Annotated in this window: 49 protein-coding genes and 2 pseudogenes (2 of these 51 only partly in view); 11 read left to right on the top strand and 40 right to left on the bottom strand. The window is 66.6% G+C overall.

Annotated features, from left to right (window positions below):
* The 3 genes from MBR110_RS18870 to MBR110_RS18860 form a co-directional block, all read right to left on the bottom strand.
* Nucleotides 1-854, bottom strand: the 5' portion of a protein-coding gene (locus MBR110_RS18870) for a sialidase family protein (RefSeq protein WP_080938646.1). The gene continues 631 nt to the left of window position 1, outside the view; only the first 854 of its 1,485 coding nucleotides appear in the window; the start codon lies at nt 852-854; its stop codon lies off the left edge, out of view.
* Nucleotides 855-1,285: 431 nt separating this feature from the next.
* Nucleotides 1,286-1,717, bottom strand: a complete 432-nt coding sequence (locus MBR110_RS18865) for a MarR family winged helix-turn-helix transcriptional regulator (RefSeq protein ID WP_011882272.1) — start codon at nt 1,715-1,717, stop codon at nt 1,286-1,288.
* A complete protein-coding gene (locus tag MBR110_RS18860; RefSeq protein ID WP_181709473.1) occupies nt 1,714-2,631 on the bottom strand; it encodes an alpha/beta hydrolase family protein in 918 nt (305 codons plus the stop codon). Before MBR110_RS18860 ends, MBR110_RS18865 begins: the two co-directional genes overlap by 4 nt.
* 299 nt (nt 2,632-2,930) lie before the next feature.
* On the opposite strand from MBR110_RS18860, the gene MBR110_RS18855 reads away from it, so the two are divergent.
* Complete coding sequence (locus MBR110_RS18855; RefSeq protein WP_081054432.1) at nt 2,931-3,896, top strand: ABC transporter substrate-binding protein; 966 nt, start codon at nt 2,931-2,933, stop codon at nt 3,894-3,896.
* 275 nt (nt 3,897-4,171) lie between these two features.
* Here MBR110_RS18855 and MBR110_RS18850 read toward each other — a convergent pair whose 3' ends face one another.
* The 15 genes and pseudogenes from MBR110_RS18850 to MBR110_RS18780 form a co-directional block, all read right to left on the bottom strand.
* Nucleotides 4,172-5,104: an ABC transporter substrate-binding protein gene (locus MBR110_RS18850; protein ID WP_176326995.1), complete on the bottom strand. Its 933-nt coding sequence runs from the start codon at nt 5,102-5,104 to the stop codon at nt 4,172-4,174.
* Between the two features lie 34 nt (nt 5,105-5,138).
* Nucleotides 5,139-6,923, bottom strand: coding sequence for an amino acid ABC transporter permease/ATP-binding protein (locus tag MBR110_RS32520; protein ID WP_181709472.1), 1,785 nt, complete (start codon nt 6,921-6,923; stop codon nt 5,139-5,141).
* 67 nt (nt 6,924-6,990) lie between these two features.
* Nucleotides 6,991-8,349: an LLM class flavin-dependent oxidoreductase gene (locus MBR110_RS18840; RefSeq protein WP_059738469.1), complete on the bottom strand. Its 1,359-nt coding sequence runs from the start codon at nt 8,347-8,349 to the stop codon at nt 6,991-6,993.
* Between the two features lie 7 nt (nt 8,350-8,356).
* On the bottom strand, nt 8,357-9,406 hold the full coding sequence (locus tag MBR110_RS18835; RefSeq protein WP_011882266.1) for an LLM class flavin-dependent oxidoreductase: 1,050 nt from the start codon (nt 9,404-9,406) through the stop codon (nt 8,357-8,359).
* A 35-nt stretch (nt 9,407-9,441) separates the two neighbouring features.
* On the bottom strand, nt 9,442-10,383 hold the full coding sequence (locus MBR110_RS18830; RefSeq protein ID WP_011882265.1) for an ABC transporter substrate-binding protein: 942 nt from the start codon (nt 10,381-10,383) through the stop codon (nt 9,442-9,444).
* 67 nt (nt 10,384-10,450) lie between these two features.
* On the bottom strand, nt 10,451-11,011 hold the full coding sequence (locus tag MBR110_RS18825) for a GNAT family N-acetyltransferase (protein ID WP_014724858.1): 561 nt from the start codon (nt 11,009-11,011) through the stop codon (nt 10,451-10,453).
* A 371-nt stretch (nt 11,012-11,382) separates the two neighbouring features.
* Nucleotides 11,383-12,066, bottom strand: a complete 684-nt coding sequence (locus MBR110_RS18820) for a hypothetical protein (protein WP_014724859.1) — start codon at nt 12,064-12,066, stop codon at nt 11,383-11,385.
* Nucleotides 12,067-12,131: 65 nt separating this feature from the next.
* Nucleotides 12,132-13,166 carry a succinylglutamate desuccinylase/aspartoacylase family protein gene (locus MBR110_RS18815; RefSeq protein ID WP_034195080.1) on the bottom strand — a complete coding sequence of 345 codons (1,035 nt, stop codon included), beginning with the start codon at nt 13,164-13,166 and terminating at the stop codon, nt 12,132-12,134.
* A 207-nt stretch (nt 13,167-13,373) separates the two neighbouring features.
* A complete protein-coding gene (locus MBR110_RS18810; RefSeq protein WP_011882261.1) occupies nt 13,374-13,649 on the bottom strand; it encodes a hypothetical protein in 276 nt (91 codons plus the stop codon).
* Between the two features lie 246 nt (nt 13,650-13,895).
* Entirely contained in the window at nt 13,896-15,449 is a 1,554-nt protein-coding gene (locus MBR110_RS18805) for a sensor domain-containing diguanylate cyclase (protein WP_011882260.1), read from the bottom strand.
* Nucleotides 15,450-15,985: 536 nt separating this feature from the next.
* The gene (locus MBR110_RS18800; protein ID WP_014724861.1) at nt 15,986-16,138 is read right to left on the bottom strand and encodes a hypothetical protein; all 153 of its coding nucleotides are present in this window, start codon (nt 16,136-16,138) and stop codon (nt 15,986-15,988) included.
* 623 nt (nt 16,139-16,761) lie between these two features.
* Nucleotides 16,762-17,907 carry a porin gene (locus tag MBR110_RS18795; protein WP_226102887.1) on the bottom strand — a complete coding sequence of 382 codons (1,146 nt, stop codon included), beginning with the start codon at nt 17,905-17,907 and terminating at the stop codon, nt 16,762-16,764.
* 520 nt (nt 17,908-18,427) lie between these two features.
* A pseudogene (locus tag MBR110_RS18790) lies at nt 18,428-19,005 on the bottom strand (zinc-binding dehydrogenase); the annotation flags it as partial.
* A 183-nt stretch (nt 19,006-19,188) separates the two neighbouring features.
* Nucleotides 19,189-19,413 (bottom strand): hypothetical protein, encoded by a 225-nt coding sequence (locus tag MBR110_RS18785; protein ID WP_011882255.1) that lies wholly within the window; start codon nt 19,411-19,413, stop codon nt 19,189-19,191.
* Nucleotides 19,414-19,682: 269 nt separating this feature from the next.
* Nucleotides 19,683-19,886, bottom strand: a complete 204-nt coding sequence (locus MBR110_RS18780; RefSeq protein WP_006485974.1) for a cold-shock protein — start codon at nt 19,884-19,886, stop codon at nt 19,683-19,685.
* Nucleotides 19,887-20,110: 224 nt separating this feature from the next.
* On the opposite strand from MBR110_RS18780, the gene MBR110_RS18775 reads away from it, so the two are divergent.
* From MBR110_RS18775 to MBR110_RS18755, 5 genes are all read left to right on the top strand, one after another.
* On the top strand, nt 20,111-20,395 hold the full coding sequence (locus tag MBR110_RS18775) for a hypothetical protein (protein WP_124259677.1): 285 nt from the start codon (nt 20,111-20,113) through the stop codon (nt 20,393-20,395).
* Nucleotides 20,392-21,321 (top strand): TauD/TfdA dioxygenase family protein, encoded by a 930-nt coding sequence (locus MBR110_RS18770; RefSeq protein ID WP_034195078.1) that lies wholly within the window; start codon nt 20,392-20,394, stop codon nt 21,319-21,321. The genes MBR110_RS18775 and MBR110_RS18770 overlap by 4 nt, the downstream gene beginning before the upstream one ends.
* 43 nt (nt 21,322-21,364) lie before the next feature.
* Nucleotides 21,365-22,420, top strand: a complete 1,056-nt coding sequence (locus MBR110_RS18765; RefSeq protein ID WP_059559674.1) for an ABC transporter substrate-binding protein — start codon at nt 21,365-21,367, stop codon at nt 22,418-22,420.
* A 73-nt stretch (nt 22,421-22,493) separates the two neighbouring features.
* A complete protein-coding gene (locus MBR110_RS18760; protein ID WP_059464110.1) occupies nt 22,494-23,489 on the top strand; it encodes an ABC transporter ATP-binding protein in 996 nt (331 codons plus the stop codon).
* Nucleotides 23,486-24,373, top strand: coding sequence for an ABC transporter permease (locus MBR110_RS18755; protein ID WP_175899078.1), 888 nt, complete (start codon nt 23,486-23,488; stop codon nt 24,371-24,373). The genes MBR110_RS18760 and MBR110_RS18755 overlap by 4 nt, the downstream gene beginning before the upstream one ends.
* 294 nt (nt 24,374-24,667) lie before the next feature.
* On the opposite strand, the gene MBR110_RS18750 is transcribed toward MBR110_RS18755, so the two are convergent.
* Entirely contained in the window at nt 24,668-26,077 is a 1,410-nt protein-coding gene (locus MBR110_RS18750; RefSeq protein WP_181709471.1) for an aminotransferase-like domain-containing protein, read from the bottom strand.
* Between the two features lie 212 nt (nt 26,078-26,289).
* On the opposite strand from MBR110_RS18750, the gene MBR110_RS18745 reads away from it, so the two are divergent.
* Nucleotides 26,290-26,472: a hypothetical protein gene (locus tag MBR110_RS18745; RefSeq protein WP_014724869.1), complete on the top strand. Its 183-nt coding sequence runs from the start codon at nt 26,290-26,292 to the stop codon at nt 26,470-26,472.
* A 123-nt stretch (nt 26,473-26,595) separates the two neighbouring features.
* Nucleotides 26,596-27,237, top strand: coding sequence for a LysE family translocator (locus tag MBR110_RS18740; protein ID WP_011882249.1), 642 nt, complete (start codon nt 26,596-26,598; stop codon nt 27,235-27,237).
* A gap of 5 nt (nt 27,238-27,242) precedes the next feature.
* Here the strand turns inward: MBR110_RS18740 and MBR110_RS32515 are convergent.
* From MBR110_RS32515 to MBR110_RS18635, 21 genes and pseudogenes are all read right to left on the bottom strand, one after another.
* Nucleotides 27,243-27,406: pseudogene (locus MBR110_RS32515) on the bottom strand (ISNCY family transposase); the annotation flags it as partial.
* Between the two features lie 225 nt (nt 27,407-27,631).
* A complete protein-coding gene (locus MBR110_RS18730; RefSeq protein ID WP_011882248.1) occupies nt 27,632-29,077 on the bottom strand; it encodes an NAD-dependent succinate-semialdehyde dehydrogenase in 1,446 nt (481 codons plus the stop codon).
* A 157-nt stretch (nt 29,078-29,234) separates the two neighbouring features.
* Nucleotides 29,235-30,551, bottom strand: coding sequence for a c-type cytochrome (locus MBR110_RS18725; protein WP_011882247.1), 1,317 nt, complete (start codon nt 30,549-30,551; stop codon nt 29,235-29,237).
* Nucleotides 30,552-30,565: 14 nt separating this feature from the next.
* Entirely contained in the window at nt 30,566-32,785 is a 2,220-nt protein-coding gene (locus MBR110_RS18720; protein WP_059621685.1) for a xanthine dehydrogenase family protein molybdopterin-binding subunit, read from the bottom strand.
* Between the two features lies 1 nt (nt 32,786).
* Nucleotides 32,787-33,242 (bottom strand): (2Fe-2S)-binding protein, encoded by a 456-nt coding sequence (locus tag MBR110_RS18715; protein WP_011882245.1) that lies wholly within the window; start codon nt 33,240-33,242, stop codon nt 32,787-32,789.
* Nucleotides 33,243-33,385: 143 nt separating this feature from the next.
* Nucleotides 33,386-33,685, bottom strand: coding sequence for a putative quinol monooxygenase (locus MBR110_RS18710; protein WP_011882244.1), 300 nt, complete (start codon nt 33,683-33,685; stop codon nt 33,386-33,388).
* 85 nt (nt 33,686-33,770) lie between these two features.
* Complete coding sequence (locus MBR110_RS18705) at nt 33,771-34,829, bottom strand: NADP-dependent oxidoreductase (RefSeq protein WP_014724874.1); 1,059 nt, start codon at nt 34,827-34,829, stop codon at nt 33,771-33,773.
* 187 nt (nt 34,830-35,016) lie between these two features.
* Entirely contained in the window at nt 35,017-35,637 is a 621-nt protein-coding gene (locus tag MBR110_RS18700) for a TetR/AcrR family transcriptional regulator (RefSeq protein ID WP_014724875.1), read from the bottom strand.
* A 201-nt stretch (nt 35,638-35,838) separates the two neighbouring features.
* Nucleotides 35,839-39,000 carry a multidrug efflux RND transporter permease subunit gene (locus MBR110_RS18695; RefSeq protein WP_181709470.1) on the bottom strand — a complete coding sequence of 1,054 codons (3,162 nt, stop codon included), beginning with the start codon at nt 38,998-39,000 and terminating at the stop codon, nt 35,839-35,841.
* A 142-nt stretch (nt 39,001-39,142) separates the two neighbouring features.
* Complete coding sequence (locus tag MBR110_RS18690) at nt 39,143-40,792, bottom strand: ABC transporter ATP-binding protein (protein WP_045578003.1); 1,650 nt, start codon at nt 40,790-40,792, stop codon at nt 39,143-39,145.
* Nucleotides 40,789-41,904 carry an ABC transporter permease gene (locus MBR110_RS18685; RefSeq protein ID WP_045578004.1) on the bottom strand — a complete coding sequence of 372 codons (1,116 nt, stop codon included), beginning with the start codon at nt 41,902-41,904 and terminating at the stop codon, nt 40,789-40,791. The genes MBR110_RS18690 and MBR110_RS18685 overlap by 4 nt, the downstream gene beginning before the upstream one ends.
* Nucleotides 41,858-42,910 carry a microcin C ABC transporter permease YejB gene (locus tag MBR110_RS18680; protein ID WP_011882238.1) on the bottom strand — a complete coding sequence of 351 codons (1,053 nt, stop codon included), beginning with the start codon at nt 42,908-42,910 and terminating at the stop codon, nt 41,858-41,860. The genes MBR110_RS18685 and MBR110_RS18680 overlap by 47 nt, the downstream gene beginning before the upstream one ends.
* 13 nt (nt 42,911-42,923) lie before the next feature.
* A complete protein-coding gene (locus MBR110_RS18675) occupies nt 42,924-44,846 on the bottom strand; it encodes an extracellular solute-binding protein (protein WP_155624973.1) in 1,923 nt (640 codons plus the stop codon).
* Nucleotides 44,847-45,020: 174 nt separating this feature from the next.
* On the bottom strand, nt 45,021-47,846 hold the full coding sequence (locus MBR110_RS18670; protein ID WP_014724881.1) for a TonB-dependent receptor: 2,826 nt from the start codon (nt 47,844-47,846) through the stop codon (nt 45,021-45,023).
* Between the two features lie 345 nt (nt 47,847-48,191).
* Complete coding sequence (locus MBR110_RS18665) at nt 48,192-48,767, bottom strand: helix-turn-helix domain-containing protein (RefSeq protein WP_011882235.1); 576 nt, start codon at nt 48,765-48,767, stop codon at nt 48,192-48,194.
* 299 nt (nt 48,768-49,066) lie between these two features.
* Nucleotides 49,067-50,257, bottom strand: a complete 1,191-nt coding sequence (locus MBR110_RS18660) for a tetratricopeptide repeat protein (RefSeq protein ID WP_011882234.1) — start codon at nt 50,255-50,257, stop codon at nt 49,067-49,069.
* A 16-nt stretch (nt 50,258-50,273) separates the two neighbouring features.
* Entirely contained in the window at nt 50,274-50,705 is a 432-nt protein-coding gene (locus MBR110_RS18655; RefSeq protein WP_011882233.1) for an ExbD/TolR family protein, read from the bottom strand.
* Nucleotides 50,706-50,786: 81 nt separating this feature from the next.
* Nucleotides 50,787-51,209 carry an ExbD/TolR family protein gene (locus tag MBR110_RS18650; RefSeq protein ID WP_011882232.1) on the bottom strand — a complete coding sequence of 141 codons (423 nt, stop codon included), beginning with the start codon at nt 51,207-51,209 and terminating at the stop codon, nt 50,787-50,789.
* A 20-nt stretch (nt 51,210-51,229) separates the two neighbouring features.
* Nucleotides 51,230-52,135 carry a MotA/TolQ/ExbB proton channel family protein gene (locus tag MBR110_RS18645; RefSeq protein WP_181709469.1) on the bottom strand — a complete coding sequence of 302 codons (906 nt, stop codon included), beginning with the start codon at nt 52,133-52,135 and terminating at the stop codon, nt 51,230-51,232.
* Between the two features lie 86 nt (nt 52,136-52,221).
* Nucleotides 52,222-52,920: an energy transducer TonB gene (locus tag MBR110_RS18640; RefSeq protein ID WP_011882230.1), complete on the bottom strand. Its 699-nt coding sequence runs from the start codon at nt 52,918-52,920 to the stop codon at nt 52,222-52,224.
* 1,167 nt (nt 52,921-54,087) lie between these two features.
* Complete coding sequence (locus tag MBR110_RS18635) at nt 54,088-55,023, bottom strand: LysR family transcriptional regulator (RefSeq protein WP_011882227.1); 936 nt, start codon at nt 55,021-55,023, stop codon at nt 54,088-54,090.
* Nucleotides 55,024-55,397: 374 nt separating this feature from the next.
* Between MBR110_RS18635 and MBR110_RS18630 the strand changes: the two genes are divergently transcribed.
* The 3 genes in view from MBR110_RS18630 to MBR110_RS18620 are tightly spaced (at most 12 nt apart) and all read left to right on the top strand, a layout consistent with a single transcriptional unit that may run on beyond the window.
* A complete protein-coding gene (locus MBR110_RS18630; RefSeq protein ID WP_014724883.1) occupies nt 55,398-56,834 on the top strand; it encodes an NAD-dependent succinate-semialdehyde dehydrogenase in 1,437 nt (478 codons plus the stop codon).
* A 12-nt stretch (nt 56,835-56,846) separates the two neighbouring features.
* A complete protein-coding gene (locus MBR110_RS18625) occupies nt 56,847-57,224 on the top strand; it encodes a carboxymuconolactone decarboxylase family protein (protein ID WP_011882225.1) in 378 nt (125 codons plus the stop codon).
* Nucleotides 57,221-57,479: the beginning of an NAD(P)H-quinone oxidoreductase gene (locus tag MBR110_RS18620; protein ID WP_011882224.1), read on the top strand. Its footprint extends 737 nt past the window's final position; 259 of the gene's 996 nt are visible here — the first part of the coding sequence; the start codon lies at nt 57,221-57,223; the stop codon falls past the right edge of the window. Before MBR110_RS18625 ends, MBR110_RS18620 begins: the two co-directional genes overlap by 4 nt.

The following is a 57,479-nucleotide window of genomic DNA, read 5'->3' as shown; positions in this document are numbered from 1 at the left end:
AACGGCGGCTGGATCAGATCGAAGAAGTCGTACAGCGTGCCCGTCTTCGGATCGACGACGATCTGGTTGCCGATCGTCTGCTGGCGCGACGGCACGTCGACGATCACCTTCGCCGCGCTCCAGGTCTTGCCGCCATCGGTCGTCTTCGAGAAGAACGTCGGCCCGCGGTACGCCTGCGTGTGCAGGTTCGCATACGGGTTGCCGTTGGGCAGCTCGAGGCGGTCCCACACCGCATACGCGGTGCCGGCCTTCACCGGGTTCGCGGTGACCGATTCCTTGTCGTTGAAGAACTGCGTCGTCGGTTCGTCGTTCGCGATCAGCACGGCCGGGCGGCTCCACGTTTGCCCGCCATCGGCCGACACGGACGCCGCGACCGCGTTGCTGTTGTTCGACTGATTGAACGAGATCGACACGGAGTACGCGGTGCCGTCCGGCCCGAACGACACCCACGGATCGGACGCGCGCTCGTACTTCAATCCGCCCGGCGCGCAGGCGCTGAACGGTTGCGGCGTGCGCGCCCAGGTCGAGCCGCCGTCGAACGTGTAGCCGGCGACGAGCCCGTGCGCGCCGCCGTTCGACCAGCGGTCCTGTTGCCATACCGCGATCATGTTGGTCGGATTCGCGGGGTTCACCGACAGCCAGGGCTCGACCTCGGCGTTCACGTAGTTCGTGCCCGGGCCGCCGATCGTGCAGGCCGCGAACGGGCTGGGCCCCGACACGACGACCGGGTCGGCATGGGCCGCGGTCGCGACGGCGGCCATCGCCAGCGCGCCGGAGAGTCGGCTAAATCGGCTGAGTCGAGTCAGGCGGGTGAGGCGGGTGACGGGCGAGTGGAACTCGATCTGGCGTCGCATGGACTGCTCCTCGTTGAGGTGCGGCAGCGATGGCATGGCGAGCCGACACGAACCGGCGCACGGCAACGGATGCCGTGCACGAGACGGATCGGGCGATCAGGAAGCCGCTTCGGTCATCGCAAGCCGCAGGTGCTGGATCCCGCCAGCACGTCGGTGAGACTCCGCTTCGTTTTCATTGCTTTTCGTTGCCTGGTCGGCGCCTACGACGAATGCATCGAAGTGGAATGGAATGTAGGCGATCCGTATGCGGCGCGGGGGGCAATTTTTTGTAACAGAGCGTAGCCGGAAAGCGTTGCCGAAACGGCTCGCGCAGGCGCGCAAAATTTTCCTTCGAAAAACTTCGGAAACCGAATCGAAGCGCGAATTGGAATCGCTTTCGATTACGTGCGGAACGCGGTGCACGCAGCCGATGCGGCGCGCCGCGCCGGCGGTCAGCGCTCGGCCGGAAAGCGCTGCTGCAAGGCGTTCAGCCAGCGCGCGACGACGTCGAGTTCGTCGTCGGAGAAGCCGTCGCACAGCTTGCCGTTCAGTTCGCGCAGCAACACACGCGCGCGCTTGAGCGCCGCATGACCTTCGTCGGTGAGGAACAGACGCGTTGCGCGCCCATCGTCCGAATCGGCGTGGCGCGTGAGCAGGCCGGCCTTCGCCATCCGGTCGGCGAGCCCCGTCATCGCGGACGGCGCGAGTTGCAGCGCCGCGCCGACTTCGCCGATCAGCGCGCCGTCCTGCTTCGCGAGGAAGAACAGCACGCCGGCCTGCGCGGCGCTCGCGCGCGCGTCGGTCTCGGCCTTGCGGTCGACCCAGCGCTGTACGCGCCGCTGGCCGATGTTCAACAGAAAAAACAGTCGTCGATGTTCGCTCAAGCTCGGTTCCCGGCTGCGATGGAAAGGGATGGGCGGTCGGCGTCGCGGCGCGCGTCGAGCGCCTGCGCGAGCCAGTCGGCGACGCCCGGCCACAGCACGGCGCCCGGCCGGCTGCGGAAGAAGCCCATGTGCCCGACCGGGCCGGTGCCCGCCGCGTGCGGATCGATCTGCCGGCGTTCGACGGCCGCTCCGGTCAGGTAGCTTACCAGCAGGTCGATGGCGCGCCGATTGGCCCACGGATCGTCGTCGAAGCCGACCGCGAGAATCGGCAGCCGCTGTTTCGAAAAGCGCTCGGCCGCGCCGAGCGTCGGATCGTCGAAGAAGTAGTGCGGCAGCGCGGTCCAGCGGCTCCATTCGCGGAACACGCCGGCCGGCAGATCCTCGCCGAGCCCGAGCCGCTTGCCCGGCACGTAGCCGAGCAGCGCCGACGCGAGCGGACCGAGCACGTGCAGGATCAGGCGCACCTTCAGGCGTTCGGCCGCACTTTCGATCAACCGCGTGCTGCCCGCGTGGGCGGCGACCAGCACGGCGGCGCGCAGATGCGCGGTGCCGGCCGACAGGCCGACCGCGTGGCCACCGACGCTGTGCCCGACCGCCAGCAGCGGCAGTGCGCGGTGCGTGTCGCGCGCCCATGCGATGGCCGCGCCGACGTCGAGTTCGATCCAGTCGCGCATGCGGGCCTGCAGCTTGTTGAGCCGCGCGGGCCGCGATGCGCCGATCCCGCGATAGTCGTAGGTCAGCGCCGCGAAGCCGCGCGTCGTCAGAAAGCGTGCGAAGCCGGCGTACAAGCGCTCGGGCACGGCGGTCGCCGGGTGGATCAGCACCAGCGCGCGCGGCGGCGCGTCCGGCGACCAGAGCGTGCCGCGCAGCGCATAGCCGTCGGCGGCGGAAAACGCGATGGATCCCGATGTCATGTCCGTCCTCGTTCAGAAAGGTAATTTGCATGCGAAATATAGTTCTCGGTGTATTTCGCGTACGAAATATCTGTCGAGGATGTCCTCGAACGGCTTTCCCGTGGCGCGTTGCAACATCGGCATGCGCGCCGTCCTGCCATCGAAGATTTGCGCCTTTCGATAGCAGAATATTGCGTTTGTTCGATGCCGGCGATCGACGTATCGTCGACGGTTTCATGGCGTGCGCCGTGTGCTTCGTTCGATGCGCCATCCCGCGCTGCTGCGATGCGCACGCCAGTCAAGTACCGGAGGAAATCACGTTGTCGAGCCGAATCGTCACCGCGCTGCTGCTCGCGCTCGCCGCGCAGCCGGGCATCGCGAAAGACACCGTCACGCTGCGCGTCGGTGAACAGAATTACTTCAACATCCAGGCGTCGATGGAAGCGTCCGGCGTGCTGAAGGACGTGCGTTACGCGATCGAGTGGAAGCACTTCCAGGCCGCCGCGCCGGTCGCCGAAAGCCTGAGCGGCAATGCGATCGACGTCGGCTTCCTCGGCGATTCCGCGCTGCTGACGCTGGCCGCACGCGGCGCGCCGGTGAAAGTGGTGGCGGTGTCGCGGCAGAGCCTCGACGGCGTCGCGATCCTCGTACCGAAGAATTCGCCCGTGCGCACGGTGGCCGACCTGCAGGGAAAAACCATTGCGGTGTGGCGCGGTGCGTGGAGCCAGCAACTGGTGCTGCGCGCACTCGAACACGCGGGCCTGCGGATGGATTCCGTCAAGTACGCATACCTGATGCCGATCGACGCGACCAATGCGCTCGCGAACGGCTCGGTTGACGCCGTGTCGTTATGGGAGCCGTTCGTCAGCACGCTCGCGCTGCGGCAGGGTGCGCGGCCGGTGACGACCGCGCAGGGGCTGATGCCCGCGCTCAGCTTCGTCGCCGCGAACGACGAGGCCGCAGCCGGCAAACGCGCGGAGATCACCGATTTCCTGAAGCGCGTGGTGGCGGCGCGCCAGTGGGTCGACAGTCATCCGCGCGAATACGCACAGTTGTGGGCGAAGCGCGCGCAGCTCGAGCCGGACGTCGCGTATCGCTGGCTCGGCAATGCGCACCAGCGCGTGGGCCCCGTCGACGACGCTGCCGCGAAGGACGCGCAGAATACCGCCGACTTCCTGCACAAGGCCGGCGTGATTCCGGTTGCCTACGACACGACGAAACTGCTCGACCGCTCGTATGCGGGTGCGTTTGGGGCCGCCGCGCAACAGACGGCCACCGCGCGGTGACGATGTCGCCGCGACCGGCGATCACCCGTGAACGGCGCCAGCGCAGCGCCGCGTGCGCATCGATCTCATCGTGAGGGTTCGTGCGCATTCGCCGCGCATCGCGATCTGCGTGGCAGTGCGCATGCGCATGAAGCCGCCGGCAGCGCGGCTCGACGATATGCCGATCAAGCGCACGAGCCGATCGATCGAATTTCGCGGAAGACGCGCAACCCGAACCGCGCCACGTTACCCGCGCTGCCGGTAGCATGCGACGGCAGCCCCACCGCCGCATCGAATCAAAACGACGGCAGCCCCGGCGGATTCGTTTCCGCGCGCGCGAGCGCCTCGCTCTGCAATCCCCAGCGTGCCAGCGCCTGGCCGTAGCGGCCGTTGTCGATCAGCGTGTTGGTCGCGAGCGTCAGCGCCGGCGCCAGCCCGCTGCCGCGGCGCGTCGCGATCGCGACGTCCGCCTTCACCGGCCATCCCGCGTTCACGACACCCACTCGACGGATCTTGCCGTCACGCGCGGCCTCGTACGCGAGCGACGCATTCGGATTCAGTTCGGCGTCGGCGCGACCGGACAGCAGCGCGACGCGCGCTGCCGCATCGTCGTCGAAATAGAGCGGCTCGGTCGCCTTCAGCCCTTGTGCGACATTGCGCCGGCTCCATTCGAGCAGGATGCGCTCCTGGCTCGTTCCCGCGCCGGTGATCACGCGCAGGCCCGCAATGTCCTTCGGTTCGGCGATCCTCGCGATCGGGCTCGCGCTGCGCACGTAGAACCCGTGCAGTCCGAGCCGGTAGGTCGTGAAGTCGAACTTCTCCTTGCGCTTCTCGGTCACGCCCACGTTCGAGATCACGGCGTCGTACTTGCCGGACGCGAGCCCGAGCGGCCAGTCGGCCCATGCGATCGGTACGAGCAGCAGCGCGCGGCCCAGTGCATCGGCGACGAGCTGCGCATAATCCGGATCGGCGCCGACCACCGTGCGTGCGTCGGTCGCATAGGTCGACACGGGCGGCGCGTGCGGCGCGATCGCGACGGTGAATGCGCCGTCGCGCACCCAGCGATAGTTGCCGGCCGCGCGGATCGCGGCGGCGTCGCGCGCGGCGCGGATGCGGCCGGCTTGGCGCGGGTCGAGGTCGGCCGTCGCGGCCTCGGCGAACGCGGCGTGCGAGCGCAGGCTCGCGACGGCGGCCAGCGCGGCGGTGATGAACAGGCGTCGGTCGATCATCGGTGCAGGCCTCGCAGCGGAAGAGCGGCACGCATCACAGGACGCGCGCCAGGAACGCACGCGTGCGCGGATGCGCCGGCGCATCGAGGACGACCTCGGGCGGCCCCGATTCGACGATGCGCCCGCGTTCCATGAACAGCACGTTGTCGGCGACTTCGCGTGCGAAGCCGATCTCGTGCGTGACGATCACGAGCGTCGTGCCGGAGCGCGCGAGTTCCTTGATCACGTCGAGGACTTCGTTGACGAGTTCGGGATCGAGCGCCGACGTGGGCTCATCGAACAGCAGCACCTTCGGACGCAGCGCGAGCGCCCGCGCGATCGCGACGCGCTGCTGCTGACCGCCGGACAGCTGGCGCGGATACGCATCGGCCTTGTCGGCGAGGCCCACGCGTGCCAGCAACGCGCGCGCGGTGCGCTCGGCCGCATCGTGCGCGACGCCGCCGACGGCGACCGGCGCCTCGATCAGGTTCTCCAGCACGGTCAGATGCGGGAACAGATTGAAGTTCTGGAACACCATGCCGACCGCCGCGCGGCGCTTCAGCACGTCGCGCTCGTTGAGCTCGTACAGCACGTCGCCTTCACGTCGATAGCCGATCAGCTCGCCGTCGATGTCGATGAAGCCGTCGTCGACGCGTTCCAGATGATTGATCGTGCGCAGCAGCGTCGACTTGCCGGAGCCGGACGGCCCGACGATTACCGTCACGCTGCCGCGCGGCGCGACGAACGACACGTTGTCGAGCACGTGCTGCGGCCCGTACTGCTTCGACACGTTGTGCACGGCCACGTCGCCGCCGACGAGCGGCGGCGCAACGGCTGCAGCGTCGCCGACGGCAACCGCGCGTGCGGTCGCGTTGCGTGCCGCGGTACGCCGCCACAGCGCGCGGGCGCGCGCCAGCACGAAGGTCAACGCCGACGGCGGCGGATTGCGCAGCGCGCCGCGCGCATAGTGGCGTTCGACCTGCACCTGGATCGCGGACAGCACGGTCAGGATGATCAGATACCAGACGGTCGCGACCATCAGTAGCGGGATCACGTCGAGGTTGCGGCGATAGATCACCTGCACCGTATAGAACAGCTCGGGCATCGCGAGCACGTACACCATCGACGTGCCCTTGGCGAGCGTGATCAGATCGTTGAACGCCGTCGGCAGAATCGCGCGCATCGCCTGCGGCAACACGATCCGCGTGGTCTGACGGCCGCGCGGCAGCCCGAGCGCGGCGGCCGCTTCGAGCTGGCCCTGATCGACCGCAAGGATGCCGCCGCGGATCACTTCGGCGGAAAACGCCGCGTGATTCAGCGTGAGGCCGAGGACGGCCGCGAAGAACGGGGAGATCAGGTCGGTGGTCGGTGTGTCGAACCAGACGATGTCGGTGAACGGCACGCCGAGCCGCACGTGCTCGTACAGATAGCCGAGGTTGTTGAGGATCAGCAGCAGCACGATCAGCGGAATCGAACGGAACAGCCACACGAACGTCCACGCGCTCGCGGCGAGCAGGCGCGAGCGTGACAGCCGCGCGAGCGCGACCAGTGCGCCGAGCGCGAAGCCGAACACCGCGCCGAGCGCGGTCAGCACGAGCGTGCGCGCGAGCCCCGACAGCACGGGCGGCGACAGGAACCACTCGGCGAACACCGGCCAGCCCCATTGCGGATTGCCGAGGATCGAATACAGTGCCAGCGCGATCAGCACGAGCGCGAGCACGGTGCCGGCCAGGCGCGACCGGTGCCGCGCCGGCACGATGCGAAGACGCGCGTGCGCGCCTTGCGCGTCCGGGGAAGGCAGCGGCGCCAGCGCGCCGCCGAGATGGGTCGTGTCGCTCATGTCGGTGAGAGTCCTCGATCGGGTCGTCGGTGGTAAGCGCCGCGCTCGACGCGGCGGCGCAGCGGCGTCATGCGTGCGCTTCGGCCGCGTCGCTCTGCTGCTGCACGGCGTCGCGCGGCGCGTAACGGCTCGCCTTGCGCGGCAGGCCGAGGTGATCACGCAGCGTGCTGCCCGGCAGGTCGCGGCTGTAGCGGCCGCGCGCCTCGAGGATCGGAATCACGAGGTCGACGAAGTCGTCGACGCCCTGTGCCTGCACCGGGAAGCCGAGGATGAAACCGTCGCCTGCCCCGGCGTCGTGCCAGCGGATCAACTCGTCGGCGACGTGCTCGGCGGTGCCGATGAAGTTCGGCCGCGGCGTCGCGACGGCGAGCGCCGTCTCGCGCAGCGTAAGGTTTTTGCGCTTCGCGTCGGCCTTGATGCGGTCGGTGGTCGAGCGGAAGCTGTTGCGGCCGATCTCGCCGAGTTCGGGGAATGGCGCATCGAGCGCGTACTGCGTAAAGTCGTGGTGATCGAAGTAGCGGCCTAGATACGCGAGTGCCTCGTCGATCGTCAGCAGCGCACGGATCGCCTGGTATTTGTCTTCGGCTTCGGCCGCGGTGCGGCCGACGATCGGGCCCACGCCGGGGAACACCTTCACGTCGCCCGGCTGGCGCCCGTGCTCGACCGCGCTTTGCTTCACGCGGCGCGTGAATGCGGCGGTTTCGTCGAGCGACGGCGAATGCGTGAACACCGCGTCCGCATACTTGCCGGCGAGCCCGATGCCGGTGTCGGACGAGCCGGCCTGAAAGATCACCGGCTGCCCCTGCGGCGAGCGCTGGATGTTCAGCGGGCCGGCGACCTGAAAGAAGCGGCCGTGATGGTCGAGCGTGTGGAGCTTGTCGCGATCGAAGAAGCGGCCGCTCGCGCGATCGCGCACGAACGCGTCGTCGTCCCAGCTGTCCCACAGCCCCTGCACGACCTCGAGGTATTCGTCGGCGATCTCGTAGCGCAACGCATGCTCGGGATGCGCCTTGCCGAAATTCTTCGCCGTGCCTTCGAGCGGCGTCGTCACGACGTTCCAGCCCGCGCGGCCGCCGCTGATCGCATCGAGCGACGCGAGCTGGCGCGCGACCGTGAACGGCTCGCTGTACGACGTGGAGATCGTGCCCGCGAGCCCGATCTTCTTCGTCGCGACCGCGAGCGCCGACAGCACGGTCAGCGGCTCGAAGCGGTTCAGGAAATGCGGGATCGACTTCTCGTTGATGTAGAGGCCGTCGGCGACGAACGCGAACGCGATGCCGGCGGCCTCCGCCTTGCGCGCGATGCCGATCGCGAAGTCCAGGTTGATGCTCGCGTCCGGCGGGTTGCTCGGATGCCGCCACGCGTTCATGTGGCTGCCTGCGCCTTGCAGCATCAGGCCGAAGGGGATCGATCGTCGGGTCGTCATGGGCGTGTCACGCGTTGTGGTCGGGGGAAGGGGCGCGTTCGGCCGCGACGGCCGGTTGCGCGCGGCTGATCGACTGCGCACCGCCCAGCCATTCGGTCGACGCGAGCCGCGCGGCGTAATCGGTCACCGGCGAGTCGATCACGAACGCATCGACGTCGAGCCGGCGGCTGAGCGCGTCGAGCGCGCGATGGATGCGCTCGGGCGTATCGGCCAGCACGGTCGGGCGCAGTTCGTCGATCCGGTAATCGGACGCGCCGCTTTGCCGCGCGAATTCGGCGGCGGCTTGTGCGCTCGCGAGGTTGAAGCTCGAGCCGCCGGCGAATTGCAGCTTGAAGATCCTGAGCGCGCCGATCAGTCGTTCCGCTTCGTCGCGGGTCGCGGCGGCGACTGCGTACAGCGCAACGAGCGGTCGCGTGCCGCCCGCATCGCGGTATGCGGCGAGCGAGCGTTCGAGGTTCGCGTCGTCGCCGTTGAAGTGGCCGGCGTAGCAGAAGCGCCAGCCATGGCGGGCGGCGAGCGCGCCGCTGTCGGGCGAGCCGCCGAGCAGGATGCGTTCGGGCGCGTGCGGCGGCACCGGCAGCGCGACCGCGCCGGCGAGCGGATGATCTTCGGCGACACCCCAGCCGAGGAATGCGTCGAGCGTCGCGAGCCGTGTCGCGAAGTCGGGTTTGCGCGCGTGGTCGTGGCCCCATTGGAGCGCGCGCGTCGTCAGCGGCAGCCCGCCCGGCGCCTTGCCGATGCCGAGATCGACGCGGCCCGGCCCGAGCGCGGCGAGCAGCTTGAACGTCTCGGCGACCTTGAACGGGCTGTAGTGCTGCAGCATCACGCCGCCCGAACCCACGCGGATGCGCGACGTGTGCGCCAGCAGATGCGCGACGACGATCTCGGGCGCGGAACTCGCGAGGCCCGGCGCGCCGTGATGCTCGGCGACCCAGAAGCGCTCGTAGCCGAGTTGTTCGGCGCGCTGCGCGAGCGTCGTCGTGAAGCGCAGTGCGTCGGCCGCGCTCGCGCCGTCGGCGATCGGACTCTTGTCCAGCAAGGAAAGCGAATATGACATGGGCGTTCTCGCGGGGGCGTCAGGGAAGGGGCCGCTCAGCTCTTCGGCAGGCCGGGCGGATTCGTGCGCGACTGGTCGATCGCTTCGGCCCCGAGGCTCCAGCGCTCGAGGACCTGCCGGTAGCTGCCGCTGCGAATCAGCCCGTTGAGCGCGACGGTCAGCGGATCGGCGAGGCCGCTGCCGCGGCGCGTCGCGATCGCGATGTCGGCGGTGCGCGGCCAGCCGCCGCTGATCGCCCCGACCGCGCGCGTCTTGCCCTGCTGCGCGCTCTGGTAGGCGAGCACGGAGTTCACGCTGAACACGGCATCCGCGCGGCCCGACTGTACGGCGACGATGCGCATCGCCTGGTCGTCGTAGTACTGGACCTGCACGGGCTTCAGGCCATGCGCGACGTTCTCGCGGTCCCACGCGAGCAGGATCTTTTCCTGGTTGGTGCCGGCGTCGGTCACGATGCGCAGCCCGGCGACGTCCTTCGGCTCGCGGATCGACTGGATCTTGCTGTCGTTGCGCACGTAGAAGCCGACCTGGTCCTTGCGGTAGGTCGAGAAATCGAACTTCTGCTTGCGCTCCTCGGTGACGGTCACGTTCGAGATCACCGCGTCGACTTTCCCGGATTCGAGCGCGAGCGGCCAGTCGGCCCACGCGAGCGGGACGATCTTCAGCTTGCGGCCGAGACTGTCGGACACGAGCTGGCCGATGTCCGCGTCGAAGCCGATCACCGTGCGCGCGTCGGTCGCGTAGGTACTGATCGGCGGCAGGCTCGGCGCGATGCCGATCGTCAGCGTGCCGGCCTCGGCGAACTTGAACGTCGGCGGCACCGCGCGTTGTACGGCCGCATCGGCCGTGCCGCGCGGGCGGCCGTGCTGCTCGGGGCTCAGGTCGAAGGTCGCGGCCGCCGCGGCGATCGCGGTCGCGCCGATCAGCGCGGCCGCCAGCGTGCGCACGGCGCGCGGCGTGAAAGGAACGGCTCGTTGCATGAATGCATCCTGGAGTTGACGGTTTTTCTGGGATGGAGTCGGAAACGCTTGCGACGACGCAGCGCGTTCAGCGCGGTAAGGCCGGTTCGGGCAGCGGCGCCCACAGGTCGGCGAGCGTCGACGTGCGCGACGGATCGACGAGGTCCTTGCCGAAGCGCAGATGGAAGTACGCTTCGGGGTCGATCGACGCATCGAACAGCCGCGTATAGCCGGCGCGGTCGTACAGCGCCCACGCCTCGGGTTGGCGAAAGCCGGTGGTGAGGTAGACGCGCCGATAGCCCTGCCGCGCGGCGCGCTGTTCGAGCGCGTCGACGATCGCGCGTGCGAGCCCCTGGCGGCGCAGGTCCGCGCGCGTCCAGATGCGTTTGAGCTCGGCGGTCTGCGCGTCGTAGCGCTTGAATGCGCCGCCGCCGATCGTCTCGCCGTCGCGCAGCAGCAGCACGAACGCGCCGTCGGGCGGCGCGAACAGATCGGCCGGGTAGCGCGCGAGTTCGTCGCGCGCGGCCGCGCGGCTGTCGGGGCGGTACGCGTCGTAGCGCGTCGCGTATTCGTCGATCAGCGCGTCGATCAGCGGCTGAGCGCGGACGTCGAGCGGCGTCGTGTCGATGATGCGGTCGTTCGTGGCCATGGGCATCGCGAGGGGCGTGCGATGCGGACGTTCCGTTCGAAGGCCGGGCATGCGGCCCGTCCGGTCAGTGCCGTTATCGCGACGCGGTTGTCGTGATGGCGGCGGCCTCAGTGCTCAGTGCGTGCTGCGATGCATCGGGCGTGCCGCCGCCGTTCCGAACACGTTAGCGGTGCGGCGCGCAAAGGCGAACGAAGCAATTTCGATAAGGATTTCGCGGCGCAAGTCAAAAGGCTTGCAGCGGGCATGGGGTGTGCGTGTTGCGCGGCCGTGATCGCTCGGCCTGCATGTGATGCAGATGCAGGCGGCCCACGCGTCGGTTGTCTCGCAGCTCATGCGCATCGAACCAAGGATGGCGATCAGGCGCGCAGCGCTCAGATATTGCAGAACACGACCGCGGGCTCGGCGCCTTCGATCGCCGAAAACAGCGTCTTCAGGTGTTTGGCCGCTGCGCTCGACGGACGCTCGACCAATCCCAGCAGGTGTTCGCCCCAGAGCGTCATCCCGAGATGGCCGGCCGCGAATTCGTAATTTACCGAGCGCCATTCGGACACCGGCGTGATCGAATCGCACGACGGGCAGCGTAGCCGCGCCGACTCCGGTTCTCGGCACCACGCGTCGAGCGCCTCACCGAGTTCGTCGCTGCCGTCTGCTCCGAGCTCGATCGCCGTTCGGCAGGACGGGCAATTGACGCTGAAACCGCCGTCGTAATTCATGAACAGGCCGTGATTGTCCGCTGAAGCCACCAGTTCCGGCCGGCCCGTTGCGCCGGTCTGCCAGCCGTGACCGGTCACGTCGATCTGAATCGCCGTGATGCGTGTGACGACGGGACTGTAGGCATCGACTTTCCGCTCGGGCGAACCCCAGCCTTCGAGATCGTCCAGCCCGCGGAAGTCGGCGCGCAACGGAAAGGCGGGCGCGCCCAGCGACAACCCGCTGCGGAGCTCGGGAACGATGACGCCGCCCTCGACGAGACGTGCGTAGAGCGCACGTGCCGCGTTCGGCGCCGACGCGCGCGATATCTTCGTGTCGATCAGCGCGGTGGTCGCGTCACCCATGAGCGTGTCCCGGAAGGTTGGGCATGGCGTTGCGGTCGGCGATATGAGGGGCGGCGAACGGCGAACTAGCCGATGACCGTCGGCGGCGTCGATGCTTCGGCGAGCTGAAACAGGCAGTCGCCGCGCTGCACCTGCGCGGGCACGCGCTTGCAGACCACTTCGCCGTCGCCTTTGAAGCGATGCAGCACCGGTTCGCGCAGCGGCGTATCGGGGAAGTGCACCCACGCGGCCGGCTGGCCGGCCGTCACGCGCTCGCCGAGCTCGACGAGCGGTTCGTACAGCCCGCGCTCGTATGCATAGACGAAGTGGCGATCGCCGTCCACGCGCAGGAAGCGCGTGACGGTCGGCGGCGCATCGGGCACGAGTGCGCCGTGCAGCAGCCCGACATAGCCGAGGTAGTGCAGCAGCCCGTGGCGGCCGAGCCGGATCAGCGCCGGATCGGCCATGCCCGCCCCGCCGAGTTCGGTGACGATCGAGATCGCGCGCTGCCGGCGCGCGGCCGACGCCGAATGCACGGGGTTCGGCGCATGCAGCAGCGCGTTCGGCAGCCCGAACGCGACGAGCAGCCCGTGGAGCTTCGCCGCCTCGTCGGCATCGAGCGGATCGATGGCGAGCATGTTGCCGCCCTGGTACAGCAGCGAGCTGCCGCCCGAGTGCAGATCGACGAGATACTGCGCGCGCGACAGCAGCGCATGCTCGATGTAGTCCGCGATGATCTGCGTCGGCGTGCCGGTCGGGTCGCCGGGGAAACTGCGATTCAGGTTGCCGCCGTCGAGCGGCGACACGCGCTGGCCTGCCTCGGCCGCCGGAAAGTTCGCCATCGGCAGCAGGATCAGTTGCCCGCTGATCATCTCCGGCTCGATCTCGCGGATCAGCTGCGACACGATGATCTGGCCTTCGTATTCATCGCCGTGGTTGCCGGCCATCACGAGCACGACCGGCCCTTCGCCGTTGCGGATCGACGCGATCGGAATCGGCAGCCAGCCATACGCGGAGCGATGCACGGAATGCGGCAAGCGCAGATAGCCCGCGTGCTTGCCTTGCGAATCGAGGTCGATTTCGCAATGGATCGGATTTCGGTGGGACGGGGAAGCGGTCATGGCGGCATCGTTCGATGAACGGAATCCGCCATCTTATCGGGAAACGCGTGGCAAGGCGGCGGCTCGATCGGCCGCCGCCCGGCAGTGCGCGTGCTGCACGCGCCGCGTGTTGCAGTGGTGAATCACCGATCGACGCGCAGCGGGCTGCCCACGCGCGCCGGACGAGGCCGCAGCCGCGCCGCGCGTGCCGTTCGACCGGCGGCCGCGTCAACGGCCGGCTGTTTCAGCTTCGATACGGCCTTCTTCCCACAGCGCCCAGAAACGGCTGCCCGCGCGATACGGATTCGCGCGGCGCGCCGCGTGATCGGCAACGCCCTGGCGAAATGCGCCGTACAGCGTCAGCGGCGGATTATCGACGCACGCGGCTTCGCGGGCGGCGGGCGTGCGGCGCTCGGAAACGAGCCGCCGAATCAGCGAGGCGCCGTCGATCACGTCCACTCGATCGACGGTTTCTGCGCGGCTGATGACTTCGACGGTATTCATGTGCGGGCTCCCTGACGTTCTGTTTTCCAGTCAAGGAGCAATAAGGGTGCCAAGCTCGAAAACCCGCGTGCGGCCGCGATCGTGCAGGCTTCTGCGGCGAACGTGCGGCGCGCGCGCCGGCGATGTTACGGAACACGTCACGTGACACGGGCGGCTGCCGCGAAACACGCGCACGCGCGCGGCGGCGCGCGATGCGTTGCAGAAATGAACCGCGGGATAGGCGCGAACGCGCGGACAGGCTACCGTTCAGTTCGCGGTGGCCGGGGCGATGGGGCGGTGGCTGCCTGCCGAATAGAAGCGATAGATGCCCTTGCCGGCCGACTTCGCGTCGTACAGCGCGCTGTCGGCCTGCCGGATCAGCTCGTCCGGGTTGCCGTGGCCGTCGTCGAGGGCGATGCCGATGCTGATCCCGAGGCTGACGGTCACGCCGATCGACAGCGTGTAGGGCGCCGAGATCTGGCCGATGATCCGCGTGGCGAGGAGCGAGCTTTCGTGCATCGTGGTGTCGTCGAGCGCGACGATGAACTCGTCGCCGCCCACGCGCGCCGCCAGCGCGCCGGGCGGCAGTGCGCGCGCGAGCCGCTCGGCGACCTGCATCAGCACTTCGTCGCCGGCCTGATGGCCGCAGCGGTCGTTGATCGACTTGAAGCCGTCCAGGTCGAGATACATGACCGCGAGCGCGGGACTCGGCAGGCGCGGCCGCTGCGAGAGCATCCGCTTCAGGGCAGCATGCAGTTCGTGACGGTTCGGCAAACCGGTCAGCGCATCGTGTCGCGCGAGGTGCCGGATATGCTGCTCGGTCTGGCGGCGGGCGGTGACGTCCTCGACGATGATCACCGCATTGCCGTCCGGCACACGATGGCGCGTGAGCTCGAGCTGGCGGCCGTCGGCAAGCTCGATGTCGAGCGGCACCGGCTCGTCGTGGCTCAGCCAGACGTCGCATTGCGCCGCGAGGCCGGCGCCGTCGGAATCGGTCGACGCGTTCGCGCCGAGCGCCGCGATCACGTCGGGCAGCGGCGTGTCGAGCATGATCTCGCGCGGCGAGCCGAACAGCTGCGCGGTGCGCCGGTTCGCGACGATCACGCGGCTGTCGCCGTCGATCATGCACAGGCCGTGCGGCATGTAGGTGAGTGCGGCGTCGAAGCGCGTGACGAGCTCGGCGTTGCGCTGACGCGCCGCGATCAGCGCGACCAGCACGCGGTAATGGCGTTGCACGACCGTGCGCATGGCGGCGAGATAGATCGCGAGCGGCGGCAGCAGCAGCCACGCGCCGGGCCGCTCGACCAGCAGCGCGCCGATGGCGATCGGCACGACGCCGAGCGTGACCTGCGTCATCGCGAGCCGCGGCAGCGCCGAATTGCGCGATGCGATCCCGCCGAACACGCCCCCCGCGACCATCACGGACAGCGTGCCGAGTTCGATGTCGGGCGAATCGAGGCAGCCCATGACGCCGAGGCCGAGCACGAAGCACGCGGCGAGCGACACCGGCGCATAGCGCAGCGCCCAGTATTCGGGGCGGCCTTCACCGGCGGCGTCGTGCACGACATAGGCGCGGGCAATGGCGAGCCGCGCGGCGAGCAGGCCGACGTCGACGCACAGCCAGATCAGACACCACAGTTGCTGCAGCCGGATCAGGGCGATCGCCGCGACGAAGCCGCTCGCGATGCCGGACAACGCCATTGGGCGGACGTCTTCGAACAGCGTGACGAGCATCGACGGGCGCAGCGCAGCCGTCACGTGGTGATTGCCGCTGGGCGGCGTGGAGAGAACGGCGTTCAGCAGGCGGGCCTTGACTGCCATGGTTGTTTTTGACCTGGACACGAGGCGGTTTCCAACCGGTCGCCGGCGCGCGGCAGAGGGTGGGATGACCGGTGAGTCGGATGCGACGACATTACCATGAAACATCGCGCGTGCGAGCCTCGCGGATTCCCCGGTGCGGCGCCGCGGTTATGGCGCGTGGGACGCTCCGGACGACGGCTCGCGACTGGTCGTCGCGCCCTGCGGCGAGGCCGTCATCAGGATTTCAATAAGTATTTCATGTGGAAGGCGCGCCAGGGCTTATATCCGAACGATGTCGGGTGCGGGCCGTGCCGCGCTTCGGTTCGCGGGCGGGGAAAGCGCGCGGCGGATGCCGAGCGTCGCGCGCGTGCTCGGCGGCGGTGATCTCGCTCGTCGTCTGGGAATCTGTATGCAGCTAGCGGCGCGCCCGCGGCGCCACACCGACCGACGTGAAGGCATTTATGCGGACGTGGGCTGAACGGGGCGCCGCTCGCGATGCGGCAGCGTTACGGCGGCGCCCGCGCACGACGCTCCGCCCGCAAACGGCCGACGATGCTTCAGTAGCTACCGCCTCCGCCTGTACCGCCCGCGCCGCCGTATCGGCTCATGCCGGAACCTTGCGCAGCGCCGCCGTCCGCCGACGTGCATCCGGTCGTCAGCAGCAGCGCCAACACCGCGATCAGCGCCGCGGTCGCTCGTGCCGGTTTCATCTCAGCCTCCTTTCGCCGCGCAGATCGCTTGACGAGCCATTTCGTACGAGCGCGCGCAACGCAACGGCAACACGTATCGCGAGCGCCGCTTATTCCATGCTTTTTGCATATCGGGTTCAGCGCGCTGATCGTGCATGCGCGATCACGCGCACGGCTGCGGTCATCGGAGATTGATCGGGGCAAGCGCTGGTTCTTGGGTGGCGCGTCCCTGGGTGGAGAGGAGCGGATTGCTTTCCCTGGGCGCGCACGCGTCGTCACGCTTGACCGGTTTCACCCACATGACCGGCCGCGCGCCTCGTATTCGCGGCTGACGAGCCGCACGTGGCGCGTGCAGGTGCGCCGACGGCGATTGCGTCGCGCGGGAGATCGGGGAGGATGGTGGTAGGCGCATCGGGCGTCGAACGCGGGTGACGTAGACGCCGCGTCGGCCGCGGCGTCCAGCCGATCGGCGATGGACGAGATCGGCCCTGCGGTTCTGCGCCCACGACGCTTCGGCGTGGGCGAGCGTCAGCGGCTTTCCCGTAGCGAGGAAAAATGTCGCGGTGCGACCAGCTTCCCGGCCGCCCCGGCACGGGCAGCGCGGGAAGGTTCCAGTGCCGCGCATGACGCGCGGCAGCACGGCATCAGAACTTGTGGCGCAGCCCCAGCGCGACGACCACCTGGTTGCTGTTGGCCGACGGCGTCAGCGTCCAGACGGTGGCGTCGAACGCGTGATTGCCGTGGCCGCCGCTGACGCTTTGATAGACGCCTTCGAGATACGCATCGGTGCGCTTCGAGAACGCATAGTCGACTTGCGCGACGACCTGATTCCATTTCGGGCGCGTCTGGCCGGTGCGCGTGTCGAAACGCGCCATCGTGTACGTGTACGCGGCCGACAGGCTCAACGCGGACGTCGCCATATAGCGGCCGTCGACCGAGAAGTTGTCGAACACCAGCGACTCGCCCTTCAACGGAGTGATACCGCTGCCTTGCATCACGCCGGTCACGCCGTCGGTCGCCGAGTGCGACCATGCGGCGCCGACCGAGTGCGGGCCGAACGAATAGCGTCCGGCGAGTGCCCAGATCTGCTGGTTGCCGCCGGTGATCGTCGCCGAGCCGTCGATCGTGCTCAGCGCACCGTCGGGGTTCGGCGCATTGCGATCGCGGCTGATCTTCAGGTAGCCGGCGCCGAGCTTCAACGGCCCGTTTTCGTACGACACGCCCGCGCTCCACGCGGCGTTGTTCGAGAACTGGCCGGCGGCGTTGGAGAACGCGTACATCGCGCCGAACCTCAGCCCGCGATACGTCGGGCTCACGTACTTCACCGCATGGTTGATGCGCAGGTTGCGGTTCGAATCGTCGTTGTCGTACGGATGCACGGCCAGATTGCCGCCCCAGCCCGGACCCGATGCGCCGAGCGGCGTGACGAAGTCGATGATCAGGTCGTACTGGCGGCCGAACGTCAGCGCGCCGGCCGAGTGCGAGCTCAGGCCGACCCACGCCTGGCGGCCGAACATGTCGACGCCTTTCTGCGACAGCTTGCCGTTCGTACCGGAGAAGCCGTTTTCGAGCGCGAATATCGCGGCCATCCCGCCGCCCAGATCCTCGCGGCCGCGCAGCCCCCAGCGCGATGCGTTCAATGCGCCGCTCGTCAGCCCGACGCTGCCGCTGCCGTGCGAGCCGGCGCCGCCGGCGCGCTGGCTGGTTGCGTAGGTGATCGACGTGTCGATCAGGCCGTACAGCGTCACGCTGCTCTGCGCGTTGGCGGCGGCCGGAAGGAAGCCGGCCATGCAGGCGACGACGGCCGTCCCCGCGGCCGTGCCCGCGCGGCGCGCGCGTTGGGTGGATTGCAGCGCGGCGATGCGAGCGCGGGCCTTTCGTTTGGTCGTGGAATGCATAGGAATATTTATCATTAGCGCGGCAGAACCGCCGTGCGGGCCGCGTCGGCCCCCCCGGCCGACGAATCGAGCGGCAATTATTGGAGATCGCGCAACGGTCGATTAAGTCGCTGCACAGTAAAGGTCTTCTGCGAAATCGGGTGGAATCGATGGGCGGGAAGGGGTGTTGACGGGCGCGGGCGGTGGGGACTCGCATCGGGAGAGCGCTGGCAGACACCCGCGCTGGGTGCTCGCATCGAAGGGGCGCTGAGAGGCGGCAGCGCTGGTCGCTCCAATGGGAGCTCGATGCGGTATACCCGCGCAACGACCGCCGCGCGAGGCTTCACGATGTCGATTGGGGGAATCGCTCTGCGCGCGTCGGTACGGCAGTGATCGCGCAGGCTGCCGTCGTCAGCGACCGCGACGCACCGCCTCAAGGTTTCATGACGACCTTGATGCACCCGTCGCGCTTGTCGCGGAACGTCTCGTACATTCCCGGCCCTTGCTCGAGCGGCACCGAATGGGTGATCACAAACGACGGATCGATCTGGCCGCGCTCGATCCGCGAGAGGAGGTCGGCGCTCCGGCGATTCACGTGCGTCTGGCCCATGCGGAACGTCGGCCCCTTGTTCATCGCTGCGCCGAACTGAATCTTGTCGAGCAGGCCGCCGTACACACCCGAAATCGACAGGATGCCGGCGGCCGGCATACGTAGATCATCTCGCGCAGCACGTGCGGACGATCCGTCTCCAGCATGACGGCCTGCTTCACGCGGTCGTACAGCGCGTCGATGGAACGTGTCGCGTGCGATTCCATCCCGACCGCATCGATGCATTTCTCCGGCCCCTTGCCGCCGGTCAGTTCGTTCAGGCGCTCGACGACGCTTTCCTCGTCGAAGTCGATCGTGACGGCGCCGCCCTGGCGCGCCATCTCCAGCCGCTTCGGCACATGATCGATGACGACCACCTGTTTCGCGCCTGGCAGTACCGCGCTGCGCACGGCCATCTGGCCTGGTCGCAACCTGGAAATGTTGCGCATCCACGGCGTGAGCAAGGCGTGGGCCACGTGCTTGTGTTGTCGCGACAAGCCGGCGCGGCGTGCGGCTTGGCTGCGCCATGCGCGGCCGAAGTCGTAGAGCGAGGATTGCTGTCTCGCGTTCCGCCGCGAACGAACGACGCCCGCGCGGTGTTGCGTTCAGCCGCGCGTATCGACCCAGTTGCGGGCCCAGCGAGCCGAATGCTGCAGCGCCTGCCGTTCGCTCGGGAAGTAGTCGAGCGAATAGAACTGGTAGCGGCGATCGGCGCAGCGGCTGTCGATCGGCTCGAGCAGCAGGTTGGATGAATAACTGCCGTCGGGCAAGCGATGCGCCGAAGGCTGGATGGCATAGCCGTTGTACTGTTGTGTTTGGTTGTGTTGCATTTTGATTTTAATAATATTCGAGCGCGCGCATGCCGTGCTGAACGGGCGCGGATTTACGGCCGTTACTAGCTGAATCCGGCGCAATAAGAGCGCGCAAAAGAGAGTCGCCGGCCGACGAAAGCGCGAAACGCAACGACGCATGCGACGCGTGGCAGGCGGCCGAATCAACGGCCGCAGCCTGGCACCGAGCGCGTACGCTTCAGGAAGACGACGTGTCGTGGAGGGGCGCTGCGCCCCGCGTCCGTTCCCGGACGTCGGGCGCTTGAGACTTACAGCGGCTTGATGTTGGCCGCTTGCAGACCCTTCGGGCCCTGCTTCGTTTCGAAGCTCACTTTTTGATTTTCGGCGAGCGTTTTGAAGCCGTCGGCGCGGATTTCGGAGAAGTGAGCGAACAGGTCGTCACCGCCATTGTCCGGGGTGATGAAGCCGAAGCCTTTGCTGTCGTTGAACCATTTGACGATACCGGTATCCATGATGAATCCTTGAGCAGTAAATAGGAGATTTGCCCTGTTGTAGAGCGTTTGAAGCGTCAAGGAGAGAGAGGACAACGAATACCGCTGAGGGGCGAGACATTGATGAACAGCAATCGGACTTCTTGGACTTCGGTGCGTACACTAACCGCCGCGAATGCTTGAGTCAACGCTTATCTTGTAACTGTGTCGCCGGGCCGTCCGTTTTCGCTGCGACGCGATGTGGCATGTCGCATCGCGCACGCGTCGGCGGAGCGACAAACGCTTCGACCCTCGGCCGTCCTTTCAACCGAGAGCACACCGAAGGCGTGCGTCGCACGATCGCTGCATATCGACGCGCGCCGACATCCGACAGTCGGCCGCATGACCTGATTTCCTCGTCCGACAGGCCCGCCGCCCGAGCGCCGATCCTTATCGCTGCGGCAGATAAACGTATCGAAATCGCTTCGTTGACGCCGTCCGGCATGGGCTCGAAGATTCGCCTTTTCATCGAATCAGGGGCGCTATCGTGACGACTCCCGCCATCCACGCCGCAACAGCGGCGCGCGTCGGCCATCAGCCTGCACCGTCGTTCGAGGCCGCCGCGCAGCGGTTCGACATCATCCCGCTCGATGCGCCGGTCGGCGCAGAAGTCGTCGGGATCGACCTGTCGCAACCGCTGGACGCGGCCGCTTTCACACGCATCCATCGCGCGCATCTCGACCATCACGTGCTGGTGTTTCGCGACCAGCGCATCACGCCGGAACAGCACATCGCGTTCAGCCGCCGCTTCGGCCCGCTGCAGATCCACGTGCTGCACCAATTCGCGCTGGCCGGGCATCCGGAAGTGCTGATCGTGTCGAACATCGTCGAGAACGGCAAGCCGATCGGGCTCGGCGACGCCGGCCATTTCTGGCACTCCGATCTGTCGTACAAGGAAAAACCGAGCCTCGGCTCGCTGCTGCATGCGCAGGAACTGCCGGCCGAAGGCGGCGACACGCTGTTCGCCAACATGCATCTCGCATGGGATACGCTGCCGGCGCACCTGCGTCGCGCGGTCGAAGGGCGGCGCGCCGAACATACGTATCTCGCGCGCTATGCGGAGCTGCAGGCACGCAACCGGTGGCGGCCCGTGCTGTCGGCAGAGCAGCTTGCGCAAGTCGAAGCGGTGGTGCACCCGATCGTGCGCACGCATCCGGAGACGGGCCGCAAGGCGCTGTTCGTGAGCGAGCATTTCACGACACGCATCGTCGACCTGCCCGCCGACGAAAGCCGCGCATTGCTCGACGAACTGTTCGCGCACAGCGTGCGGGACGAGCACCTGTATCGCCATCGGTGGCGCGATCACGACCTCGTGTTCTGGGACAACCGCTCGCTGATGCATCTCGCGGCCGGCACGCCGGACCATCTGCGCCGCAAGCTGTACCGCACGACGATCGAAGGCGACGCGCCGTTCTGAGCGCCACGTTTCGTCCCGACGCCTCGTTTCTGCTGGAGTTCCGATGTCGTTTCCTGTTTCGCCGGCCCTGCGCCGCACGACCCGTTCTGCGCGCCGCGCCTTGGCCGTCACGCTCACCGCCGCGCTGGCGTTCGTGGTCGCCGGCACGCCGCGCCCCGCACACGCGGAAGGCCGCATCCGCATCGCCGAGCAGTTCGGCGTGGTCTACCTGATGCTGAACGTCGCGCGCGACCAGCAACTGATCGAGAAGGAGGGCCGCAAGGCCGGCGTCGACATCAAGGTCGACTGGGTGCGGCTGTCGGGCGGCGCGGCCGTGAACGACGCGCTGCTGTCGGGCGCAGTCGATATCGCCGGTGCAGGCGTCGGGCCGCTGTTGACCGTATGGGACCGCACGCGCGGGCGGCAAAACGTGAAGGGCGTCGCCTCGCTCGGCAATTTCCCGTACTACCTGGTCAGCACCAATCCGAACGTGAAGACGATCGCCGACTTGAGCGCCAAGGACCGTATCGCGGTGCCGGCCGTCGGCGTGTCGGTGCAGTCGCGCGTGCTGCAGTACGCGGCCGCGAAGCAGTGGGGCGACAAGCAGTTCGATCGTCTCGATGCGCTGACGCAGGCGATCCCGCACCCGGATGCAACGGCCGCGATCCTGGCGAACAGCAATGTGATCACCGGGCACTTCGGCAACCCGCCGTTCCAGGATCAGGAGCTCGCCGGCAATCCGAAGGTGCACATCGTGCTCAATTCCTACGATGTGCTCGGCGGCCCGAGTTCCGCGACGGTGCTGTATGCAACGGAGCAATTCCGCGACGCCAATCCGAAGACGTATCGCGCGTTCGTCGCGGCGCTCGCCGACGCCGCGCGCCAGATCGCAGCCGACCCCGAGCGCGCGGCCGACACGTACCTTCGCGTGAACGGTTCGAAGATCGATCGCGCGTTGTTGGTGAAGATCCTGCGCAATCCACAGGTGCAGTTCAAGACGGCTCCCGAGAACACGCTGAAGCTCGCGCAGTTCATGTATCGCACCGGCGCGATCCGCAACGAGCCGAAATCGTGGCGCGATTACTTCTTCGACGATCCGGCGACGGCCGGCGGTAGTTGATCCGGCGCCGAGCCGACGCTGCCGCGTCGCGATCGCCGCTTATGCGGCTGCGCGGTTTCGATATGCGCAATCGTTGGTTGGGCCGTGCGCCACACCGCCGTATGTTGATGATTTACCCGCGAGAGTTTCCATCGTGAACGCCACTTCTCCGTCGATCGGCTTGCCGCCGTACGCGATGCGCGGTGCGGCCGCATCGGCCGTCCATCCCGTCACCGACGCGCGCGACGCGTCCGCGCCTCAGGCCGCAGCGGCCGGCGCGTCCAGCGAGCGCCTGCTGGCGATCGAGCGCGTGAGCCTCGAATACCGGGCGGGCGCACGCATCGTGCGCGCGACCCATCAAGTCAGCTTCGACGTGTACGGCGGCGACCGTTTCGTGCTGCTCGGCCCGTCCGGCTGCGGAAAATCCACGTTGCTGAAGGCGATCGCGGGCTTCATCGAGCCCGTCTCGGGTTCGATCGCGCTCGACGGCCGGCCCGTGCACGGCCCGGGCCCCGATCGCATCGTCGTGTTCCAGGAATTCGACCAGTTGCCGCCGTGGAAGACGGTCGTCGAGAACGTCGCGTTTCCGTTGCGTGCTGCCGCGAAGCTGTCGCGGGCCGAAGCACGCGAGCGTGCGCTGCACTATCTCGACAAGGTCGGGCTCGCCGCGTTCGCCGATGCCTATCCGCATACGCTGTCCGGCGGCATGAAACAGCGCGTCGCGATCGCGCGTGCGTTGGCGATGCAACCGCGCGTGCTGCTGATGGACGAACCGTTCGCCGCGCTCGACGCGCTCACGCGGCGCAAGATGCAGGAAGAACTGCTGCGCCTCTGGGACGAATTCCGCTTCACGCTGCTGTTCGTCACGCATTCGATCGAGGAGGCGCTCGTGGTCGGCAACCGGATCCTGCTGCTGTCGCCGCATCCGGGACGCGTGCGCGCCGAGCTCAACAGCGACGAGCATTCGTTCGACAGCGTCGGTAGCGGCGACTTCCGCGCGAGCGTCGCCCGCATTCATCATCTGCTGTTCGATGCCGACGCGTTGGGCGAAACGCACGCCGCATCGACCACGGAGGCCACTGCATCATGACCACGATCGATCCTGTCCTGCCGCCGTTGCCGCCCGTTCGTGCCGAATACGTGCGCACGCTCGACGCGCTGCCCGAAGCCGCGCGTGCGGCGCCCGCGCCCCTGTTGCGCCGTATCGCCGGTGCGAGCGGCTTTCGCCGCGCGGTGATCGCGCTGGTGCTGATCGCCGTATGGGAAACCGTCGCGCGCATCGTCGCGAACGATTTGCTCGTACCGACCTTCGGCGCGACGCTCGTTGCGTTCGTGCAAGGCATCGCGTCGGGCGAACTGCTGGGGAAGACGGCCATCTCGATGTCGGTGCTGTTGCGCGGCTATGCGCTCGGCGTCCTGTTCGCGTTCGTGCTGACGTCGCTCGCGGTGTCGACGCGCGTCGGTCGCGATGTGCTGTCGATGCTCACGTCGATGTTCAATCCGCTGCCGTCGATCGCGTTGCTGCCGATTGCGTTGCTGTGGTTCGGGCTCGGCACCGGCAGCCTGCTGTTCGTGCTCGTGCACGCGGTGCTGTGGCCGCTCGCGCTCAGTATGTATACGGGCTTCGCCGGTGTGCCGGCCACGCTGAAGATGGCCGGGCGCAACTATGGGCTCAGCGGCCTGCGGCAGATCGCGCTGATCCTCGTGCCGGCCGCGCTGCCGTCGATCCTGTCCGGGTTGCGCGTCGGCTGGGCTTTCGCATGGCGCACGCTGATCGCGGCGGAACTCGTGTTCGGTGCGAGCGCCGGGCAGGGCGGGCTCGGCTGGTACATCTTCCAGAACCGCAACGAGCTGTATACCGACCGCGTATTCGCGGGTCTCGCGGCCGTCATCGTGATCGGGCTGCTCGTCGAGCATCTCGTCTTCGATACGCTCGAGCGCGTGACGGTGCGCCGCTGGGGCATCGCGCACTGATACGCATCGATCCGAGCGGGCATTCGCTGCGCCGGCGTCAACGCATGGTTGGGAACCGTGTCGGTTACCGACAACACGGCCGAGCTGGCCACATCGGCTTGCCCGAAACGGCGACGACGGCGTCGGGTCATGCATTCTGAAGTCCGGCGGCGAAATCGGCAGCGACGTATCGTCGATCGCACGGACCCGCAAATGACGACGTGTTGTCGCGCAGCTGACCGGCTGTCTGCGACCGGCGCGGCCGTCGGAAGCCGGCCGCGTTTGCATCGCATCACATCCGCGCAAGACGGTCCGTCACGTGTCTCGAGCGAGGCCGGCGGCCGCGTCGATGAACGGCTCGGCAAGCGGATCGCTCGCCGCTGCGACGTTGAGCCGTACCCACGGCGTCGCCTCGCCGTTCGGCCGGTATTCGCGCCCGGGCGCAAGGTCGAGCCCGAACGTGCGCGCGGTGTCGCACAGCAGCGCGGAATCTTCCACGCCGGGCACGCGCGCCCACACGAACATGCCGCCGCTCGGCTGTTCGAACACTTCCCAGCCCGCATGGCGTAATCGCGCCACCGCGTTGGCCGACGCCTGCGCGAGGCGCCGGCGCAGCCGTTCCAGATGCTTGCGATGCGTGCCACGCTCGAGCAGCGACGCGACGATGCTTTCCGCGAGCCGCGCGCCACCCATGCTCGTGAGCGCCTTCAGCTCGACGAGCGGCTTGATCAGCTCGGGCCGCGCGGCCAGGTAGCCGATCCGCAGCGACGACGACAAAGCCTTCGAAAACCCGCTCAGATAGATCACCCGTTCGAACTGATCGAGCGTCGCGAGCCGCTGCGACGGCGCCGCTTCGAAGTCCGCGTAGACGTCGTCCTCGACGAACGTGAAGTCGTGCCGATGCGCGAGCTGCAGCAGCCGGAACATCACCGGCGGCGCAATGTTCGTCGCCGTCGGGTTGTGGAACGCGGTATTGACGAAGAACAGCTTCGGACGATGTTCGCGCAGCAGCGCCTCGGTGATCTCGACGTCGGGCCCCGTCGCGCGGCGCGGCACACCGACGAGCTTCACGCCGTGCAACTTCAGCAGCCCGAACAGGTTGAAGTAACCGGGATCCTCGACGAATACCGTGTCGCCCGGCTTCAGCATCAGGCGCACGACGAGATCGAGCGCGTGGCTCGCGCTGTGCGTGACGAGAATCTGCTGCGGCTGCGCGTGGATGCCGAGTGGCGCGAGATGCCCGCTCAGGTACTGCCGCAGCAGCGGGTCACCTTGCGGCTGCGCATAGTCGACCAGGCTCGCCGCGTCGCTGCGCACGACGTGCCGTATGGCCTGGGCGATGCCGTCGACGTCGCGCCACGCAGCCGGCATGAAGCCGCTCGACAGCTTGAGGCGATCGTCGGTCGACGCGAATTGCTCGAGGATGTGGCCGGATTCTTCCTCGGCGATCTGCGGATCCGTGCCGCCGACCGGCGCGCTGCGGTCGAACCGGTCGGTCACGTAGAAGCCCGCGCCGTGACGCGGCTGGATCAGGCCGCGGGCCGCGAGCGTGTCGTATGCCTCGATGACGGGGAAGCGGCTGATCTGCTGGTCGGCCGCCATCTTGCGGATCGACGGCAGTTTTACGCCGCTGCGCAAATGTCGCGAGCGAATCATCTGTTCGAGCTGGCGAGCGAGTTGCTCGTTGAGCGGGACGCCGGTCGTCGTATCGAGCGCGAGTTTCATTTGACACCATCGTCAGGAAGGGCGGGCAAAGTGTTCGGCGAAATGCCCGAACACTTTGATGGTGATTGTTTGGTTGTGTTCATTCCGGTGAGCGGATTCTAGTCGAATAATCGCTACCGCAGGCGTTCGGTGGGGCCGCTGTCGAACCGTAGCGGCTAGGGCGATCACATGCGCGAAATCGGGCTGTTCCGAATGGAAAAGGCGGTACGCCCATGCGCCTCGGTAACACCCATGTTTTCAACGTCGCGATGAGCGTGCCGCTGGTCGTCTCGCGGGTGCCGGCACTGCACGGCGTGGTCGTGAAGGAGGGCGCGACGCCGCCGCTCCGCATCGGTTCGGCCTGTCATCGGGCCGTGCGCTGTCTCGACCGAGAACGCCGGGACGAGCGCCTGTAAGGGCGGCGTGAGCCGCGGAGGTGGATTTCCGACGGGAAGAAAACTCGATCACGGTTGTTTCACACGAGCACGGCGGCGCGCAGCGGAACGGCCGCGCGTGGCGATGAGCACAAGGACCCTTAGATGAATCTCGCGCACTTCTCCAGCTTCGGCGTCGCGGTCGCCGTCTACCTGATCGGCACGGCGATGCCTGGGCCGGGCAACCTGTCGATCGCGAACGCGTCGCTCAACTACGGACGCATGCCGGGCCTCGCGACGGCGGCCGGCGTGATCTCGGGCTCGCTGTGCTGGGGCGTGACCGCGGCGGCCGGCGTGTCGGCGATGCTGTTGTCGTACCGGCCGCTGCTCATGTGGCTCAAGATCCTCGGCGCGCTCTATCTGCTGTGGCTCGCGCACAAGGCGGTTCGGACGGCGTTCTCGTCGCGCGATCCGATGAAGGCGGCCACGCAGACGCGACGCGGCGGCGCGGCGGTGTTTTATCTGCAGGGACTCGGCATCCACCTCACCAACCCGAAGGCGATTCTGTCGTGGTTGACGGTGACGACGCTCGGTTTGTCGGCGAACTCGCCGGCGTGGACGAGCTTCATGCTCGTCGCCGGTTGCGCGACGCTCGGCTGCATCGTGTTCACGACGTACGCGCTTGCGTTCTCGTCGCATTCGGCCGGGCCGTTCTTCACGCGCACGCGCAAGCCGTTCGGTCTGTTTTGCGGCGCGTTCTATTGTGTGCTCGCGGCGGGTTTCATTCGTTCGATCGCCTGGCAGTGACGTGGCGGCCCGTGATCACGCAATCGGCCGACCCGTCGCCGGATCTGCCGGCTCGTCAATTCCAGCCATTCGGCTGCACGCCACGGCTTGAGCTCGCCGTTACGTCCTGAATGATCTTGAATCGGTCCAGTTCGCGCATCGTCATCGAGATCCGCTCCGTTGCAGCCATCGCAGCCTCCGACGCCGGGAAATCGGCAGCCGGACAGCTTACGCGCCCGAAAGCGGACATTTCTAAATGGCTAGAACACGACATTTCTAAAAAGCTACTACATCGCTCAGATTGATAATTCACGTTATGTAAAGTCTAAAATAGGCAACTCAAACCCAGCACCACCAACCACCGCTCAACCGCGCGCCGCGCGAAACGCGGCGCGCGCACGGCATCACCTGACCATCAAACCGCCATCACCGTCACCGACTTCGTGACGAGATACGGTTCGAGCGCTTCCGGCCCGCCTTCCGACCCATAGCCCGAATCCTTGACGCCACCGAACGGCATTTCCGGCCACGGCGTAGCCGGCTGGTTGATCCACAGCATCCCGACTTCGAGTCGCTGCGTCAGCAGATGCACGTTCGCGAACGAACGCGTGAACGCGTAGCCGGCCAGCCCGAACGGCAGACGGTTCGCTTCCGAGATCGCATCCTCGAGCTTGTCGAAGCCGCGAATCGCAGCAACGGGGCCGAACGGCTCGTTGTTGAACACGTCGGCTTCGAGCGGCACGTTCGCGATCACGGTCGGCGCGAAGAAGTTGCCTTCCGAGCCGATCCGCTCGCCGCCGGTCTCGATGCTCGCGCCGACCTTGCGCGCGTTCTCGACGACCGACGCCATCGCGGTCAGCCGGCGCGGATTCGCCAGCGCGCCGAGCGTCGTGCCTTCGTCGAGACCGTTGCCGATCTTGAGCCCCTGCGCATGCGCAACCAGCGCACGCGTGAATTCGTCGCGGATGCTGTTGTGCACGAGGAAACGCGTCGGCGAGATGCACACCTGGCCCGCGTTGCGGAACTTCGCGCCACCGGCAGCCTTCACCGCGAGCGCGACGTCCGCATCCTCGGCGACAATCACCGGTGCGTGGCCGCCCAGCTCCATCGTCGCGCGCTTCATGTGCTGGCCGGCCAGCGCCGCCAGCTGCTTGCCGACCGGTGTCGAACCCGTGAACGTCACCTTGCGGATCACCGGATGCGGAATCAGATACGACGAGATTTCCGCGGGATCGCCGTACACGAGACCGACGACGCCCGCAGGCACACCGGCGTCGACGAACGCGCGCAACAGCGCAGCCGGCGATGCCGGCGTCTCCTCCGGCGCCTTCACGAGGAACGAGCAGCCGGTCGCGAGCGCCGCGCACAGCTTGCGCACGACCTGGTTGACCGGGAAGTTCCACGGCGTGAACGCCGCGACCGGACCGACCGGCTCCTTCACGACCATCTGCTGCGCGCCGAGATTGCGCGGCGGCACGATGCGGCCGTACACGCGGCGGCCTTCGTCGGCGAACCATTCGATGATGTCGGCTGCCGACAGTACCTCGATGCGCGCTTCCGTCAGCGGCTTGCCTTGCTCCTGCGTCATCAGTTGCGCGATCGCATCGGCGCGCTCGCGCACCAGCGCGGCGGCCTTGCGCATCGTCGCCGCGCGCTCGTGCGCGGGCACCTTGCGCCACGCTTCGAAGCCGCGCTGTGCCGCGGCAAGCGCGCGGTCGAGATCGGCGATGCCCGCGTGGGCCACCTTGCCGATCGCCTTGCCGGTCGCCGGGTTCACGACGTCGATCGTCTTGCCGCTCGCGGCGTCGACCCACTCGCCGTCGATCAGCAGTTGTGTATCCGTATAAGTCACGTTAGCCATCCAGACACCCCTACTTTGCGTCGATAAATCGCGCGCTGCCGCGAACGGCCGCGCGCCGGTTGACAGAAAAAGCCGCGCTACCGCGCGCGGCATGCGGCAGCTCGACGACAGGCACGCGGTACGCGCGCCCGTCGTGGTTCGCCGCACCCGGCCGGGCTCAACGCGCGGCCGCCGTCGCCTTGCGGAGTTTCGCGACCTCCGCAGCCTGCACGGCCGGCGCGCCGTTGTTCCAGCCTGCGCGCATGAACGTCAGCACATCGGCGATCTGCCGGTCGTTCAACTGGTCCGCGAACGCCGGCATCGGATACGCCGACGGCACGCCGCCGATGACGAGCGTGTCGCTTCCGTTCAGCGTCACGTTGATCAGCGACGACGCATCGGCTTCGAGCACGTTCGGGTTGCCGGCGATCGGCGCGAGCAGCGGCGCATAACCGCGACCGTCGGCGCCATGGCAATGCAGGCAGTAAGCGTTATACACCTTCGCGCCCGGATCGTTCGCCGGCCGACCCAGCGCGACCTGCGTCGCCTTGGGATCGTAGCTGTAAGGCGGCGCACCCGTGCCGCCCGCCGCCGGCAACGATTTGAGGTAGCGCGAGATCGCCGCCAGATCGTCGTCGCTCAGCGCCTGCGTGCTGTGGTTGATCACGCCGACCATCGCGCCGAATGCGGTCGCATGCCGGTTCGCGCCGGTCTTCAGGAACTGCGCGACCTCGGCGTCGCTCCAGCGGCCGAGCCCGGTATTGGGCTCCGCCGTCAGGTTCGACGCGAACCAGTTGTCGAGCGCCGCACCGGACAGGAACGCACTGCCGCCCTCGTCCAGCGCCTTTTCCTGGAAGCCGACGCCGCGCGGCGTATGGCACGACCCGCAATGGCCGAGACCCTGCACGAGATACGCGCCGCGATTCCACGCCGCATCCTTGGCCGGCTTGTCGGTGTACGGCGTCGTGTCGAGGAACACGGCGTTCCACAGCGCCAGCGGCCAGCGCATGTTGAGCGGCCACGGAATGTCGGAAGCACGATTGGCCTGCTTCACCGGCTCGACGCCGTGCATGAAGTACGCGTACAAAGCCTTCACGTCGTCGTCGCGCAGTTTCGCGTACGACGGATACGGCATCGCCGGATACAGCCGATGGCCGTCCTTCGCGACGCCCGAGCGCAGCGCGGCCGCGAACTGCGCCTCCGTGTAGCCGCCGATGCCGGTGTCCGGGTCGGGCGTGATGTTGGTCGTGTAGATCGCGCCCATCGGCGTGGCCATCTTCAGGCCGCCGGCGAACGGCGCGCCGCGCGGCGCGGTATGGCACGCGATGCAGTCGCCGGCTTTCGCGAGATACGCGCCGCGCTCGACGAGCGCGCTGTCGGCCGGCGCGGCCGTCGCGGCGCGCGCCGCGAACGGCGTCAGCGCGGCAAGCGCCAGCAGCGACGCACCGAGCATGCGCACGGCACGATTCACGGGATTCAGAGACAGATTTTGCATGGTTCGTTCTCCCGTCAGGCCGTCTTCAGCTGGCCGCCGACCGGCAGCTTGCGCAGCCGCTTGCCGGTTGCCGCGAAGATCGCGTTCGCGACGGCCGCCGCGGTGGCCGCGGTGCCCGGTTCGCCGATGCCGCCCGGCGCCTCGGCGCTCTTGACGAGGTGAACCTCGATCGGCGGCGTCTCGTTGATGCGCAGCACCCGGTAATCGTTGAAGTTGCTCTGCACGACGCGCCCGTCCTTGATCGTGATCTCGCCGTACAACGCCCCGGTGATCCCGAAGATGATGCCGCCCTGCACCTGCGCCTCGATCGTGCTCGGGTTCACCACCATCCCGCAGTCGACCGCACACACGGCGCGCTTGACCTGCACTTCGCCGTCCTCCACCGCGACGTCGATCACGATCGAGAAGAAGCTGCCGAACGCGTGCATCACCGACACGCCGCGCCCTTGCCCCTTCGGCAACGGCGAACCCCATCCGGCCGCCTTGGTCGCGACGTCGAGCACGTTGCGCGCGCGCGGCGTCTTGCCGAGCAGCGCGCGGCGGTATTGCGCGGGATCGGTGCTGGTCTGCGCGGCGAGTTCGTCGATGAAGCTCTCGACCACGAACGTGCTGCGGGTCGGGCCGACGCCGCGCCAGAACGCGGTCGGCACGTGGCGCGGCTCCTGGCGCACGTAGTCGACGAGCTGATTCGGCAGGTCGTACGGCAGATCCGCCGCCACCTCGACCGCATCGGGATCGACGCCGTTGCGGAACGCCGGCGGCGCGAAGCGGGCAAGAATCGACGAGCCGACGATCCGGTGCTGCCATGCCACCGGCTTGCCGTTCGCGTCCAGGCCGGCCGAGATCTTGTCGTAGTAGTACGGGCGATACATGTCGTGCTGGATGTCTTCCTCGCGCGTCCACACGACCTTCACCGGCGCGTTCACCTGCTTCGCGATCTTCACCGCCTGCGCGACCATGTCCGTCTCGAGCCGACGGCCGAAACCGCCGCCGAGCAGATGGTTGTGCACGACGATCCGCTCGGGCGCCAGGCCCGTCAGACCGTGCACGGTGTCGCGCACGCGCGTCGGCACCTGCGTGCCGACCCACACGTCGCAGCCATCGCCGCGCACGTGCACCGTGCAGTTGACCGGCTCCATCGTCGCGTGCGCGAGCAACGGTTGCTCGTAGACGGCATCGATGCGCGTCTTCGCGTGCGCGAACGCGTTGCCGACGTCGCCCTCCTTGCGCGCGACCGCGCCCTTGCCGTTCGCGGCGGCGTGTGCGAGATCGGCGACGATGTCCTGCGTCGACACCTTCGCGTCGGCACCCTCGTTCCACTTGACGACCAGCGCGGACGCGCCGCGCTTGGCGGCCCACGTGTGGTCGCCGACGACCGCGACCGCGTCGTCGGCGCGCACCACCTGGCGCACGCCGGGAATCTTCTTGGCGGCCGTAGCGTCGACGCTCGCGACGGTCCCGCCGAACACCGGGCTGTTCACGATCACCGCGTACAGCATGCCGGGCAGCCTCACGTCGAGCCCGAACTGCGCGGTGCCGTCGACCTTCTCCGGCGAATCGAGCCGCTTCACCGGCTTGCCGATCAGCTTGAAATCGGCCGGCTTCTTCAGCGCGACGTCCTTCGGCACCGGCAGCTTCGCTGCGGCGTCCGCAAGCTGGCCATACGATGCGCGCCGGCCGCTCGGCGGGTGCCGCACTTCGCCATTTTCCGCGCGGCATGCGGCCGGATCGACGCTCCATTGCTTCGCTGCGGCAGACACCAGCAACGTGCGCGCGGTCGCGCCGGCGCGCCGCAGCGGCTCCCACGCATAGCGCACCGACGTCGAGCCGCCGGTCAGCTGGCCGCCGAGCAGCGGATCGGAGAACAGCTTCTCGTTCGGCGGCGCATGGTCGAGCGTGACGCTCGACAGCGGCACCTCGAGCTCCTCGGCGATCAGCATCGGCAGCGCCGTGTAGACGCCCTGTCCCATCTCGACCTTCGGCATCACGAGCGTGACCTGGCCGGCGCGATCGATCTGCACGAACGCGTTCGGCGCGAATACGCCTGGGCGCGCGGGTTCATCCGCGTCGCCGCCGATCACCGAGCGCCGCGCTTCGCCGCCCGCCGCCGGCATGCTGAAGCCGAGCAGCAGGCCACCGCCCGCGGCCGCGCCGAGCGACATGCCGGCCTTCAGAAACGAACGGCGCGACACGCGCGCGCCGACCCGCCCTGCTTCGATCAGTCCTCGCGACATCTCAGCCTCCGTTCGCGGCGTGTTTGACCGCTGCGCGAATCCGGTTGTAGGTGCCGCAGCGGCAGATGTTGCCTGCCATCGCCGCGTCGATGTCGGCGTCGCTCGGATGCGGGTTCGACGCGATCAGCGCGGTGGCCGCCATCACCTGCCCGGACTGGCAATAGCCGCACTGCACCACGTCGAGCTCGCGCCATGCTTCCTGCACCTTCTGGCCGGCCGGCGTTGCGCCGACGGCTTCGATCGTCGTGATCTTGCGGCCGGCGACGGCTGCGACCGGCAGCACGCACGAACGCGCCGCGACGCCGTCGAGATGCACGGTGCATGCGCCGCACTGCGCGATGCCGCAACCGAATTTCGTGCCGGTGAGGCCGACGACGTCGCGCAGCACCCACAGCAGGGGCATGTCGTCAGGCGCGTCGACCGTGCGGCTTTCGCCGTTGATATTGAGGGTGACCATTCAGCCTCCGGGGCCGGTTTATTGGGGAGACGGCGCGGATGATCTGCTGCGCCGCGTTATTGTCGTCATTGCCGCTGCGTGATGCGCAGCGGCTGCCGTGCGGCTCGGGGCGGGAGGCGAGCCGCACGGGTGCTGCTGCGGCGTCAGTCGGCCACGTCGAGGCCGGCCAGCACCTTGATGACCGGCGGCGCCGAGAACCAGTCCGCCGACTTCGTCCGGAACTGCGTGAAGTGCGGGCTGGCGAGGTGCGCATCGAATGCGGCCTGGTCGTCGTAGACCTCGTACAGGTGCAGGTTCGGCGAACCGTCCTGCTCGCGGAACAGGTCGTAGCGGCGGTTGCCCGGCTCGACCCGCGTCTTCGCGACCATGCTGCGCAATTCGGCCTCGGCAGCCTGGAAGTGTTCGGGTTTCACGAACAATGAAGCAATCACGTGTAGCGCCATCTTTCACTCCTTTGGAAACGGAAACGAGCATGCCACAAGCCGGCGTTGCGCGACGCCAGCGTGCAGTGGGGGGGCGGCTGCGGTGTCAGTCGAGCTGGTCTGGGCCGACACGCACGACGACCTTGCCGAAGTTCTTGCCGGCGAGCAAGCCGATCAGCGCCTGCGGCGCTTCGGTGAGATCGGGGACGACGTCCTCGAGCGTCTTCACCTTGCCTTGCGCGACCCATTCGCTCATCTCCTTCAGGAACGGGGCGTAGCCGGTCGCATAGTGGTCGAGAATGATGAAGCCCTGCATGCGGATGCGCTTGCGCAGGATCGTCCCCATCAGCGCCGGCACGCGATCGCGGCCGGCCGATACGGCGGTGTCGTCGTATGCCGCGTCGTTGTAATGCGCGATGATGCCGCACACGGGCACACGCGCGTGATCGTTGAGCAGCGGCCATACCGCGTCGAACACGGCGCCGCCGACGTTCTCGAAATAGACGTCGATGCCGTCCGGACAGGCATCCTTCAGCCGCGCGGCGAATTGCGGATCGCGGTGATCGACGCAGGCGTCGAAGCCGAGCGTGTCCTTGACGTACGCGACCTTCTCCGCGCCGCCCGCGACGCCGACCACCCGGCAACCCTTCAGCTTCGCGATCTGGCCGACCACCGAGCCGACCGCGCCGCTCGCCGCGGCCACGACCACGGTTTCGCCGGCCTTCGGTTCGCCGATGCTCAGCAGCCCCGTGTACGCGGTGAAGCCCGGCATGCCGAGCACGCCGAGCGCATATGACGGATGCGCGAAGTCGCGGCCGAGCGGGATGAGGTCGCGGCCGTCGGACAGCGCATAGTCCTGCCAGCCGCTGCCCGCGACGACCAGATCGCCTTCGCGATACGCGGGCAGGTTCGATGCGACGACGCGGCTGACCGTGCCGCCGACCATCACGTCGCCGAGCGCCACCGGCGGCGCATACGACGGCGCGTCGCTCATGCGGCCGCGCATGTACGGATCGAGCGACAACCAGACGGTGCGCAACAGCACTTGGCCGGCGCCGGGCACCGGCACGTCGGCGGTTTCGACACGGAAGTCATTCGCGGTGGGTGCGCCGACCGGGCGCGCGTTTAGGACGATTCTGCGGTTTGCTGTGTTGCTTTGCGGCATGGGAACCTCCGTCAACAGGTTGGCAAGTGCGGGTTGGCAGTTGCGATTGGCAGGATCGGATCGGTGGCCGATGCGGCGACGTCGTCGGCGAAGCCGCGGCCATCGGGATCGAGCAATGAGATTTCGGTTTAGTAGACCAGTCGTCTAGCGTTGGAGCAAAAACAAGGCGCGCCAGTGCGCGCCTGCATCACACCTGCGTCCCCTCGTCCGTGACGGGTGGCAGGTTCAGCATCCGTCGGGTTTCGCGCATCGCGTGTTCGAGCGGCTTGCGGTTGCGGTGAATCTTTTCCAGCAGCGTTGCGCCGAGCCACAGTTCGTAGAGAGTCGCGGCCGTGTGCGCGGGATCGTCGACGCCGTGCAGCGAACCGTCGGCCAATGCTGCGTCGATGCCGCCCGCGATCCGCTCGATGATCTGGCCGGTGCCGCGCCGCAGGACCGCGCGCATCGCCTCCGACAGATCGGACACCTCGGCGCCGAGCTTCACGGCCAGGCATTTGCCTTCAAGATCGTCCGCGCACTGCGTGTGTAGCCAGTTGCCCCAATACGTCATCAGGCGCTGCGCGCCGGTGCCTTCGTGATGCTTGAGCAGGTTGTCGAGATGCGCCAGATAGCCGTCGAAATACGCGTCGAGCAGCGCTTCGCCGAACGCCTCCTTCGAGCCGAAATAATGGTAGAACGAGCCCTTCGGGATGCCCGCCGCGGCGAGAATCTCGTTCAGACCGACCGCCGAAAACCCCTTGTGGAGCATGATCGGCTTCGCGATGTTCAGGATGTGCTGGCGGACTTCCGCGCCCGAAGATGCATTCATGATGGCGTATCTTAGCAACGATTAGACCGGTCGTCTAGCAAGGCCGGACCGGGGATTTCAGCGGGACTTTACCTGAAGCGCGCCGCATTACAACTTCACTCTTACGAACAAAAATTCTCGAGAAACGATTCCGTCGAACGAGAAAAGCTGCAGAAAATGCGGTCGGCCGCCATGGCTACTTGACGTTCGCTGCCCTCGAATTCACTCGCGAACGGCCTCGGCCTGACGGTCGTCCCGCTTCGTCACCCCCACACGCCGGCCACGCCGACCACCCGACGCCACGACCCGAAACGCCACCGGCGCGAACACCAGCCCGAACACCGTCGCCGCGAGCACGCCTCCAAACGCGCCGGTCCCGATCGAGCGCCGGCTTTCCGCACCCGCGCCGGTCGCCAGCACCAACGGCACGACGCCGAGCAGAAACGCCATCGACGTCATCACGATCGGCCGAAACCGCGCGGCGGCGGCCTCGACCACCGCCTGCCGCAACGGCACGCCGCGCCCGCCCAGTTCGCGCGCAAACTGCACGATCAGAATCGCATTCTTCGCCGACAAGCCGATCACCGTAATCATCCCCACCTTGAAGTAGACGTCGTTCGGCATTCCGCGCGCGAGCGCGGCCGCCACCGCGCCGACGATCCCGAGCGGCACGATCGTCAGCACCGACAGCGGAATCGTCCAGCTTTCATACAGCGCGGCAAGCGCCATGAACACCGCGAGCACCGACAACCCGACCAGCAGCGGCGTCTGTCGTTCGGCGATCCGCTCCTGGCGCGCCGCGTCGACCCAGTCGTAGCCGATCCCGGCCGGCAGCACCGCGGCAAGCCGCTCCATCTCGGCCATCGCCGCGCCCGAACTGGTGTGGGCCGCCGCCCGGCCGCTGATGTCGAGCGACGGATATCCGTCGTAGCGATTCAGCATCACGGGCCCGACCGTCCAGTGCGGCGCGGCGATGGCCGACAGCGGCACCATGTCTCCCGTCCGGTTCGGCACCGTGAGCGCCATCAGCTCCCCGTCGGTCGCGCGCGCGGCCGGATCCGCCTCGATGATCACGCGGCGCATCCGGCCCGATGCCGGAAAGTCGTTGATGTAGTTCGAGCCGAACGTGCCGCCGAGCAGGCCCGCGATGCGCTCGAACGGCACGCCGAGCGCATACGCCTTCGCGCGGTCGACGTCTAGTTCGATTCGCGGCGCATCCGGCAAGTCCTCGAAATGCACGGACGCGAGCGCCGGGTCCGCCTTCGCGCGCGCTGCCAGTTGCTCGCGAGCGGCCTTCAGCACGTCGAGCCCGACCCCGCCACGATCCTCGAGACGGAACGTGAAGCCGTCCGCGTGACCGATGCCGGGCACCGATGGCGGCAGCGTCGCTTCTACGTCGCCGTCGAGAATCTCGCCGAAACGCCGATTGAGACGATCGCGCAGCGTCGTCGCATCGACGTCGCGCTGCGCCCAGTCCTTCAGTTCGACGAACGCCATCCCGACGTTCTGCCCGCTGCCGGCAAAACTCCAGCCGATCACGCTCGTCACGTTCGCGACGGCCGGCTCCGCCCGCAGGAGCGCCTCGACGCGCTGCACGACCGCGACCGTGCGCGCCTGCGTGGCGCCGGCCGGCAACTGGATCATCACCTGCAGTTGCCCCTGGTCCTCGGTCGGCAGGAAACCGCCCGGCATCATCCAGTACAGCAGTCCGCACACGGCCACGAATACGACGTAGATGCCCGCGACCGTGCCCGTGCGGCGCACCGCCGACACGGTCATGCGCCGATAGCCGGCCTCCGCGCGAGCGAATGCGACGCCGAAGCGGTCGGCCAGCCGCGTGCCGAGGCCGCGTCGCGGCACGCGGCGGCCCCCGTCTTCGCGACGGCCGACCGGTTTCAGCAGATTCGCGCACAGCGCCGGCGTGAGCGACAGCGCCATGAACGACGACACGAGCATCGACGCGATCATCGACACCGCGAACTGCCGGTAAATGCCGCCGACGCTGCCCGGAAAGAATGCCATCGGCACGAACACGGCCGTCAGTACCGCCGTCACGCCGACGATCGCCCCGCCAATCCGCTTCATCGCACGGCGCGTCGCCTCGCGCGGCGACACGCCCTCCTCCATCACGCGGTGCACGCTCTCGACCACGACGATCGCGTCGTCGACCAGAATGCCGATCGCCAGCACGAGGCCGAACATCGTGAACACGTTGATCGACAGCCCGAACGCCCACATCGCGACGAACGCACCCATCAGCGTGACCGGAATCACGACGGTCGGCACGAGCGTGTAGCGCAGCTCGCGCAGGAACAGCCACATCACGCAGAACACCAGCACGACGGCCTCGGCGAGCGTGAGCACGACTTCCCGGATGGCGATCGTCACGAAATGCGCGCCGTCGAACGGAATCTCGATCGCGACGCCCGGCGGCAGCGTCTTCGACAGCGCGGCAAGCCGCGCACGAATCGCGTTGGAGGTTTCGAGCGCGTTGCCGCGCGGGCCGAGCTGGATGCCGACGGTGGCCGCCGGACGGCCGTTCAGCCGGGAATAGAACGAATAGTCGTCGCGGCCGATTTCGACGCGGGCGACGTCGGCGACGCGCACCACCGAACCGTCCTGCTTCGACTTCAGCACGATCCGGCCGAACTCCTCCGGCGTCGTCAGTTGTCCCTTGACGACGATCGTCGCCGTCAGCTGCTGGCCGTGCACGGACGGCGCATCGCCGATCGCGCCGGCCGTCACCGTCGCGTTCTGTGCGGCGATGGCCGCGATCACGTCGTCGGCGCCGAGGTCGTATTCGCGCAACTTGCCCGGATCGAGCCAGACCCGCAGCGCCTCGTCGGCGTCCCACAGCTGGGCCGAGCCAACGCCCGGCGCGCGCTTCAGCTCGCGCAGCACGTAACGGTTCAGATAGTCGCCGAGCTGCGCCGAGTCGCGCGTGCCGTCGGTCGACGTCAGCGTGACGAGCATCAGGAACGTGTTGGCCGCCTTGAACACGCCGATGCCCTGCTGCACGACCTGCTGCGGCAGCCGCGGCTCGACCTGCTTCAGCCGGTTGTTGACGTCGACGAGCGCGATGTCCGGATCGGTGCCCGGCGCGAACGTCACGTCGATCTCGAGATTGCCGTGACCGTCGCTGCTCGTCTCGTAGTACTGCAGGCCGTCGGCGCCGTCGAGGCTTTCCTCGATGATGCTGCCGACGTCGCCGTCGACCGTCTCGGTCGACGCGCCCGGATAGGCCGCGGTGATGACGACGCGCGGCGGGGCGAGGCGCGGATACTGCGCGATCGGCAATTGCGGAATGGCCAGCACGCCCGCGACGACGATCGCGAGCGCGACGATCCACGCAAATACCGGGCGGTCGATGAAGAACGACGGCATCGCGGTGCGTCAGCGAAGGGCCAGCGGCGCGACTGCGCTTGCCGCCGGGCCGAACGACCGGTGGCGGGCGTCGTCGCGCCGCATCGAACCTGCGTCGCTGCGCGACGCCCGGGCGGCACGGGCGCCCCGCGCCCGACTCACGTCAATCATGTGCATCCCCTTCCCTCCGCTCTGATTCAGGTTCCGGATCCGGTGCGAGCATCGACGACGCGAGCAGCGCCCGCGTATACGGATGGGACGGCGCGTGCAACACGTCGAGCGTATCGCCCTCCTCGACCACGCGTCCGGCCTTCATCACGATGACCCGGTGGGCCATCGCGCGCATCACCGCGAGATCGTGCGTGATGAACAGGTAGCTCAGTGCGTACTTCTTTTGCAGACGCGTCAGCAGATTCAGCACCTGCTTCTGGATCGACACGTCGAGCGCGCTCGTCGGCTCGTCCAGCACCAGGAGCTCGGGCTCCACCGCCAACGCGCGCGCGATCGCGATGCGCTGGCGCTGGCCGCCGGAAAATTCGTGCGGATAGCGCAGCATCGCTTCGGCCGGCAGGCCGACCTCCTGCAGCAGCGCGGCGACCCGCGCGCGCCGCGCGGCGCCGGCCACCGCCGGTTGGTGCACGGCGAGCCCCTCGCCGACGATCTGCTCGACCGTCATGCGCGGCGACAGCGAGCCGAACGGATCCTGGAACACGACCTGCATGCGGCCGTACAGCGTGCGCCGGCCGCGCGTCGTGCGCAGCGACGCCAGCGGCATGCCGTCGATTTCGATGCCGCCCGACGCCGGCCGCTGCAGCCCGAGCACGGCCGCCGCCAGCGTCGATTTCCCCGACCCCGATTCGCCGACGATGCCGAGCGTCTCGCCGCGTTTCAGGCTCAACTTCACGTCGTGTACGGCCCGAAACGCCGTCTTGCCGAATACCCCGCGCCAGCCCTTCGTCGCGATGCGGTAATCGACGGCGAGCTGCTGCACGTCGAGGATCGTCGGCGCGCCGGCCGCCACCGGCTCGATGGCGCGTTGCGGCGCGCTGTCGAGCAGCCGGCGCGTGTATGCGTGTTGCGGCGCGGCGAACAGCGCGGCGGTCGTGTTCGTCTCGACGAGCACGCCCTGCTCCATCACGGCCACGCGCTGCGCGAAGCGCCGCACGAGGTTCAGGTCATGCGTGATCAGCAGCACGGCCATCCCGCGCGCGGCCGCCTCCTGCTCCTGCAGTTCGATCAACAGGTCGACGATCTGCTGGCGCACCGTCACGTCGAGCGCGGTCGTCGGCTCGTCGGCGAGCAACAGCCGCGGCCGGCACGCGAGGGCCATCGCGATCATCGCGCGTTGCCGCTGGCCGCCCGACAACTGGTGCGGAAAACTGTCGATGCGCCGCTCCGGCTCCGGGATCCCGGTGCGCCGCAGCAGCGCGATGCCGCGTTCGCGCGCGTCGCCCGAGCGCAGCCCCTCGTGCAACCGCAGGCTCTCGGCGATCTGCTTGCCGATCGTATACAGCGGGTTGAGCGCCGTCATCGGCTCCTGGAACACCATCGCGATATCGGCACCGCGGATGCCGCGCATCTGCTGCTCGGTCTTCGCGAGCAGATCCTCGCCGTCGAACAGCATCTGCCCCGACAGCGTCGCCTGCTGCGCGAGCCGCAGGATCGACAGCGCCGTCACGCTCTTGCCCGAGCCCGACTCGCCGACGAGCGCGACACGCTCGCCGCGCCCGACCGCGAGGCTCAGATCCTGCACGGCGGCTTTCGCGCCGAAGTGCGCGGAGAACCGCCGAATGTCCAGCAAGGGCTCGGTCATCGTTGTTCCCCGCCGAAGGCCGAGCCGCGCGCGCGCATGTCGAGCGCGTTGCGCAGCGCGTCGCCCATGAACGTGAGCAGCAGCAGCGTGACGACCAGCGCCGCGAACGCGGAGATCGAGATCCACCACGCGTCGAGGTAGTTCTTGCCTTCCTGCAGCAGCTCGCCGAGGCTCGGCGTCGGCGGCAGCACGCCGAGGCCGAGGAAGTCGAGGCTCGTCAGCGACAGGATCGCCGCGCTCATCCGGAACGGCAGGAACGTGATCACGGGCGTCAGGCTGTTCGGCAGCACGTGCCGCCACATGATCTGCCGGTTCGACAGCCCCATCGTGCGCGCGGCCTTCACGTAGTCGAGCGCGCGGTTGCGCAGGAACTCGGCGCGCACGTAGTCGGACAGCACGAGCCAGCCGAACATCGACAGCAGGATGAACAGCAGCCACAGCGACGGCTCGAAGATCGACGCGAAGATGATCAGCAGGTACAGGTCGGGCAGCGCGCTCCAGACTTCGATCAGGCGCTGCCCGACGAGATCGGTGCGCCCGCCGTAGAAGCCCTGCAGCGCGCCCGTCAGCACGCCGATCGCGACGCCCGACACCGTCAGCGCGAACGCCATCAGCACCGACAGCCGAAATCCGTACAGCAGCCGCGCGAGGACGTCGCGGCCGAACTGGTCGGTGCCGAGCCAGTTGCTCGCGGACGGCGGCGCCGGGTACGGCCGCGACGCGAAATAGTCGATCGTGTCGTAGCGGTAGCGGTTCGGCGGGTAGATCGCGAAATTGCCGTGCGACTCGATCTTGGCCCGGATGTACGGATCGAGATAATTCGTTTTCGCCGGAAAATCGCCGCCGAACTGTGTCTCCGGATAGTCCTTCACGATCGGGAAATAATAGTGGCCGTCGTAGCGCACCACCAACGGCCGGTCGTTCGACAATCCTTCGGCCAGCAGGCTGAGTGCGAACAGCGTGACGAAGATCACGAGGCTCCAGTAGCCGAGCCGCTGCGCGCGAAACCGCAGCCACGTGCGTCGCCATGGCGACGGCGACGCCGCGTCCGCGACGGCGGCCGGATCAGTGGTCCAGCCGGCTGAACTGGATACGGGGGTCGACGAGGACATAGCAGATATCCGCGATAAGCTTGGTCAGCAGACCAATCAGGGTGAACAGGAACAGCGAGCCCAGCACGACCGGATAGTCGCGGCGGATCACCGAGTCGTACGACAGTTGCCCCATCCCGTCGAGCGAGAACAGCGTCTCGATCAGCAGGTTGCCGTTCAGGAAGGCACCGACGAACGCGGCCGGCAGCCCCGTGAGCAGCGGGATCGCGGCATTGCGCAGCACGTGCTTCCACAGCACGTCGCGTTCCGGCGCGCCCTTCGCGCGGGCGGTCAGCACGTATTGCCGGCCGATTTCGTCGAGGAACGTGTTCTTCGTGAGGATCGTGACGATCGCGAAATTGCCGACCACCGACGCGGTGACGGGCATCACGATGTGCCACAGATAGTCGAGGGTCTTGCCGAGCAGCGTCAGGTCGTCGAAGTTGTCCGACGTGAGCCCGCGCATCGGAAACACCTGCCAGAACGTGCCGCCGCCGAACAGCATCAGCAGCAGCACACCGAGCACGAAACCCGGCACGGCGTAGCCGGTCAGCACCAGCACGCTCGTCACGGTGTCGAACCGCGAGCCGTTGCGCACCGCCTTCGCGATGCCGAGCGGCACCGATATCAGGTAGGTGAGGATCACCGTCCACAAGCCGAGCGTGATCGACACCGGCAGCTTCGAGCGGATCACGGCCCACACGCTGCGGTGCGCGAAATAGGACTGCCCGAGGTCGAACGTCGCGTAGCTTTTCAGCATCAGCAGATAGCGCTCGAGCGGCGGCTTGTCGAAACCGAACTGCTTGCGGATCTGCTCGATCTGCTGCGGGTCGACGCCCTGGCTGCCGTGGTAGCCGCCGCCGCCTCCGCCCGCGTCCCCGCCGCGCGCGCTGCCGTGGCGCAACTGCGCGAGCACCTGCTCGACCGGGCCGCCCGGCACGAACTGCGTGACCGCGAACGTGATCGTCACGACCCCGATCAGCGTCGGGATCATCAGTAGCAACCGCCTCAATATGTATGCCAGCATCGTAGCTCCCTCGTCAGGCCGCCGGAGCGGGTTGGGCCGCCGGCCGCTTCACGTACCAGTAGTCGATGATCCAGTCCTCGTACTGATAGGAAGCCGGCACGACCGGCGGATGGCCGAGCGCCGTCTTGTACGCGATCCGCGCGTTCGGCAGGTAGTACTGCGGGACCAGCACGTACAGGTTGATCAGCACGCGGTCGAGGGCATGCACGGCCGTCTCGAGATCGTCGAGCGTACCGGCCGTGAGCGCCGCTCGAATCAGTGCGTCGACCGCCTTCGACTTCACGCCCGGATAGTTCTCCGAGCCGGGCTGCGATGCGGCCTCGCTGCCGAACCGGCGTGTCAGCTCCGCACCCGGGATCGTCACGGGCAAGTAGATATAGGTCGTCATGTCGTACTCGAAATTGTCGAGCCGCTTCTGGTAGAGCGCGCTGTCGAGCTCGTGCAGGTACGCATGGATGCCGAGCGTCTCGAGCGCCTGCGTGTACGGCAGGATCAGGCGGTCCATGCCGGGCTGGTCGTCGATGATCTCTATCGTCATCGGCGTGCCGTTCGCGTCACGCAGCGCGCCGTCGCGATAGTGCCAGCCGGCCTGCGCGAGCAGGTCGCGGGCTTGCCTGAGGTTCGCGCGCAGCGAGCCGGGCGGCAGCGTCGACGGCTGTTTGATCATCGGGCCGAACACCTCCGCCGGCAGCGTCGACCGGTAAGGTTCGAGCAGCGCGAGCTCCTTCGCGCTCGGCATGCCGGACGCCGCGAACGGGCTCGCCTCCCAGAAGCTGTTGGTGCGGCGATACTGCCCGTAGAACATCATCCGGCTCATCCAGTCGAAGTCGAATGCCAGCGCGAGCGCATGCCGCACGCGCACGTCCCGGAACATCGGCTTGCGCAGGTTCATCATGAAGCCCTGCATCTGCGCGGGGCCGTCCGGGAATTCGCCCTTCTTCAACAGCCCGTTGCGGAAGTTCTTGCCGACGTACTTGCGCGCCCACTGCGTCGAGCTGTATTCCATCCGCGCGTCGACATCGCCGGCCTTGAACGCCTCGAGCGCCGTGTATTGGTCGAGATACAGCTTGAACGACACGCGCGCGAAGCGGAACATCCCGCGCCGCGACGGCAGGTTCGCGGCCCAGTAGTGCGGGTTGCGCACGTATGCGATCTGCTTGTCGTTTCTGCGCTGCTCGATCAGGTACGCGCCGCTCGCGATCGGCGGCACGTTCGCGATCTGGTCGAACGGTGGGCGCGTACCGTCGGCGCGCTGCCCCCACTTCGGCGAGAACACCGGCAGGTCGCCTGCGATCAGCGCCGCGTCGCGCTCCGCGTGCTTGAATTCGAAGCGGATCGTGTGGCTGTCGACCACCACCGCGCGCTTGATGATCGAGAACTGCGCGTTGTAGATCGGCGACGCTTGGGGGCTCGCCAGTGTGTCGAGCGAATACTTGACGTCGGCCGCGGTGATCGCGTCGCCGTTCGAGAAGCGTGCGGCCGGATTGATGTGAAACGTGGCCGACAGCCCGTCGGACGCCACTTCGACGTCGTCGGCGATCAGCGCGTATTCGGACGCCAGCTCGTCCCAGCTGCGCTGCATCAGCGTGTCGAACATCAGGTTCTTGATGTCCGGCGCGGGCGAGCCGCGGGTCAGGAAGGGGTTCAGCGAGTCGTAGCTCTGGGCCGTATCGTAGTTCTCGAAGTTGAGCGTGCCGTCATTCGGCGCGTCGGGATCCGCATAATCGAAATGCGTAAAGTTGGCCGAGTACTTGGGCTGATCGTATTGAGAGATCGCGTTGGCGGCCTCGGCGGCCGAAGGCGCGAAAGCGTTCAGCGTCGACGCCACGCACACGGCAGCTGCGATGCGAGCGATTCGCCCGCGTTGCCGGCCGGCCCGCAGCGCAAAGCGAACCGATTGCGGCGCGTGCGGCAAACGCAACGTTACAAGTCTCATCTTCTGCTTGTCCTGGGATGCGCCGGTTGGCTGCCGGCACGGATTCAGTATGGTTGTCGCAACGGCTCGACGCCGCCGGATCGCACATAACGGCGTCAGGCCGGAAAGGGCCGCTCCCGGCCGGTAAAGGGAAGCGGAGCGGCCCATCGCGTGCCATTCAAACCGATTGCAGCATCAGAACTTGTAGGTCGCGCCGATCTGCGCGAATCGACCGACATACGTGTACAGCGACGTGTCATAGCCCGTCTGGTAGCTCGCGTTCATAAAGACCGGATCGAACGGCGGCGCACGATTGAAGATGTTGTCGATGCCGGCGTAGATCGTCCAATGCTTGAAGCCGGTGTAGCTGACCATCAGGTTGAACTGACTGTACGAAGCCACGCTGTCCTGCATGTTCGGATACTGGCCCGGCGACAGGATGGCCTGGCTGTACGGTCCCGTGAACATCCACGTCAACGTCGCATTCCATTGGTTGTGGTAGTTCCAGTTCAGACTCGTATTGCCCTTCCAGCGCGGGAAGCTGCCGCCGAACGGCTCGTTCAGCGAACCGTTGTTGCCCGCGAAGTCGGTCGTCTCGCCGCCCACCGGCATCTTGAAGTGCCATACGTAGGCCCAGTCACCCGACAGCGTGAACGTACCGATCTTGGTCGACACCGATTGGCGGAAGGTCGTCTCGAAGCCGTCGGTGTCGAGCGACGACAGATTCATATACGGCAGCACCACATACGCGATGGAGCCGTTCGGGTTACGGATCACCTTCGACGGATCGTTCTGGTCGACCACCGTCTGGATGTCTTCCGTGCCGATCACGTTGTCGATGTGGATCTTGTACCAGTCGAAGCCGAAATCGGTATTGCGGGTGGGCGACAGCTGGAAGCCGATGTTGTAGTTCTTGGTGCGCTCCGGTTGCAGCTTGCTGTTACCGGCCTGCACTTCCTCGACGAGGTTGTATGCGTTCGGGTTGTTGGGATCGTTCGAATCGACCGCGCCCTGCGCGCCGTAGGTCCTCGACGAAGTGTTTTCGATCAGCGTCGGTGCGCGGAAGCCGCGGTTGTAGGAACCGTACACCGTCAGCTCGCGGATCGGCTGGAAGCGCAACGCGAAGCGCGGCGAGAATGCGCCACCGAAGTCGCTGTAGTGGTCGTAGCGACCCGACTGGCTGAACGTCAGGTTCTTCAGGATGGGAATGTCGATCTGGTAGTAGACCGCCGCGACGTTGCGCTCGCCGTTGACCGATTGCAGCGACGGCTGGACGAGCGTGCCGTTCGCGTAGTCCGCGCCTGTACCGATGTACTGGCTCTGGTGCGTGAATTGCGTACCGAGACCGAGGCCGACGTTACCCGTGGGCAACGTGAACAAGTTCGGCGTCGACAGCGTCGCATCGACAGCGTCGAGCTTCGTGATGGCCTGCGTCGACGTGCTTCCGTAAAGGCCGTTCAACCCGTTCGGTGTCGACGACGGATTGGCGAAGTTGAACACGCCGTTCTGGACGATGTTCTCCAATGCGGCCGCGTTGATCAGGTTCGAATAGTTGTTCGACACCGTGTTCTGCGAATGCGTGTAGGACGCGGTCCAATCCCAGTCGCCCACGCGCGGCGTGCTGAACGAGCCTTTCACACCCGTCGCGGCACGCCAGAAGTTCGAGCTCGTGTGCACGGACTGCGTGGCCGGGAACGAGTAGACCAGCTTGGCCGGCACGCCGAACGGGTTATACGGGTTGCTGCCCGGCACGAGGTTCGAAACCGGGTTGAGACCGCCCGTCGCCGGATCGTAGGTCTGCGTGCTGTTGCCGAGGCGGCCGACGAAATTGTTCGTGACCGTCGTATTGTTGCTTTCCCAGAGATCGGCGAACGCCTGCATCGCGTCGCTGATCTTGAAGTCGGCGTGCACCTTCGCGCTGAGGCGTTCGGTCCACGGCGACAGCGACGATGCGTACGCGGTGTTGTTTGCGCAGACCGTGCCCGGACCGTTGACCTGCGCGACGGAGGTGCCCGGCACGGCCTGGCCTCCGTTCGGACACGGGCTCAGCGGCACCTTCGCGCCGGTGGTCGGATTACGCCAGTACGACACGTTCTGGTTCGACAGGCCGCCCGGGAAATTGGAGAAGTCCTGGTTCTGCGTCGTGTCGCGATCGGCGATCGAGATGCCGTTCGACTTGTAGTAGCTGAGCGCCGCCGTCACGTTGAAGCGGTCGGCGTTCAGGTCGCCGATGCCGCCGAGGACGCTGAACTGCGTCGTGCCCTGGCCGCCTTCACCGTTTGTCGCACCACCGTAGCTGCCGCCCAGTTCAAGACCCTGAAAGTTTTTCTTCGTGATGATGTTCACCACGCCCGCGATTGCGTCCGAACCATACTGGGACACCGCGCCGGTCTTGACGATTTCGATGCGGTCGATGATGTTGAGCGGCAGCGTATTCAGGTCGAAGAACTGATCGCTGCCGTTCACGGCGAACGCATACGGCGACACCCGCATGCCGTCGATCAGCACCAGCGTGTATTTCTCGCTGAGGCCGCGCAGCGCGATACCTGCGCCGCCCGGCGCGAAGCTGTTCGTCGAACCTTCGCTCCAGCTGCTTGCCGAATTCGCCGAGGTGCTGCGCAGGTAATCAGCGACGTTGGTCTGACCGCTGTTCTGGATGTCCTTGCTCGTGATGGTCTGCACCTGGTTGAAGCCGACCTTGTCGGCCTGCCGGATCAGCGAACCCGTCACTTCGAATCGCTTGATCTGCGCGACCTTGCCTTGTCCGTTCGCGCCCGGCGCGGCAGGCGTCGCCTCGGCTGCCGCGCTCGATGCCGCGGCACCCGTGGCAGCGACAGAGCCCGCCGTGCCGTTCGCCTGCGAAACGGTCACGGGTGCGCCGTTCGCGACCGCATCCGCGATCGATGCGGCTCCCGGCGCCGGCTGGCTCTGGGCGAACGCCGGCGGCACCAGCACGGCCGTCAACGCCAGCTCCGCCCAGACTATCCTCTTGATGGCCAACGCCAAAACTTTCTGCTTCATCTTGTTCCCTCTCGCTCGTAGTAAGACCCCACCTGCTGCACGCCGGAACTTTGTGAGTTCCTTGCGCGTCCTGGGCGCCCGTGTAACGGACCCCGCCATAGCCACCCTTTCGACTGCCACGACTCGAACGGATCGGCCTCGGGCACCCCTGCCACTCGGCATCACCGTCTCTTAGTGTTTTTATTCGCAATACTTACTACATGTAATGAGCGCACTTCCTGCAATTTCCAATTCGATGGACGACGAGCAGTGAAGACGTCTGCCGGCCGTACTGCGTACTGCGTGCGGCCTTCCATCGATCGGATACTTCTCCTGCGTCGCGGCGTGCGGCGCCTGCCGCCTCCGCTAGAACAGCCTCGGCGTGCCAACCCAGACGATCACCGCCTCTTCGTCGGCCGTGTTGTGCCACGCGTGCGGCACCGTCGATTCGTAATGCGCGGTATCGCCCGCGTTCAGCGTGAACGTGCAATCCTCGAGCGTCAGCGCGACCTGCCCGCGCATCACATAGACGAATTCCTCGCCCGCATGGGTCGTTATCTCGGACGGCGACTGCCCCGCCGGCATCCTGACGAGAATCGCGTCGAGCTTGCGGCCATCCACCGGGTTCGTCAGCTTGGCGAACAGGTTGGCCGAGTTCGTGAACTGGAAATACTGCAGCGCGTGCGCACGGCATACCGAACGCGCTTCTGTCGGCGTGTCGATGAAGTACTGCATCGTGACGCCCAGCGCTTGCGCGATCCGGACCAGCGACGTGATCGACGGCGTCGCGCGCCCGCGTTCGACCTGAGACAGGAACGGCTTCGAAATGCCTGCGATCCCGGCCGTCTCGTCGAGCGTGAGCTTCAGACGCTGGCGCAGCGCCCGGATCTTGTTGCCTAGCGATACGGCGACCAGAACCGACTGATCAGCGGACACAGTCATGGAAGTGCGGGGCCTCGCAGTCGAAACTGGTTTGATGTCGTCGATCCTTGACCGATGCGATGACGCGACCGGCTCGGCGTGATACCCGGCCGCGCGCTGCCGCGGGCAGCCGGCGCGTGGTGCGGCGTGGCGCCGTCGTCGCCCGTCATCGGATGTTTCGCAAATTTGATTCGCCTTGCTAATCAACAAGATCGCCCCTTTCCATCTTCATGTCCGACCTTCGACGGCTTGTCCTTCTGCCGCGCTACGCTGCTCGTCGATTGCGTGCGTGTCGCACGCCGTCGTGCCCTTACGTCGCGCTACCGGGATGCCACCGCGATCCACAGCTTCGCCAGATCGGCCGAACCGTCGTTACCCTTCACCGTGCGCAGCACCTGGACCGCATGCGCCTTCTGGCCCGCCACGTAGTACGCCTCGCCAAGCCGCAGCCGCGCCGCATCGGGGTGCTCGAGCCCGCCCTTCGCGATCACCTGCTCCATCATCGACAGCCCCTGCGCCGCGTGGCCCGCAAACACCAGATTCATGCCCACATCGAGCGGCGCCACCGGATTGGCTGGGTCCGCACCCGCCTGCGCACGCTTGGCAGCCAGCGCCTGCAGCCGTTTCTCGCGGTCGGCCTGCCCATCCTTGCCGAGCACGCCGGACGCGAATCCCTGGTCGATCACCTGCCTGCCTTCGGCTGGCGTTCCTGCCGCCAGCGCGAGCTGCGTCATCTCCATGTAGGCGTCGGCCGTCGTCAGCGAGCCCGTCGCCCTGCGCAACCGGTAGATGTCGAGGTCGAGCGACGACAGGTAGCCGGGGCTGCCGCGAATGGCCGAGATCATGTCCGCCCAGTACGCGGGACTCGGATGATAAGCGACCAGCATGCCGAGCGCGCTGCGATAGGCACCGGCATCCTTGCTCTTTTGCGCACAGGTCGCCAGCATCTGCAACTGCCCTTCGTCGGGCGCATGGCCGGCCTGCGCCTGCGCCTCCGTGCTCGCCTTCAACTGGCTCACGACCTGGCTGCAATCGTTCGACAGGTAATACGACTGTGTGAGCAGCGTGCGCATGTCCGGATCCGTGCCGCCCGCCTTCAGGTAGCGCTGCGCGACGCGGATCGCCTGCGGATAGTTCTTCTGCTGGAAGTAGATCCCGGCGAGCGCCGCCGTGGTCCGCTGCTCATCCGCGCCCGACAGGCGCCCCGAGTTCACGACGGTTTCGTAGGCCTGCGCGGCCACGCCGGTATCGCCGGCCGCCATCGCCGCCGCGCCGCGCGTCGCTTCCACCATGTAGGTTTCATACGGCGTGCGATTCGGCACGGCGGCCGCCTGCGCGATCTTGCCGAGCGCGTCGCGATACTTGTGCGCGCGATACAGGTCCTGCGCCGCCGCCAGCGGCTTCGCCACATCGGGCCGCAACGTGTCGGCCGCCCACGCCGGCCGGCCGAGCACGCAGGCCGCCCCGAGCGCCGTCAGCGCCATCATCCGTTTCCATCGTCGCTGGTTCATCGGTCGGCCTGTTCCGTCATTGCATGAACTGCTCGTTTCCGATCAAGCCGATCTTCGTCGCGCCCACACGCTGCGCGGACGCCAGTACGGCCGCCACGTCCTTGTACGGCGCCAGCTTGTTCGCCCGCAGATGGATCTCCGCCTGCACGGGCTCGTGCGCGACCGTCGTCAGCTTCGCCTCGAGTGCCGCGCGATCCGGCACCGGCGCGCCGTTCCACGTGGTCGTGCCGTCGAAGTCGATGTCGATCTGCACGACCTCCGGCGGCGTAGCGGGCGGCGGCGGGTTGCCCACCGGCAGATCCATCTTCACCGAATGCATCTGAATCGGGATCGTGATGATCAGCATGATCAACAGCACCAGCATCACGTCGATCAGCGGCGTGGTGTTGATGTCGACCATCACGTCCGGCTCGCTGCCGCCCCCGCCCGAAGGCACGTTCATTCCCATCGTCTGCTCCTGTCGATGCTCGCTCCGATCCCATGCGTCGCCGTCAATCGGAATCGGCGCGCATGCTGTTCCCCCGCAAGGCTAACCACCCCGCGCCGGCGGTTCCGTAATGAACGACACCTTCGCGATACCGGCCCGCTCGCACATCGTGACGACCCGGCCGATGAACTCGTAGCGCGTGTTCTGGTCGCCCCGCACGTGCACGCTCGGCTGCGGTTGCTGCTGAGACACCCCCTTCAGCTTCGCGAGCAACGTCGACGCATCCACCAGTTGCTCGCCCCAGAAGAAATCGCCGTCGCGGTTCACCGCGATCTCGACGCTTTTCGGCGTCGTCTGCAGCGGCTGCACGACCTCCTTCGGCAACTGCAGCTGGATCGTGTGCGTGACGACCGGAATCGTGATCAGGAAGATGATCAGCAGCACCAGCATCACGTCGACGAGCGGCGTCGTGTTGATGTTCGCGATCACCTCGTCGCTTTCGTCCTGCCCGACGTTCATGCCCATCGCGCGCCTCCGTCAGCCGGTCAGTTCACGAGCGACGCGGCACGCGACGGTGCGCGAGCGGCACGCTTGCCGCCGGCCAGCAGCACGGTATGCAGCTGGGCGCCGAAGTTGCGGACCCGCTCCATCACCGACTTGTTGCGCCGGACGAGGAAGTTGTAGCCGAGTACGGCAGGCACCGCGACTGCCAGGCCGATCGCCGTCATGATCAGCGCCTCGCCCACCGGGCCCGCGACCTTGTCGATCGACGCCTGGCCCGCGATCCCGATCGCCGTCAGCGCGTGATAGATGCCCCAGACAGTCCCGAACAGCCCGACGAACGGCGCGGTCGAACCGACCGTCGCCAGGAACGCGAGCCCGTCCTGCATGCGGTTCGACACGTTCGTGATCGACCGCTCGACGGACACGTCGATCCACGTGTTGCGGTCCACGGCTTCGAGCAATGCCTCCTCGTGATGCTCGCCCGCCTCGATCGCCGTTTCGGCGATGAAGCGGAACGGCGATGCCTCGTCGAGCAGCTTCGCGCCCTCGGCCAGGGACGGCGCGCTCCAGAGTTGCGCGTCGGCGAGCTTCGCGCGGCGGTTCGCCCGCAACTGCTCGACAAACTTAGTGACCATGATGTACCAGCTGCCCATCGACATGATCACGAGCAGGATCAGCACGAAGCGCGCGACGAAGTCGCCGTTCTTCCATAGCGCGCCGAGCCCGTACGGATTCTCGACCGCTTCGGTGGCGGCAGGCGCCGGCGGCGGTGCCGGCTCGGCGGTGGAAGGCGCCTGCGCAGGCGCCGCAGCCTGTGTCGACGCATCGGATGCCGCCGCGGATCCGCTCGCTTGCGCGTAAGCGAATTGCGGTGCAACGAGCCCGTCGATCGCGGCGACGGACATCAACAGGCTTGCCGCCAGCGCGGCCAGAGAACGCTTGGTCATAACCCACTCCGATTCTTTCGTATAACTTATGATTAAATTTCAGGCCGGTTTTCTCCGGTCCGGCTCCCGCCGGACCGCCCACTGCATCAATTCAGGTTGAACGAGAACGGCACCTGCACCCGTACTGCCTGGCCTTGCGCCACGCATTTGAACCGCTTCACGGTGTTGTAGGCGGCACGATCGAGCACGGGGTCGGCCGACTGGGCCACGCGTTCGTTCGTGATGTTCCCTTCCGCATCCACGACGAACTCGATCGTCACGTCACCGGTGATGTTGTTTTCCTGCGCTTCCTTCGGGTACTGCATCGATGCGCGGATCGTGTCCGAATTCGGGCAGACGACGCCCACTTCGTGACTGACCGGCTTGGCAGGTGCGGGCGGTGCGATGACGGGCGCTTGCACGGCCGGCGCGGACTGCACCGGTGCCGACTGATGCGTGATCGTCGCCTGCGGCGGCGCTTGCACCGGCACTTCAGGCGGCGGCACGAACGGCGGCGGCGGAGGCGCGAACTTCGGCGGCGGAAGCTTGACGACCGGCATCGGCGGGGGCGGCGGCGGTTTCACCGGCTCGATGATGCGGGTTTCGATCGGATGCTGGATCACCTGCACGACTTTCGTCGCGAGGCCGTTGAGCAATGCGTAGATCAGCACTGCGTGCAACAGGAGAACGACTGCGATGCCGCCGAAACGGCGCACCGGATTCTGCTGCTTCTTGCCGAATTCCCGCGGACGCCCGAGCGTGGCAAGCCCGCTGTTCGAAGCAATCAGATGCTTTTCGACTTTCATGCCCACTATCCATCCCCCAAGCGAATCGCCCAGTTTCACGATGATGGCCGGCCCAGGAACCGGGTCGGTTCCGTCGCCGCCTCAACGCGAAATCTAATTTTTAATGCAACTTGCAATCCGAATCGAAAGCATCGATTTCGGATCCGAATTCATTCAATTTCAAGGAATCGTTTCAACCGCCACGGGATAGCCGCCTTATCCGGCATCCACCCCGCACCAGCGTTCAGGCAATTGTCAGCTGCGTCGACACAGGCACGTTCGCGCATGACGATCGGACCGTCGCTACACCCCGATGGCAGCGTGGCCGTGCGTCTTGGGTGCAGACGATAGCAAGGAAAAAATCTGGCCGTCAAACTTTTTTTGATGTCCGAATACAAAGTTTGGAGGACTTGCTCGAATAACGAGTCAAAAGGCTTCACGAAACATTTTTTATTGATTCTGTAATTAATTTGTATGGTTATCGCACTCATTCGGTGCTTATGGCCAATAATCACCAATTTAGTGCGATGCACCGAATCGACGCGGATTTAATGAAGCGTTATCGGATACGTCTCATTGTCTCCTGCATGGATGGAAGCCTATCGACCGTTGTTATGCGGGGCTACGGATTTTCAAAACAATACTCGGACGAATCCAATTAACTTATTCGTAATTGACTACAAATTAAAATAGTGACATTCAAGATACCTATCAAATATGCACGATGATCTGCATGCCGAATCTATTTTCTGATTCCGGGCACGACTGCGTCTACGAGAACTCGTTGGCCGACTGTCTGCGCGTACGGGCGTCTCTTACTTCACGGAGCGATGTGAACGCTCCATCAACGCGCATTCGGCGTCGCTGCTCACGTCCCAATCCTGGAACAAGCGATTACGGACAAATCCGGCGGGGGAAGCACCAAGCGGTGCTCGAGGCGATGCCGCAGAGACCGGACCGCCAGTTCGGTGCCATGACGACGATGCACAGTCGAACACGGGTTCGGCGCACGCAAACACCCGATGGGTGCGATTCACTTCCACACACTCAGGCGTTGCCGCGGCGCGACAGAAATGTACATGCACGTACGGGCATACACGTCCCCAAGCGCGTCATCAGGATCGTGAGGTTGAGCGAGGCGATGTGAGCAATCGGATACCCGCTCGACCGTGCCGAGCGCAACGGGGATCATGCGACCATGATCGCGAGCTCATCCGCATACGCATTCAACCGATCCCCTACCTGCACCTTCAGGACATCGATGAACCGTTTGATTTTCGCGTCGACGAATTGACGGGACGAGTACACCGCATATACGTTGCGCTGCGCGGTGTGAAATTCCGGCAGGACGCGAACGAGCGATCCTTTGCGCAGATCGTCGATTGCCGAGAAGGCAGCGATCAATCCAATTCCCGCGCCCTCCCGCAGTACCGTGGACATCGCATCCATGTCATTCACACTGAAGTGCGATCCCGTTGGACGATACACCGCCTCGCCTGCTCTGCCTTGCAGATGCCATTCGTCCGGCGCGTAATCGACCGTGCTCAGAAGCACACATGTGTGACCGACGAGGTCTTCCACACACTCGGGAGCCGGATGCCGTGCCAGATAGTCGGGCGACGCCGCGAGAATGCAATGACTGGTTCCGATCTTCTGGCTCACGTACGCCGAGTCGGGCAGCGTGCGCGCGATCACGATCGCCACGTCGAGTTGCTCTTCGAGCAGATTCGGCATCCGCTGCGACAGCATGAGATCGACCGATACTTCCGGATATGCGCTCCGATAGGCAAGCACGGCTTGCGAAACGAGTTGGCGCCCCAATCCCGGCACCGCATGCACGCGTAATAGACCACGCGGCTCCAGCAGCGCATCGCGTGCTTCCGCTTCCGCCCGTTCGATGTCCGAGAGGATCGCAACACTGCGTTCGTAAAAACGTCGCCCCGCGTCGGTAACGACGAGCCGTCGCGTCGAGCGCTGTAGCAACCGCGTGTTGAGATTGTCTTCGAGGACAGATACCGCTCGAGAAATGTTGCCGACCGTCGTATCGAGGTGGTTTGCGACAGCCGTGAAACTGCCCATCTCGACCACTTTCACAAACACCGACATGGTGTGCACCTTGTCCATTAGTCACCCTCGCTTTGAATTTTTCGTCGAATCGCTGCGTTTCGGCCCGCGCGAGTCTGTGATCATAGGTTCCGCACCTGTTTCGTGCAGTCAGCGAGCGGCATCGTGTCGTTTTTTTGCATCCTTTCACTTATCTTTCATTTCGGCGGCGGATTTTCCCTCCAGAGACAAGATTCATTCTTGCCGGGCCATCTAAGTTGCCGCCTGCTTCACGCCTAGACTTGGTCCCGAAGTCAGGCAGTCGGAACGTAGACGTTTCAATCCTGAGCTCCGTCCGCCATGGTCGATGATCCAGACACGGCGTAGCGCAGGCTCCCTATCCGGCTCTAGACGAACCCGCATCAAATCGCAATCCTAACCATAAAGGCTAAACCATGGACATCACATACGACGCGCTTCATCTCTTCATCGATGGCGAATGGATCGGCGCGAGCGAACGCGAAACGGCGCCGGTGATCAATCCCGCCACGCAAATCCAGATCGGGCGCGTTCCACTGGCGACGGCAGCGGACCTCGATCGCGCCCTCCAGGCTGCGGTACCGGCGTTCGATGTCTGGCGCAACACCGTGCCGGCCGAACGTGCGCGCATTCTGAAGCGCGCGGCGGAACTAATGCGCGAGCGCGCCGAGCACATTGCTACCGTGATGACGCTGGAGGAAGGGAAACCGCTGGCAGAAAGCCGCGACGAAGTCCTGCGCGCCGCCGACTATTTCGAATGGTTCGCCGAAGAGGCGCGTCGCATCGACGGCCGCGTGGTGCCATCCAACCGTCCGGGCGTGCAACAGCTCGTGAAGAAACAGGCGATCGGGCCCGTCGCCGCATTCACGCCGTGGAATTTTCCGGCGATCACCCCGGCGCGCAAGCTCTCCGCCGCACTCGCCGCCGGATGCAGTGTCATCATCAAACCCGGCGAGGAAAGCCCCGCAACGGCGCTCGCGTTGGCACGCGCACTGGACGACGCCGGCTTGCCGAAGGGCGTGCTTCAAGTCGTGTTCGGCGTGCCCGACCAGGTGTCTACGCAACTGATCGCTTCCCCGGTAATCCGGAAGGTCACGTTCACGGGCTCGGTGCCGATCGGCCGTCTGTTGTCGGCGCGCGCAGCCGAAGGCGTCAAACCCATCACGCTTGAGCTGGGCGGCCACGGGCCCGTCCTCGTATTCAACGATGCCGACGTCGAAAAGGCTGCGGTCGAAGGCGCGGCGAATCGCTTTCGCGGCACCGGCCAGGTCTGCATCTCGTCGACGCGCTTCCTGATCCAACGCGAAGTCTACGACGAGTTCGTCGGTCACTTCGTACGTGCGACGAGCGCGCTCAAGGTCGGGAACGGCATGGATGCCGGCACGCAGGTCGGGCCGCTGGCGAACCCGCGCCAGCTTGCCAAGATGGAGGAACTCATCGCCGACGCGGTGGAGCGTGGCGCAACGATTCTGGCCGGCGGAAAGCGCATCGAAGGCGAGGGATATTTCTTCGAGCCAACGGTCCTCGCAGACGTACCGAAGGACGCGCGTGTGATGCACGAAGAACCGTTCGGCCCGATCGCGGTGCTGATGCGCTTCGATGCCCTTGCCGACGGCCTCGCCGAAGCGAACCGGTTGCCGTACGGGCTCTCTGCCTATGCGTTCACAAGCAGTGCGCGTACGGCCATCGATGCAGCGGACGGCCTCGAAGCCGGCATGATCGGCATCAACCAGTACCGCATCGTCTCGACCGAACTGCCGTTCGGCGGCATGAAGGAAAGCGGCCACGGCTCGGAAGGCGGCACCGAGGGCATCGAGTACTACCTCACACACAAGTTCATCAGCCAGGCTTGAAAGGAGATCGCCATGTCCGATACGCATTTCGATAGTCCGCGCGAAGCCGCGCGTGCGTTCACGCCGACGCTTTCGGCATTCGTCGACGACACGCTCTATCCGCGGATCTGGAGCGATCCGACGCTCTCGCCGCGCGACCGCAGCCTCGTGACTGTTGCCGCGCTGATCGCGGGGGGCCATCTCGACGAGTTGCCGGCGCACCTGCGCCGCGCGTTGACGAACGGCGTAACCCGTGAAGAGTTGTCAGCGGCAATCACTCACCTCGCGTTCTATGCCGGGTTTCCCGCCGCAATCTCCGCATCCGCCACGGCGCAGGCAACGCTCGGCGCCCATCCTCAGCCCGACGATCTCGCCGGCAATGCATCTACGACGCAGGAAGGTTTGAAATGAAAGCCATCACATTCAAGGAATTCGGCGATGCCGAGGTGCTCCAACTGGCCGAGGTCGCGGCTCCTGAGGTTCGGCCCGACGATCTACTGGTACGCGTCCATGCCGCGGGTGTGAATCGCGCCGATCTGACCCATCGGCGTGGCGGATACGGCCGGCCGAACTTCGGCGACTCGACGATCATGGGTCTCGAAATCGCCGGCGAGGTGATCGAGACCGGATCTTCCGTGCAGGGTTACAAGGTCGGTGATCGTGTCA

It is taken from the genome of Burkholderia sp. MBR-1 (assembly GCF_013822785.1).
GTDB lineage: Bacteria > Pseudomonadota > Gammaproteobacteria > Burkholderiales > Burkholderiaceae > Burkholderia > Burkholderia vietnamiensis.
Note: the sequence above shows the minus strand (reverse complement) of the source record. Positions and strands in the feature narration are given on the sequence as shown.

Excerpts from the sequence above, each read along its gene's own strand:
- MBR110_RS18860 (WP_181709473.1), bottom strand. The coding sequence starts at position 2,631 with ATGACATCGGGATCCATCGCGTTTTCCGCCGCCGACGGCTATGCGCTG.
- MBR110_RS18850 (WP_176326995.1), bottom strand. The coding sequence starts at position 5,104 with ATGATCGACCGACGCCTGTTCATCACCGCCGCGCTGGCCGCCGTCGCG.
- MBR110_RS32520 (WP_181709472.1), bottom strand. The coding sequence starts at position 6,923 with ATGAGCGACACGACCCATCTCGGCGGCGCGCTGGCGCCGCTGCCTTCC.
- MBR110_RS18840 (WP_059738469.1), bottom strand. The coding sequence starts at position 8,349 with ATGACGACCCGACGATCGATCCCCTTCGGCCTGATGCTGCAAGGCGCA.
- MBR110_RS18835 (WP_011882266.1), bottom strand. The coding sequence starts at position 9,406 with ATGTCATATTCGCTTTCCTTGCTGGACAAGAGTCCGATCGCCGACGGC.
- MBR110_RS18830 (WP_011882265.1), bottom strand. The coding sequence starts at position 10,383 with ATGCAACGAGCCGTTCCTTTCACGCCGCGCGCCGTGCGCACGCTGGCG.
- MBR110_RS18825 (WP_014724858.1), bottom strand. The coding sequence starts at position 11,011 with ATGGCCACGAACGACCGCATCATCGACACGACGCCGCTCGACGTCCGC.
- MBR110_RS18820 (WP_014724859.1), bottom strand. The coding sequence starts at position 12,066 with ATGGGTGACGCGACCACCGCGCTGATCGACACGAAGATATCGCGCGCG.
- MBR110_RS18815 (WP_034195080.1), bottom strand. The coding sequence starts at position 13,166 with ATGACCGCTTCCCCGTCCCACCGAAATCCGATCCATTGCGAAATCGAC.
- MBR110_RS18810 (WP_011882261.1), bottom strand. The coding sequence starts at position 13,649 with ATGAATACCGTCGAAGTCATCAGCCGCGCAGAAACCGTCGATCGAGTG.
- MBR110_RS18805 (WP_011882260.1), bottom strand. The coding sequence starts at position 15,449 with ATGGCAGTCAAGGCCCGCCTGCTGAACGCCGTTCTCTCCACGCCGCCC.
- MBR110_RS18800 (WP_014724861.1), bottom strand. The coding sequence starts at position 16,138 with ATGAAACCGGCACGAGCGACCGCGGCGCTGATCGCGGTGTTGGCGCTG.
- MBR110_RS18795 (WP_226102887.1), bottom strand. The coding sequence starts at position 17,907 with ATGGCCGGCTTCCTTCCGGCCGCCGCCAACGCGCAGAGCAGCGTGACG.
- MBR110_RS18785 (WP_011882255.1), bottom strand. The coding sequence starts at position 19,413 with ATGCAACACAACCAAACACAACAGTACAACGGCTATGCCATCCAGCCT.
- MBR110_RS18780 (WP_006485974.1), bottom strand. The coding sequence starts at position 19,886 with ATGGATACCGGTATCGTCAAATGGTTCAACGACAGCAAAGGCTTCGGC.
- MBR110_RS18775 (WP_124259677.1), top strand. The coding sequence starts at position 20,111 with ATGTCGCATCGCGCACGCGTCGGCGGAGCGACAAACGCTTCGACCCTC.
- MBR110_RS18765 (WP_059559674.1), top strand. The coding sequence starts at position 21,365 with ATGTCGTTTCCTGTTTCGCCGGCCCTGCGCCGCACGACCCGTTCTGCG.
- MBR110_RS18755 (WP_175899078.1), top strand. The coding sequence starts at position 23,486 with ATGACCACGATCGATCCTGTCCTGCCGCCGTTGCCGCCCGTTCGTGCC.
- MBR110_RS18750 (WP_181709471.1), bottom strand. The coding sequence starts at position 26,077 with ATGAAACTCGCGCTCGATACGACGACCGGCGTCCCGCTCAACGAGCAA.
- MBR110_RS18745 (WP_014724869.1), top strand. The coding sequence starts at position 26,290 with ATGCGCCTCGGTAACACCCATGTTTTCAACGTCGCGATGAGCGTGCCG.
- MBR110_RS18740 (WP_011882249.1), top strand. The coding sequence starts at position 26,596 with ATGAATCTCGCGCACTTCTCCAGCTTCGGCGTCGCGGTCGCCGTCTAC.
- MBR110_RS18730 (WP_011882248.1), bottom strand. The coding sequence starts at position 29,077 with ATGGCTAACGTGACTTATACGGATACACAACTGCTGATCGACGGCGAG.
- MBR110_RS18725 (WP_011882247.1), bottom strand. The coding sequence starts at position 30,551 with ATGCAAAATCTGTCTCTGAATCCCGTGAATCGTGCCGTGCGCATGCTC.
- MBR110_RS18720 (WP_059621685.1), bottom strand. The coding sequence starts at position 32,785 with ATGTCGCGAGGACTGATCGAAGCAGGGCGGGTCGGCGCGCGCGTGTCG.
- MBR110_RS18715 (WP_011882245.1), bottom strand. The coding sequence starts at position 33,242 with ATGGTCACCCTCAATATCAACGGCGAAAGCCGCACGGTCGACGCGCCT.
- MBR110_RS18710 (WP_011882244.1), bottom strand. The coding sequence starts at position 33,685 with ATGGCGCTACACGTGATTGCTTCATTGTTCGTGAAACCCGAACACTTC.
- MBR110_RS18705 (WP_014724874.1), bottom strand. The coding sequence starts at position 34,829 with ATGCCGCAAAGCAACACAGCAAACCGCAGAATCGTCCTAAACGCGCGC.
- MBR110_RS18700 (WP_014724875.1), bottom strand. The coding sequence starts at position 35,637 with ATGAATGCATCTTCGGGCGCGGAAGTCCGCCAGCACATCCTGAACATC.
- MBR110_RS18695 (WP_181709470.1), bottom strand. The coding sequence starts at position 39,000 with ATGCCGTCGTTCTTCATCGACCGCCCGGTATTTGCGTGGATCGTCGCG.
- MBR110_RS18690 (WP_045578003.1), bottom strand. The coding sequence starts at position 40,792 with ATGACCGAGCCCTTGCTGGACATTCGGCGGTTCTCCGCGCACTTCGGC.
- MBR110_RS18685 (WP_045578004.1), bottom strand. The coding sequence starts at position 41,904 with ATGTCCTCGTCGACCCCCGTATCCAGTTCAGCCGGCTGGACCACTGAT.
- MBR110_RS18680 (WP_011882238.1), bottom strand. The coding sequence starts at position 42,910 with ATGCTGGCATACATATTGAGGCGGTTGCTACTGATGATCCCGACGCTG.
- MBR110_RS18675 (WP_155624973.1), bottom strand. The coding sequence starts at position 44,846 with ATGAGACTTGTAACGTTGCGTTTGCCGCACGCGCCGCAATCGGTTCGC.
- MBR110_RS18670 (WP_014724881.1), bottom strand. The coding sequence starts at position 47,846 with ATGAAGCAGAAAGTTTTGGCGTTGGCCATCAAGAGGATAGTCTGGGCG.
- MBR110_RS18665 (WP_011882235.1), bottom strand. The coding sequence starts at position 48,767 with ATGACTGTGTCCGCTGATCAGTCGGTTCTGGTCGCCGTATCGCTAGGC.
- MBR110_RS18660 (WP_011882234.1), bottom strand. The coding sequence starts at position 50,257 with ATGAACCAGCGACGATGGAAACGGATGATGGCGCTGACGGCGCTCGGG.
- MBR110_RS18655 (WP_011882233.1), bottom strand. The coding sequence starts at position 50,705 with ATGGGAATGAACGTGCCTTCGGGCGGGGGCGGCAGCGAGCCGGACGTG.
- MBR110_RS18650 (WP_011882232.1), bottom strand. The coding sequence starts at position 51,209 with ATGGGCATGAACGTCGGGCAGGACGAAAGCGACGAGGTGATCGCGAAC.
- MBR110_RS18645 (WP_181709469.1), bottom strand. The coding sequence starts at position 52,135 with ATGACCAAGCGTTCTCTGGCCGCGCTGGCGGCAAGCCTGTTGATGTCC.
- MBR110_RS18640 (WP_011882230.1), bottom strand. The coding sequence starts at position 52,920 with ATGAAAGTCGAAAAGCATCTGATTGCTTCGAACAGCGGGCTTGCCACG.
- MBR110_RS18635 (WP_011882227.1), bottom strand. The coding sequence starts at position 55,023 with ATGGACAAGGTGCACACCATGTCGGTGTTTGTGAAAGTGGTCGAGATG.
- MBR110_RS18630 (WP_014724883.1), top strand. The coding sequence starts at position 55,398 with ATGGACATCACATACGACGCGCTTCATCTCTTCATCGATGGCGAATGG.
- MBR110_RS18625 (WP_011882225.1), top strand. The coding sequence starts at position 56,847 with ATGTCCGATACGCATTTCGATAGTCCGCGCGAAGCCGCGCGTGCGTTC.